General features: G+C 34.5%; 58 protein-coding genes and 1 other annotated feature (2 of these 59 cut by a window edge). Of the genes, 48 read left to right on the forward strand and 10 right to left on the reverse strand.

The window, feature by feature from the left end; translation table 11 throughout:
- The 3 genes from I5776_RS04620 to I5776_RS04630 all read left to right on the forward strand — a co-directional run.
- Window positions 1-110: the final stretch of a metallophosphoesterase gene (locus I5776_RS04620; protein WP_202779192.1), read on the forward strand. It extends 1,000 nt beyond the left edge of the window; 110 of the gene's 1,110 nt are visible here — the last part of the coding sequence; its start codon lies off the left edge, out of view; its stop codon occupies window positions 108-110.
- Window positions 111-294: 184 nt separating this feature from the next.
- Entirely contained in the window at window positions 295-2,157 is a 1,863-nt protein-coding gene (locus I5776_RS04625) for a S8 family serine peptidase (protein WP_202779193.1), read from the forward strand.
- 137 nt (window positions 2,158-2,294) lie between these two features.
- Window positions 2,295-3,917, forward strand: a complete 1,623-nt coding sequence (locus I5776_RS04630; protein ID WP_202779194.1) for a S8 family peptidase — start codon at window positions 2,295-2,297, stop codon at window positions 3,915-3,917.
- A 59-nt stretch (window positions 3,918-3,976) separates the two neighbouring features.
- Here I5776_RS04630 and I5776_RS04635 read toward each other — a convergent pair whose 3' ends face one another.
- Window positions 3,977-4,858, reverse strand: a complete 882-nt coding sequence (locus tag I5776_RS04635; RefSeq protein ID WP_202779195.1) for an accessory Sec system S-layer assembly protein — start codon at window positions 4,856-4,858, stop codon at window positions 3,977-3,979.
- A gap of 20 nt (window positions 4,859-4,878) precedes the next feature.
- Window positions 4,879-7,245 (reverse strand): accessory Sec system translocase SecA2, encoded by a 2,367-nt coding sequence (secA2, locus tag I5776_RS04640; RefSeq protein ID WP_202779196.1) that lies wholly within the window; start codon window positions 7,243-7,245, stop codon window positions 4,879-4,881.
- 260 nt (window positions 7,246-7,505) lie between these two features.
- Here secA2 and I5776_RS04645 point away from each other — a divergent pair, with 260 nt between their 5' ends.
- A complete protein-coding gene (locus I5776_RS04645; RefSeq protein ID WP_202779197.1) occupies window positions 7,506-8,234 on the forward strand; it encodes a WecB/TagA/CpsF family glycosyltransferase in 729 nt (242 codons plus the stop codon).
- A 302-nt stretch (window positions 8,235-8,536) separates the two neighbouring features.
- A complete protein-coding gene (locus I5776_RS04650; RefSeq protein ID WP_202779198.1) occupies window positions 8,537-9,604 on the forward strand; it encodes a glycosyltransferase family 4 protein in 1,068 nt (355 codons plus the stop codon).
- A gap of 193 nt (window positions 9,605-9,797) precedes the next feature.
- Here I5776_RS04650 and I5776_RS04655 read toward each other — a convergent pair whose 3' ends face one another.
- Window positions 9,798-10,430 (reverse strand): YigZ family protein, encoded by a 633-nt coding sequence (locus I5776_RS04655; RefSeq protein ID WP_202779199.1) that lies wholly within the window; start codon window positions 10,428-10,430, stop codon window positions 9,798-9,800.
- A gap of 405 nt (window positions 10,431-10,835) precedes the next feature.
- On the opposite strand from I5776_RS04655, the gene I5776_RS04660 reads away from it, so the two are divergent.
- From I5776_RS04660 to I5776_RS04770, 23 genes are all read left to right on the forward strand, one after another.
- Entirely contained in the window at window positions 10,836-11,978 is a 1,143-nt protein-coding gene (locus tag I5776_RS04660; RefSeq protein ID WP_202779200.1) for a sensor histidine kinase, read from the forward strand.
- 86 nt (window positions 11,979-12,064) lie between these two features.
- Entirely contained in the window at window positions 12,065-12,745 is a 681-nt protein-coding gene (locus I5776_RS04665) for a response regulator (protein ID WP_202779201.1), read from the forward strand.
- A gap of 731 nt (window positions 12,746-13,476) precedes the next feature.
- Window positions 13,477-14,877 carry a PTS system trehalose-specific EIIBC component gene (treP, locus tag I5776_RS04670; RefSeq protein WP_202779202.1) on the forward strand — a complete coding sequence of 467 codons (1,401 nt, stop codon included), beginning with the start codon at window positions 13,477-13,479 and terminating at the stop codon, window positions 14,875-14,877.
- A 76-nt stretch (window positions 14,878-14,953) separates the two neighbouring features.
- Window positions 14,954-16,627 carry an alpha,alpha-phosphotrehalase gene (gene treC, locus I5776_RS04675; protein ID WP_202779203.1) on the forward strand — a complete coding sequence of 558 codons (1,674 nt, stop codon included), beginning with the start codon at window positions 14,954-14,956 and terminating at the stop codon, window positions 16,625-16,627.
- A gap of 68 nt (window positions 16,628-16,695) precedes the next feature.
- Window positions 16,696-17,412 (forward strand): trehalose operon repressor, encoded by a 717-nt coding sequence (gene treR, locus I5776_RS04680; protein WP_202779204.1) that lies wholly within the window; start codon window positions 16,696-16,698, stop codon window positions 17,410-17,412.
- Between the two features lie 230 nt (window positions 17,413-17,642).
- Window positions 17,643-18,215 carry a hypothetical protein gene (locus tag I5776_RS04685; RefSeq protein WP_202779205.1) on the forward strand — a complete coding sequence of 191 codons (573 nt, stop codon included), beginning with the start codon at window positions 17,643-17,645 and terminating at the stop codon, window positions 18,213-18,215.
- A gap of 185 nt (window positions 18,216-18,400) precedes the next feature.
- Complete coding sequence (gene gnd, locus I5776_RS04690) at window positions 18,401-19,297, forward strand: phosphogluconate dehydrogenase (NAD(+)-dependent, decarboxylating) (protein WP_202779206.1); 897 nt, start codon at window positions 18,401-18,403, stop codon at window positions 19,295-19,297.
- A gap of 167 nt (window positions 19,298-19,464) precedes the next feature.
- Window positions 19,465-20,307, forward strand: coding sequence for a DegV family protein (locus I5776_RS04695; protein WP_202779207.1), 843 nt, complete (start codon window positions 19,465-19,467; stop codon window positions 20,305-20,307).
- Window positions 20,308-20,358: 51 nt separating this feature from the next.
- Window positions 20,359-21,732 (forward strand): ATP-dependent helicase ComFA, encoded by a 1,374-nt coding sequence (locus tag I5776_RS04700; RefSeq protein WP_202779208.1) that lies wholly within the window; start codon window positions 20,359-20,361, stop codon window positions 21,730-21,732.
- Window positions 21,725-22,432 carry a ComFC family protein gene (locus I5776_RS04705; RefSeq protein ID WP_202779209.1) on the forward strand — a complete coding sequence of 236 codons (708 nt, stop codon included), beginning with the start codon at window positions 21,725-21,727 and terminating at the stop codon, window positions 22,430-22,432. Before I5776_RS04700 ends, I5776_RS04705 begins: the two co-directional genes overlap by 8 nt.
- Before the next feature lie 67 nt (window positions 22,433-22,499).
- Window positions 22,500-22,895 carry a TIGR03826 family flagellar region protein gene (locus I5776_RS04710; protein WP_202779210.1) on the forward strand — a complete coding sequence of 132 codons (396 nt, stop codon included), beginning with the start codon at window positions 22,500-22,502 and terminating at the stop codon, window positions 22,893-22,895.
- Between the two features lie 135 nt (window positions 22,896-23,030).
- A complete protein-coding gene (gene flgM, locus I5776_RS04715; protein WP_202779211.1) occupies window positions 23,031-23,291 on the forward strand; it encodes a flagellar biosynthesis anti-sigma factor FlgM in 261 nt (86 codons plus the stop codon).
- A 15-nt stretch (window positions 23,292-23,306) separates the two neighbouring features.
- Entirely contained in the window at window positions 23,307-23,786 is a 480-nt protein-coding gene (locus I5776_RS04720) for a flagellar protein FlgN (protein ID WP_202779212.1), read from the forward strand.
- A gap of 28 nt (window positions 23,787-23,814) precedes the next feature.
- Window positions 23,815-25,479, forward strand: coding sequence for a flagellar hook-associated protein FlgK (flgK, locus tag I5776_RS04725; protein WP_202779213.1), 1,665 nt, complete (start codon window positions 23,815-23,817; stop codon window positions 25,477-25,479).
- A 15-nt stretch (window positions 25,480-25,494) separates the two neighbouring features.
- On the forward strand, window positions 25,495-26,403 hold the full coding sequence (gene flgL / locus I5776_RS04730; RefSeq protein WP_202779214.1) for a flagellar hook-associated protein FlgL: 909 nt from the start codon (window positions 25,495-25,497) through the stop codon (window positions 26,401-26,403).
- 125 nt (window positions 26,404-26,528) lie between these two features.
- The gene (locus I5776_RS04735; RefSeq protein WP_202779215.1) at window positions 26,529-27,122 is read left to right on the forward strand and encodes a DUF6470 family protein; all 594 of its coding nucleotides are present in this window, start codon (window positions 26,529-26,531) and stop codon (window positions 27,120-27,122) included.
- A 10-nt stretch (window positions 27,123-27,132) separates the two neighbouring features.
- Window positions 27,133-27,570 (forward strand): flagellar assembly protein FliW, encoded by a 438-nt coding sequence (fliW, locus tag I5776_RS04740; protein WP_202779216.1) that lies wholly within the window; start codon window positions 27,133-27,135, stop codon window positions 27,568-27,570.
- Between the two features lie 4 nt (window positions 27,571-27,574).
- Window positions 27,575-27,802, forward strand: coding sequence for a carbon storage regulator CsrA (gene csrA / locus I5776_RS04745; RefSeq protein ID WP_202779217.1), 228 nt, complete (start codon window positions 27,575-27,577; stop codon window positions 27,800-27,802).
- Between the two features lie 148 nt (window positions 27,803-27,950).
- The gene (gene hag / locus I5776_RS04750; RefSeq protein WP_202780682.1) at window positions 27,951-28,910 is read left to right on the forward strand and encodes a flagellin Hag; all 960 of its coding nucleotides are present in this window, start codon (window positions 27,951-27,953) and stop codon (window positions 28,908-28,910) included.
- A gap of 237 nt (window positions 28,911-29,147) precedes the next feature.
- Window positions 29,148-29,750, forward strand: coding sequence for a DUF8042 domain-containing protein (locus I5776_RS04755; protein ID WP_202779218.1), 603 nt, complete (start codon window positions 29,148-29,150; stop codon window positions 29,748-29,750).
- Between the two features lie 68 nt (window positions 29,751-29,818).
- The gene (locus I5776_RS04760) at window positions 29,819-31,648 is read left to right on the forward strand and encodes a motility associated factor glycosyltransferase family protein (RefSeq protein ID WP_202779219.1); all 1,830 of its coding nucleotides are present in this window, start codon (window positions 29,819-29,821) and stop codon (window positions 31,646-31,648) included.
- Between the two features lie 718 nt (window positions 31,649-32,366).
- Entirely contained in the window at window positions 32,367-33,269 is a 903-nt protein-coding gene (locus I5776_RS04765; RefSeq protein ID WP_202779220.1) for a CatB-related O-acetyltransferase, read from the forward strand.
- A gap of 134 nt (window positions 33,270-33,403) precedes the next feature.
- A complete protein-coding gene (locus I5776_RS04770) occupies window positions 33,404-35,149 on the forward strand; it encodes a hypothetical protein (RefSeq protein ID WP_202779221.1) in 1,746 nt (581 codons plus the stop codon).
- A gap of 568 nt (window positions 35,150-35,717) precedes the next feature.
- On the opposite strand, the gene I5776_RS21365 is transcribed toward I5776_RS04770, so the two are convergent.
- The 6 genes from I5776_RS21365 to I5776_RS04795 all read right to left on the reverse strand — a co-directional run bounded on the left by I5776_RS21365 (window position 35,718) and on the right by I5776_RS04795 (window position 40,519).
- On the reverse strand, window positions 35,718-35,798 hold the full coding sequence (locus I5776_RS21365; RefSeq protein WP_425490368.1) for an IS66 family transposase: 81 nt from the start codon (window positions 35,796-35,798) through the stop codon (window positions 35,718-35,720).
- A gap of 396 nt (window positions 35,799-36,194) precedes the next feature.
- The gene (locus I5776_RS21370) at window positions 36,195-36,434 is read right to left on the reverse strand and encodes a hypothetical protein (protein ID WP_246483919.1); all 240 of its coding nucleotides are present in this window, start codon (window positions 36,432-36,434) and stop codon (window positions 36,195-36,197) included.
- A gap of 374 nt (window positions 36,435-36,808) precedes the next feature.
- Window positions 36,809-37,195, reverse strand: a complete 387-nt coding sequence (locus I5776_RS21720) for a DUF2920 family protein (RefSeq protein WP_343066450.1) — start codon at window positions 37,193-37,195, stop codon at window positions 36,809-36,811.
- Between the two features lie 414 nt (window positions 37,196-37,609).
- Entirely contained in the window at window positions 37,610-38,302 is a 693-nt protein-coding gene (locus I5776_RS04785) for an acylneuraminate cytidylyltransferase family protein (protein ID WP_202779222.1), read from the reverse strand.
- A gap of 7 nt (window positions 38,303-38,309) precedes the next feature.
- Entirely contained in the window at window positions 38,310-39,473 is a 1,164-nt protein-coding gene (gene neuC / locus I5776_RS04790; RefSeq protein ID WP_246483920.1) for a UDP-N-acetylglucosamine 2-epimerase, read from the reverse strand.
- Window positions 39,470-40,519 carry an N-acetylneuraminate synthase family protein gene (locus I5776_RS04795; protein ID WP_246483921.1) on the reverse strand — a complete coding sequence of 350 codons (1,050 nt, stop codon included), beginning with the start codon at window positions 40,517-40,519 and terminating at the stop codon, window positions 39,470-39,472. The genes neuC and I5776_RS04795 overlap by 4 nt, the downstream gene beginning before the upstream one ends.
- A gap of 370 nt (window positions 40,520-40,889) precedes the next feature.
- Here I5776_RS04795 and I5776_RS04800 point away from each other — a divergent pair, with 370 nt between their 5' ends.
- The 19 genes from I5776_RS04800 (at window position 40,890) to I5776_RS04890 (ending at window position 56,988) form a co-directional block, all read left to right on the forward strand.
- Entirely contained in the window at window positions 40,890-41,996 is a 1,107-nt protein-coding gene (locus I5776_RS04800) for a GNAT family protein (RefSeq protein WP_202779224.1), read from the forward strand.
- Between the two features lie 18 nt (window positions 41,997-42,014).
- Window positions 42,015-42,917 carry a polysaccharide deacetylase family protein gene (locus I5776_RS04805; protein WP_202779225.1) on the forward strand — a complete coding sequence of 301 codons (903 nt, stop codon included), beginning with the start codon at window positions 42,015-42,017 and terminating at the stop codon, window positions 42,915-42,917.
- Between the two features lie 30 nt (window positions 42,918-42,947).
- Window positions 42,948-43,184 (forward strand): acyl carrier protein, encoded by a 237-nt coding sequence (locus I5776_RS04810; RefSeq protein ID WP_246483922.1) that lies wholly within the window; start codon window positions 42,948-42,950, stop codon window positions 43,182-43,184.
- A 1-nt stretch (window position 43,185) separates the two neighbouring features.
- On the forward strand, window positions 43,186-44,433 hold the full coding sequence (locus tag I5776_RS04815) for an AMP-binding protein (RefSeq protein ID WP_202779226.1): 1,248 nt from the start codon (window positions 43,186-43,188) through the stop codon (window positions 44,431-44,433).
- The gene (locus I5776_RS04820; RefSeq protein WP_202779227.1) at window positions 44,430-45,155 is read left to right on the forward strand and encodes an SDR family NAD(P)-dependent oxidoreductase; all 726 of its coding nucleotides are present in this window, start codon (window positions 44,430-44,432) and stop codon (window positions 45,153-45,155) included. The genes I5776_RS04815 and I5776_RS04820 overlap by 4 nt, the downstream gene beginning before the upstream one ends.
- Window positions 45,156-45,323: 168 nt before the next feature.
- Entirely contained in the window at window positions 45,324-46,823 is a 1,500-nt protein-coding gene (locus I5776_RS04825) for a flagellar hook-associated protein 2 (RefSeq protein ID WP_202779228.1), read from the forward strand.
- A gap of 24 nt (window positions 46,824-46,847) precedes the next feature.
- Complete coding sequence (fliS, locus tag I5776_RS04830) at window positions 46,848-47,252, forward strand: flagellar export chaperone FliS (RefSeq protein ID WP_202779229.1); 405 nt, start codon at window positions 46,848-46,850, stop codon at window positions 47,250-47,252.
- Window positions 47,189-47,599: a flagellar protein FliT gene (gene fliT / locus I5776_RS04835; protein WP_202779230.1), complete on the forward strand. Its 411-nt coding sequence runs from the start codon at window positions 47,189-47,191 to the stop codon at window positions 47,597-47,599. Before fliS ends, fliT begins: the two co-directional genes overlap by 64 nt.
- Window positions 47,600-47,828: 229 nt before the next feature.
- Window positions 47,829-48,257: an IS200/IS605 family transposase gene (gene tnpA / locus I5776_RS04840; RefSeq protein WP_246483987.1), complete on the forward strand. Its 429-nt coding sequence runs from the start codon at window positions 47,829-47,831 to the stop codon at window positions 48,255-48,257.
- A 377-nt stretch (window positions 48,258-48,634) separates the two neighbouring features.
- Window positions 48,635-48,835 carry a YjfB family protein gene (locus tag I5776_RS04845; RefSeq protein WP_202779231.1) on the forward strand — a complete coding sequence of 67 codons (201 nt, stop codon included), beginning with the start codon at window positions 48,635-48,637 and terminating at the stop codon, window positions 48,833-48,835.
- Between the two features lie 173 nt (window positions 48,836-49,008).
- A complete protein-coding gene (locus I5776_RS04850) occupies window positions 49,009-49,293 on the forward strand; it encodes a hypothetical protein (protein WP_202779232.1) in 285 nt (94 codons plus the stop codon).
- A 158-nt stretch (window positions 49,294-49,451) separates the two neighbouring features.
- Window positions 49,452-49,721: a binding site (T-box leader), on the forward strand.
- Between the two features lie 400 nt (window positions 49,722-50,121).
- The gene (locus I5776_RS04855; protein ID WP_202779233.1) at window positions 50,122-50,979 is read left to right on the forward strand and encodes an SAM hydrolase/SAM-dependent halogenase family protein; all 858 of its coding nucleotides are present in this window, start codon (window positions 50,122-50,124) and stop codon (window positions 50,977-50,979) included.
- A 70-nt stretch (window positions 50,980-51,049) separates the two neighbouring features.
- Window positions 51,050-51,604 carry an ECF-type riboflavin transporter substrate-binding protein gene (locus I5776_RS04860; protein ID WP_202779234.1) on the forward strand — a complete coding sequence of 185 codons (555 nt, stop codon included), beginning with the start codon at window positions 51,050-51,052 and terminating at the stop codon, window positions 51,602-51,604.
- 27 nt (window positions 51,605-51,631) lie between these two features.
- Window positions 51,632-53,344 carry an ABC transporter ATP-binding protein gene (locus tag I5776_RS04865; protein ID WP_202779235.1) on the forward strand — a complete coding sequence of 571 codons (1,713 nt, stop codon included), beginning with the start codon at window positions 51,632-51,634 and terminating at the stop codon, window positions 53,342-53,344.
- Window positions 53,335-54,162, forward strand: a complete 828-nt coding sequence (locus tag I5776_RS04870) for an energy-coupling factor transporter transmembrane component T family protein (RefSeq protein WP_202779236.1) — start codon at window positions 53,335-53,337, stop codon at window positions 54,160-54,162. The genes I5776_RS04865 and I5776_RS04870 overlap by 10 nt, the downstream gene beginning before the upstream one ends.
- Window positions 54,163-54,267: 105 nt before the next feature.
- Window positions 54,268-54,630 (forward strand): flagellar protein FlaG, encoded by a 363-nt coding sequence (flaG, locus tag I5776_RS04875; RefSeq protein ID WP_202779237.1) that lies wholly within the window; start codon window positions 54,268-54,270, stop codon window positions 54,628-54,630.
- A gap of 97 nt (window positions 54,631-54,727) precedes the next feature.
- A complete protein-coding gene (locus I5776_RS04880) occupies window positions 54,728-55,051 on the forward strand; it encodes a late competence development ComFB family protein (RefSeq protein ID WP_202779238.1) in 324 nt (107 codons plus the stop codon).
- 68 nt (window positions 55,052-55,119) lie between these two features.
- On the forward strand, window positions 55,120-56,421 hold the full coding sequence (locus I5776_RS04885; RefSeq protein ID WP_202779239.1) for a globin-coupled sensor protein: 1,302 nt from the start codon (window positions 55,120-55,122) through the stop codon (window positions 56,419-56,421).
- 231 nt (window positions 56,422-56,652) lie between these two features.
- Window positions 56,653-56,988: a DUF6054 family protein gene (locus I5776_RS04890; RefSeq protein ID WP_202779240.1), complete on the forward strand. Its 336-nt coding sequence runs from the start codon at window positions 56,653-56,655 to the stop codon at window positions 56,986-56,988.
- A 155-nt stretch (window positions 56,989-57,143) separates the two neighbouring features.
- Here the strand turns inward: I5776_RS04890 and I5776_RS04895 are convergent, their stop codons facing one another.
- On the reverse strand, window positions 57,144-57,392 hold the full coding sequence (locus I5776_RS04895; protein WP_425490333.1) for a hypothetical protein: 249 nt from the start codon (window positions 57,390-57,392) through the stop codon (window positions 57,144-57,146).
- A 169-nt stretch (window positions 57,393-57,561) separates the two neighbouring features.
- Here I5776_RS04895 and I5776_RS04900 point away from each other — a divergent pair, with 169 nt between their 5' ends.
- Window positions 57,562-57,671 carry the 5' end (the start) of a phosphotransferase enzyme family protein gene (locus tag I5776_RS04900; RefSeq protein ID WP_202779241.1) on the forward strand. It continues 889 nt past the right edge of the window, so only the first 110 of its 999 coding nucleotides appear in the window; it begins with the start codon at window positions 57,562-57,564; its stop codon lies off the right edge, out of view.

Raw genomic sequence — 57,671 nt, forward strand, 5'->3', positions numbered from 1 at the left:
AGAAAAAAGCAAAACCATTAGTAAAGGCTGATCCGATAATTTTACAAATGGTAAAAGAAATCCATGAAAAGACTATTCAATATAGCAGAAGAATTAGCAATCAAAAATGACTCGTGACTATCGTTCTATCTTTAAAACATAGTTATGAGTCATTTGTTATATAATCGATAAAAAGTAAGAATATTTTATCGGACTTTGCTACCAATTTTGTGTTAGAGTATTAAATTATTTCATATTTGTAATTTAATGGTGATACTATAGATGTTGGATAGAAAATGTAAATGGGGGATCATGATGGGGAAAAAACTTTTTAAAACAATTGCCTCAGTTGCCGCTGCTGCGGTCATTAGTAGTGCAATACCTAGTTTTGCCAATGCTGAGGAGAATTTTGATCGGATTAAGCAAACCTATGATCAAACACAAAAAAACGCTCGCACCTTGTCTGCAACATTCAATTTAGCAAATGTATTTGATCGCCAAATTATGATTAAGACAAAAACAGCAAAGTCCGTACTTTCAAAGAAATTTGGTTTATCATTTGTTGAAAATACTAGTAGTCTCATAGGAGAAGATTTATATATTGCCAGAGTCCCAGACAAATTGAATTATGTCAGTACACTTAATAAGCTAAAAGGCTCATCTTTCATTGAAATAGCAGAACCAAATTACATACAAGATAAAGTAAGCGGGATTCCTAATGATGAATATTACCCTATGCAATGGCACTTACCAAAGATCGGTGCACCATCTATATGGCCGCTAATTCAAAACAAAAAACAAGTAACTGTAGCCGTTCTTGATTCAGGTGTGGATACGAGACATCCCGACTTAGCAGGACAATTATTGCCGGGGTATAATGTCCAAACTGGTTCAAGTGATGTTACTGATACTGTGGGACATGGAACAGCTGTAGCAGGTACCATTGCAGCGAAAATGAATAATGGAATTGGTACGGTTGGTGTGAATCCATATGCGAAAATTCTCCCAATTAAAGTAGGAGGCCAGAAAATCGCAGTATCTGATTCAATAAAAGGAATCAATTATGCAATTTCTAAAGGTGCAAAGGTCATTAATATGAGTTATGGCGGTTCATCGTATAGCGAATTGGAATTTGATGCCTTGCTTCGTGCGGCTTCTAAGGGAATTACAGTGATTGCAGCAACAGGCAATGATGGCAGAACTGTTAATTACCCAGCTGCATACCCTACCGTGTTAAGTGTTGGCTCGACTAATGAAAAGAATCAGGTTTCAAGTTTTTCAAGCAGAGGAACATTACTTGATGTAGTAGCACCAGGGGAAAACATCGGAACACTGGGATTAAATAATCAATACGGAGCAGCTGTTGGAACATCCTTTGCCGCACCGATTGTTAGTGGGATGGCATCATACATCCTGTCAGTTTCACCGAATATGCCGCCAGTTGGTGTAGAATATTTATTGGAAAAAGGGGCAACGAACTTAGCGAGTAAACCAAACATTTGGAGTACAAAAGCTGGTTACGGATTGGTTAATGGAATTAGAACATTTAATACAGATCTCCCGAATTTAAAAGGAGATATTGGGAATACACGAAGTAAAGCAAAAGCAATCTCTGTAAATAAAAAGTATACTAATAAATTTGATATTCCATTAGACAGTGACTGGTACAAATTGAAGGTCACGAAGACAATGAAAGTAAAAGTTGATTTAAGCGCTGTCCGAAATATTGATGGTCTCATCTGGTTTGACAAATATTCCAGCGGAAAGACATCAATGGAAACACTCTATAATAAAGGAAAGCTAGGAAAAGCGGAAAGCTTTACTAGAACGTTGAAACCGGGAACTTATTACTTCCAAGTAATGGAGTTCAATAATCATTGGTCGCCACAAGCTTATTCATTTAAAGTAACGAAATTAGATACAACACCACCAGCAGCACCGAAAGTAAAAAGTATTACAACTAAATCTACGAAACTAACAGGTAAAGCTGAAAAAGGTGCAAAACTAACGCTTAAAAAAGGTTCAAAAGTAATAGCAAAAGGAAAAGCTTCATCCAAATCCACCTTTTCCATTAAAATACCAAAACAGAAAAAAGGAACAATTCTTTACCTGACAGCAACTGACGCCGCAGGAAACAAAAGCAAAGCAACCAAAATCGTAGTGAAAAAGGCAAAATAAGGAAGGTTGGTACCTGGCAAGTGTCAGGTACCTTTTTTCTTTATTTTGGAAATCATAAACCTTTCCCAAAACGGTGGTATTCCATGATAAAATGATAGAATAATGGAATAGACAGAATTTCAAGTGGAGGATTCAATATGAGAAAAAGGATGTTAAGTGTAGTTGCATCTGTTGCTATTACGGCATTATTAAGCAGTATTCTGCCAACAAATGCAAATGCACAAGAAAAGATGAGTCTGAATAGGTTAAAAGCAAGTTTTTATCAACAGAAGAACAGTAGGGCCGTAACATCCACCATTAATCTTTCAAAGGTAAAAGATCGCCAAATCCTAATTAAAACAAAGGATATTAACAAAGTGTTTTCAAAATATAGTGGAATTAAACGATTAAATAGCCATGATATTTTGGAAACGAAAGATTTATATATTGTCAGAGTTCCAGAACGACTGAATTATTCTACTACCTTAAATACATTAAAAAAACTACCGTTTATCTTATCGGCCGAACCGAATTATTTGCAAGAAAGGAAGGTTAGCGCGGTACGAAAACCTAATGATCTATACTACAAAAAACAATGGTATTTAAATAAAATTGGCGTACAAGCTCTTTGGCCATTAATCAAACCAAATGCCAAGCCTGTAACAGTGGCAGTGCTCGATACTGGGGTAGATGTATCCCATCCAGATTTAAAGGGCCAACTTGTGCAAGGGTATGATATTGTCCGGCATTCGAAAAATGTAAATGACTGGGATGGTCATGGGACAGCGGTAGCGGGAACAATTGCAGCAAAAATGAATAATAAACTTGGTATTGTTGGTGTAAATCCTTTTGCAAAAATCCTTCCTGTCAGAATTGGAGGAGAGGAAATTGCTGATTCAGATTCCATTGCTGGAATTTACTATGCAATTAAACATCATGCCGATATTATTAATATGAGCTATGGTGGCTCGGAAGGCAGCGAAGCGGAATTTGATGCCATTTTGAGTGCTGCACAGCATGGAATTACGGTAGTTGCAGCATCAGGTAATGAGTACGGAGGGGAAGTTGAGTATCCGGCTGCTTATCCAACGGTCATCAGTGTTGGTTCAACGAATAATAAAAATAAGATATCTGACTTCTCTAATGTTGGTCCCCAATTAGATTTAGTCGCACCAGGTGAAAACATAAAAGTATTAGCATTGAAAAATAGATATGCATTGGAAGATGGCACATCATTTTCTACACCAATTGTCAGCGGACTTGTCTCAATCATTAAATCGATATCTCCTTCGTTAAAACCGAATATGATTGAATATATCCTTGAAAAAGGTGCCATCCCTTTATCAAAATCTGCAAGTACTTGGAATCAGAACAGTGGATATGGGATGGTGAGAGCAATCAATCCATCAAGCATCAAACTTCCTAATGTAAATGACGATGTAAGTGATGATCGTGCCAAGGCAAAAACGATTGCTTTAAATAAAACATACACGAATAAATACGATCTTCCGATGGATAGTGATTGGTATAAGTTGGAAGTGACGAAAAACATGACACTAAAAGTAGAGCTAAGTGGTGTTACTAACATGGACGGTATCGTTTGGGTAGATAAAATGTCAAAGGGAAAAGTGACAAAAGAAGAAATGCATAACAAAGGAAAACTAGGTGCAAAAGAAAGCTTCACCTATAAAGTTACACCCGGAACCTATTACTTTCAAATTTTAGAAGCCAATAATCATTGGTCAACAAAACCATACAGTTTTAAAATAAAAAAGGTGTAGTAGATATGCAAAAAAAAGTTCCTTCAGATAACTAGAAGGAACTTTTTTTTATAGCATAACTATTTCTGATTTGGAGGGTAGGCCTTCCATGAAGAAAAGTCAGGATTGTCTTTTTGAATAAGCTCACTAGGAAAGATAAATGTCCACGGTTTGCTCGTATTAGCCTTTACTTCAAAATCATCTAGTTTAAAGCCGCCAGCTGCTACTTGATCACCAGCAGCATCTTCAACAATTAATGGCAATGATTCAATTTTGATATTTTTATCAGACCCATTTCGAATAAGCAGAGTGATATGTAAATCATCAGCCTTACGATTAGCTTGTATTCCCATAAAATTAATTTCACCAGACTTAGGCGGCTGTACATTTTTCAACAACTGAGTTAATTTTTCTTTATCCTCCTCAGTAAGACTTTGCTCCCACTCTTTGGATAAATCTAACTCATGCTCTTTCTTCATTTCAAAAGCAAGTTTCCAACCTTCTTCGGGGAAAGACATGGAATAAATGTCTTCAGGGGCAAAATAGAAATGCCACGGCCGGCTGCTTCTTGGTGGAAGTTCGCCAAGATCACCTAAATCAAAGTTCTTACGGGCTAATAATTCTCCCTCAGATCCGATTAAGACAATAGGTACAGAGCTGAACTGGATACCTTTATCTAGACTGCTGCGGACAAAAGCAGTAACCAATAGACCTTCATCCTCTGTTTGATTAATTTCAATGCCGGACAATGAAATTTGATTGGGCTTTAATGGCTTATTTTCATTATTAAGGAAGCGTAGAATATACTCCTGTTCAATTGAATCCAACCATTCTGGTAAAATAGATAACTTCGTTTCTATGTCCTCATTTTCACCCACTTCGGATGATTGCTTGTTAAATAGTTCATCCGTAGAAATAATACTATCTTTTCCTTGTTTTTTCTTCTTACTGCTAAATAACATACATACACCTCCTATTTAATTTATTCTTCATCAATTGTTAAGATCGATCTCACATGATCATTTACGATTGTGCAAACTTCCTCTTCAATTTGATAGAATGTTTGCGTAAATACTTTTAATCCTTCTTTTTGATAAACGAGAATTGGATCTTCTTGACTATAACCCCTTAATCCAATGCCTTCTTTTAATTTAGTCATAGATTCGAGATGTTGGTTCCAATACATGTCAATTACATGAAGAATGTCGTATTTTATTTCAAGGAACAAGTCAGGGTTTTCTATCGACATTTCTTTTATCATTTCAATAGATGCCTCTAAATGAGTTACTAGTTGGTGTTTAAATTCATCGATATCAACTTCTAGTACATCCAAATTAAAATTGAACTCTTTTAAGCTAATTAATTGTGCTTTATGGAAGAGGTCTTCTATTTTATCGGTAGTTAGATCTTCTTGTTCAAAATATTTCTGTTTATAATAGTCGGCCATATTTTGATATGTTTTCAAAATATAATCCGATAGATTATCCGCTTCTAATACGGTATCTCTATTTTTATAAATAATATATCTTTGCTCATTAACTACATCATCTAATTTCAATGTGTATTCCCGAGCGGAATAATTGCTTCCTTCACATAATCTTTGCACACGATCAACGAATTCGTGAATGTTTTTATTTAAAATTAATCCATTTGCATCGGTTTTTAATGATTTTTTCAACTTTTCCAGTTGTTCAGCAGCGAAGCGTTCATTAATTTCATCTTCAATTGAAATGAAAAATTGACTTGAACCAGGATCCCCTTGTCTACCAGCTCTCCCTTTTAATTGATCATCGATCCGTCTGCTTTCATGTCTTTCTGTACCAATAACACAAAGACCGCCTAAATCGGCAACCCCTTCTCCAAGTTGGATATCGGTTCCGCGACCGGCCATATTAGTAGCGATGGTAATTTGATTCATTTGTCCTGCAACGGAGATAAGTTCAACCTCTTGTTCAACGCTTTTAGCATTTAATAATTGGAAAGGCAATTTAGCCTTTGACAAATACTCAGCTACAAGTTCAGATTGTTCGATGGAAGTTGTTCCGATTAAAATCGGTTGACCTGTTGCATGACGATGAGCTACTTCTTTTGTCATCGCTTCATATTTTTGTGTTATCGTTTCAAAGACAAGATCTTCCTTATCAATTCGTTGCTTCGGTTTATTAGTTGGAATTTGTACAACATCCATTCTGTACACTTGCTGGAATTCTTTTTCCTCAGATTTAGCTGTACCAGTCATCCCCGATAATATCGGATACATCCGAAAGTAGTTTTGAATCGTAACAGTCGCTTGCATTTTATTTTCTTCGGTAAGCTCTAAACCTTCTTTGGCTTCTATTGCCTGATGTAGCCCGTCACTTAAGCTTCTTCCATCCATTACACGTCCGGTAAACGAATCAATCAGTTCAATTTTTCCATCACGAATAATATAATCAACATCTTTTTTGAAGACAACTTCCGCACGCAATGATTGAATCATGTAGTGATATAGAGGCTGATGCTCTAAATCGTATAAATTATCTAGCGAAAATGTTTTCTCGATTTTCGAAATGCCATCTTCTGTGAAGTTAACCGCTTTTGTTTCTAAATCAAACATATAATCTGCTTCATTTTTCATTCTTTTGACAACTTGAGCGCAAATCGTAAATAATTCAGAATTTAGCGAAACCTTACCGGCAATAATTAACGGGGTTTTCGCTTCATCAATAAGAATACTGTCTACCTCGTCGATGATGGCAAAATGATAAGGTCTCTGAACTCTTTGGGCAGGATCTAAAATCATATGATCTCTTAAATAATCAAATCCAAATTCTGTCCCAATTCCATATGTAATGTCAGCCGCATAGGCTTCTTGCTTTTCATTAGGTGACATATCGGATAAGTTAATCCCAACCGTTAATCCTAGAAATTCATGAATTTGTCCGATAATTTCTTTATCACGCTTAGCAAGATATTCATTTACGGTAATAACATGTACACCTTTTCCTTCAAGGGCACGCAAATAACTTGGAAGAGAGGAAACAAGAGTCTTTCCTTCACCCGTAGGCATTTCAGAAATATTTCCGTCAAGCAAAGAGAGGCCACCGATTAATTGTACATCGAAGTGGCGCATGCCGAGCACCCTTTTAGAAGCTTCACGAACAACGGCAAACGCTTCCGCTTTAATATCATCAACCGTTTTATTATTGCTTAGCAGTTCTTTAAAGTAGTTCGTTTTATCCTTCAATTCTTGGTCGCTGAGCATCGCTATTTCGGCTTCATAATTATTTATTTGATCGACAACTTTTTGATATTTTTTAATCGTACGTTCTTGAGGATTGTTTATCGTTTTTTTTAGGTAGGTAATCATCTTTAATCTCCTTACATACTTGTAACCTTATTATAACACAGTTGAATAATGTAGAGAAAAGTAGAATTATATGGAAAGATTGCGAAATAGATCATATAAAGGACTAGTTTCACACCATGATTTTTGGTACTTTAGTAGTTAAAGAGTATACTGGTCCATCAACCGGAATTTAGGATAAAAAAAAAACTTAAGTAAATATTAAGAAAAAAGTAGTATTATGGTGTACAACCCTTTGCTAAGATTGTATTAGGAGAATGATTATGAATCATGTTGAAATTTTAGGTGTTCCATTTATTCATTCCACTAGAAATGAATTTGTCGATATCCTTCATCAAAGAATTAAACAACAAAAAAAGACGTTTGTCGTCACAGCTAATCCAGAAATTGTGATGATGGCTAATGAAAATAAAGGATTTATGGAATATTTGCAAGCGGCCGATTTTATTACACCGGATGGAATTGGGATTGTTAAAGCCGCCGGGTGGCTGAAGAAGCCATTACCTGAAAGAGTTCCCGGGTTTGATACGATGAAAGATTTACTGTCTCTCGCCAATGAAAATCAATATCGGGTATACTTTTTAGGTGCCAAACAAGAAGTATTAGACCAATTCATACATATTGTAAGCAATGAATATCCCAAAATGGAGATTGCAGGCTTTCGAAATGGCTTTTTTGATTTGGACAATCCACAAATTGCTGAAGAGATATGCGGACTCAAACCCGATCTTATATTCGTTGCACTTGGAGCACCAAGGCAAGAACAATGGATCTATCAAAACATTGGCAAGTTTGACAAAGGGATTTTTATGGGGGTAGGAGGAAGTTTTGATGGAATCGCTGGTGTAGTTCCGCGTGCGCCTGAAATTTGGCAGAAGTTAAACATCGAGTGGCTTTATCGTCTCATTCAACAGCCGACTAGGTGGAAACGAATGCTGGCTATCCCTCGATTTGTATTCAAAGTACTACTTCAAAAAACAAATAAAAGATAGATGCATTTATTAGCAATAAACGGGTATATCGTGAATACAATAAGAAATTAGAGAAATCTAATTGGATTGTTCAGCCTTGTTTATTTTTCTACCTCTTTATTATAGGTCTATGGTATAATTCATGTGACTTGCAAAAATTGACGATATGTATAGAAAATTAGAATAAAATTTTGCTAGAGAAAAATGAAATAAATTAGAGACTTGAAAAAAATTTTTGTACAAATTGAAAATAACAACTGGGTGTTTTCTTCCTGTTTTTATTACCTGTACATTTGGGCATTATAATGCTAAGGAGGATTTGAATGATATACTTGACGTTGTTGTTCTGTTTTATATTATCGGTATTGGTAACTCCTTTAATTGGAAGACTCGCCATTAAATTAGGTATAACAGATAAACCAAATCACCGGAAAGTTCATCAAAAAAATATGCCGCTTATTGGTGGGGTTGCAATATATATAAGCTTTGTAGTTGGATATCTTGTATTAAGACCAACGCCTGAATTGAATGATATGACGAATGTGTCGGGAATTTTTATTGGTAGTATCATTATTTTGATTACGGGAATTCTTGATGATAAATATGAACTTTCACCAAAATTAAAGCTTCTTGGGCAAATTCTCGCAGCGTTAGTTGTCGTTGTATGGGGCGGCGTGGAAGTTACTAAAATTAATCTTCCTTTTGGTGGAATTCTTTATTTCGGTTATTTCAGTATTCCATTAACGATCTTTTGGATTGTTGCGATTACAAATGCAATCAATTTAATTGATGGCCTTGATGGCTTAGCTGCGGGTGTTTCGTCCATTGCATTAATTACGATTAGCGGCATGGCGATCATCATGGGAGACATGTTCGTTGCCATTATGGGCGGGATACTATTAGCTAGCACATTAGGATTTTTACTTTATAATTTTCATCCGGCTAAAATATTTATGGGTGACACAGGGGCACTGTTTTTAGGATATATGATTGCCGTTTTATCCTTGCTCGGTTTCAAAAACATCACCTTTATCTCTTTAGTCATCCCTGTCATTATACTAGGTGTACCATTATCGGATACATTCTTTGCAATTATTCGCAGATTTTTAAATAAACAACCGTTTTCGAGTGCTGATAAATCACATTTACATCATTGTTTATTACGAGTAGGTTTTTCCCATCGACAAACCGTTTTAGTGATTTATGCGATTGCTGCACTATTTGGTTTAGCGGCAATCATCTTTTCCATGTCTACAATGTGGGGATCATTAATTATTGTTGCCGTTCTGCTTCTTGCAATTGAAATCTTTGTAGAAAGCATCAATTTAGTCGGTGAGGATTACAAACCGCTTTTAAAATATGTAAGACCGAAAAAGTCACCAAATCAGTAAAATACAATGGCCAGTACAGTCTATAAACTGTACTGGCCATTTGCTTGTCGGGACAAATCAAGGCGCTTGTGCTTTTCTTATTTGTCTAGCTCCAGCGCCTATCGACTAGAAAACTTCAGGACTTCTCCCTACGATAAGTAAAAGTCCCTCCAGTTTTTACGTCGATGAGCAAGGCGCTTACGCTTTTCTTATTTTATACATCAAATTCAAGATATAATGTTTCACCAATGGTTATTTCGCCTTGACCGTTGGTTAACTCGGTCATCCACTGCGTAAAGGTTTCGGTTTGGTCTTCCTTTACATACGTTTCGATTTCGACTTGATCGAGGTAATGAATTTCTTTTATTGAATAGATGGAGGAGCGCAGTTCGTTTTCGACTTTTCCGAGCCATGTATAATCGATTTTTGTTCGAACCGTACACATTAGTGTTCGTTCAACGACACCGGTAGCATTAATTCCTTCTGATACAGATTTTCCATATGCACGAATAAGACCGCCAGTGCCTAGTTTAATGCCGCCAAAATATCTAGTCACTACGACAACTGTATCTTTTAACTCTCGCTTTTTCAAAACTTCAAGCATCGGTACACCAGCTGTACCACTTGGCTCTCCATCATCATTTGCTTTTTGTATTTGATTTTGTTGCCCAATCATATAGGCAGAACAATTATGTGTCGCATTCCAGTGCATTTTCTTTATCTCTTGAATAAAGGCCAGTGCTTCTTCTTCGGTTGTTGCTCGACCTACATGGGCAATAAATCTTGATTTCTGTATGATGATTTCGTGTTCGCCCATACCTTTTACCGTATAATACTGCCTTAACATTTTTGCCACTCCTAACTGAACCGTTATCAATACTTTCTACTATACATAATTTACGAATTAAATTAAATCCTTCCAACTTTAATGTTCGATGAAAATACATCAGGTTTAATGATATAATTAAACGGATAGAGGAAATTCTGCGATGTTTATTGAATACATAATGGTGCCAATGAAATCCTTATTTCACCTATGAAATAACTAAAGCCAAAAGGAAGGAAAACTTTCCTATACAAAGAAAACGTGTCAATAGAACTAAATTTTTTAAAAGGAACTATGGAATTCCCAACTTATGGTTCAGGGACATTTTCCTAACTTTTCTATTGACAAACATTTCAAATAGTATCTTATCGTAAAAAGAGGTAAAATGACCCTAATATAAATTGAGTGTACGTTGGAGGAATGAGGATGGCATTAAAAAAAATTGATGCAAAGACACTTGATCAAATATTGGAAAAAATGATTGATACCGTTGATTCTAGCAAAAATGAAATCTTCCATATTGGTGAACAATGCCGTCAAGACTATGAAACTCTCTCCGATGAACTACATGAAGTTAAGATCATGGTATCAAAGGCAATTGAAGAGGGTGATGATCTAGAAATCAAAACCCGGCAATCACGTAGGCGTTTATCTGTTGTCAGCCAACATTTTCGCGATTATACAGAAGAACAAGTGCGTGATGCGTATGAAATTGCTCATAACTATCAAATGAAACTTTCAATGAATCGTGAGTTGGAAAAGCAACTCCGAAGAAGAAGGGACGAATTAGAGAGAAGGCTTATCAACCTTGAAGAAACAATTGATCGTGCCAATCATTTAGTATCACAAACAAGCGTTGTACTAAACTATTTAACAAGTGACTTAAAGGAAATAGGTACGGCATTAGAAGATGCGATAGAAAAGCAAGATTTTGGTCTTCGTGTCATTGAAGCACAGGAGGAAGAAAGAAAGCGTCTTTCCAGGGAAATCCACGATGGACCTGCCCAAATGCTTGCCAATATGCTCCTTCGATCTGATTTAGTCGAAAAAGTTTATCGTGAACAAGGAATTATTAATGCACTTGAAGAGGTACGCAGCTTAAAGAAAATGGTCCGTTCATCACTTTCAGAGGTTCGTCGAATTATCTATGACCTCCGCCCAATGGCATTAGATGATTTAGGTTTAGTGCCTACCCTCAGAAAATATCTAGAACGAACCGAAGAATATAACAATGGGATTGTTTTCCGGTTTACCAATCTGGGTGATGAATATCGACTACCATCAAAATATGAAGTGGCTTTATTTCGCTTAGTTCAAGAATCAGTTCAAAACGCAATCAAGCATGCGGACGCTACCGAAATTCAAGTGAAAATAGAAATGCGAAAAAATCGTATTTTTGTCGTAATCAAGGATAATGGAAAAGGCTTTGACGTTCGATCAAAGAAAGAAGGCTCCTTCGGAATTATGGGAATGCGAGAACGTGTTGATATCATTGATGGTCAAATCACAATCGATTCAAAGATTGGTTCGGGAACCATCGTAACCATTCAGGTGATGTTTGATCAATAAAGATAAATTTGTAAATGAAATTCATTAATTTATAGCAAGTGTAATTAACTGAAAAAACGTTTTTTAAAATAAAGGAGGAGAAAGCTTTGTCTACTAAAATTGCCATCATTGATGATCATCAACTGTTTCGTGAAGGGGTAAAACGTATTTTAGAATTTGAAAAGACGTTCGAAATTGTTGCGGAAGGTGAAGATGGAGCAAGCGCCCTGCAATTAATCGAACAAACAAAACCTGACGTAGTTTTAATGGATATTAACATGCCCAATAAAAACGGCATCGAGGCTACACGTCAATTAGTAGAAACCTATCCAGATACAAGAGTTATTATTTTATCAATCCATGATGATGAAAACTATGTTACCCATGCATTAAAAACAGGTGCCACTGGCTATCTACTAAAAGAAATGGATTCCGATGCATTAATCGATGCAGTAAAGGTCGTTGCTGAAGGCGGATCTTATTTACATCCAAAGATTACTCGTAATCTAGTAGAAGAATTTCGACGCTTAGCAAACAGACAAAGTACTGGGACAGGCTATCAACAACCAGAAGTCGTGCGACCGCTACACCTACTTACACCACGTGAATGTGAAGTACTTCAACTACTTGCTGATGGAAAAAGCAACCGTGTCATCGGAGAAACTTTATACATAAGCGAAAAAACGGTCAAAAACCATGTCAGCAACATTTTGCAAAAAATGAGTGCAAATGACCGCACACAAGCTGTCGTATCAGCAATCAAAAACGGCTGGGTTGAAGTTCGATAATAAGATGAAAACACTCTTCTTAATTTAGAAGGGTGTTTTTTTGTATGAATGCAGAGTATTCATTGGAGGGGCTATAGAGATGCTTCTGGATTCATGCAGGAAGGCAGTGGAATATTGATCGTTCCTTCTCGAATCAGGCGGATTCATGCAGAAGGGCAGTGGAATAAAGGTCGTACCTTCTCGAATCGGGCGGATTCGTGCAGGAAGGCAGTGGAAATATGGTCGTTCCTTCCCGAATCGGGCCGATTCGTGCAGGAAGGCAGAAGAATAAAGGTCGTTCCTTCTCGAATAAGGTAGATTCATGCAGGAAGGCAGAAGAATAAAGGTCGTTCCTTCTCGAATCAGGCCGATTCGTGCAGGAGGGCAGAAGAATTAAGGTCGTACCTTCTCGAATCGGGTGGATTCGTGCAGGAAAGCAGTGGAATTAAGGTAGTTCCTTCTCGAATCAGAAGAATTCATGCAATAAAAAAGTGATTTTTCGTCTTTTCCTTCTTGCATCCTTCTACAGAAAACCCCAATCCAAAAATTCCTTTTATTTTTTTGTTGACCAACCTGTATATACAAGTTATTATAAAACTATAAGTTCTATCTTGTATATACAAGTCATAAGAAGAAATGTAAGCGGTATAAAAGAGTTTGCTATTATTCTAGTTTATAAAATTGTAACCGCCTACAAATAATAAGGAAATCGTATTGTTTTCATTGAAAACAATAGCAGGAGGATGGAAGAAATGAGTGTAAAAACGTCTGCTGAGCAAATCGTGACGGCGATCGGTGGAAAAGAAAATATCGTTGCCGCAACGCACTGTGTCACACGCTTGCGTTTCGCTTTGAAAGATGAAAGCGTTGTAGATAAGGAAGCACTGGAAAATATAGACCTTGTAAGGGGATCATTTTCAGCAAATGGCCAGTTCCAAGTGGTCATCGGTCAAGGAACGGTCGATAAAGTATATCAGGAAATGGTGAAACTTACGGGAATTGGTGAATCTTCAAAAGAAGAGATAAAAGACGCTGCGTCCCAGAAGTTAAATCCAATTCAGCGTGCAGTTAAAACGCTTGCTGATATTTTTATCCCAATCCTACCGGCAATTGTAACAGCCGGTCTCCTAATGGGAATCAATAATATTTTGACAGGGCAAGACATTTTCTTTGATAAAAAATCACTTGTTGATGTGTATCCACAGTGGAAAGATTTTGCTAGCATCATTAACTTAATTGCCAATACAGCCTTTACCTTTTTACCTGGCTTAATTGGTTGGTCAGCAGTGAAAAAATTTGGTGGGAATCCGTTATTGGGGATTGTACTCGGTTTAATGCTTGTTCATCCGGACCTACTTAACGCATGGGCGTATGGATCAACAAAAGAGATTCCTACTTGGAATTTATTCGGTTTAGACATTCAAAAAGTTGGTTATCAAGGTCAAGTATTGCCAGTATTAGTTGCATCCTATGTACTTGCAAAACTAGAAATATTCTTGAAAAAGCGAATTCCGGATGCTTTTCAACTGTTACTCGTTGCACCGATTGTTTTATTAATTACCGGTTTTCTATCATTTATCGTTATTGGACCAATTACATTTGCGATTGCGAATGTCATCACAGATGCAGTAGTTGGCATTTTCCACGCTGCACCGGCATTAGGTGGACTGATCTATGGTTTGCTTTACGCACCTTTAGTTATTACAGGTATGCACCATACATTCCTAGCTGTTGACTTACAATTAATCGGATCAACAGGTTCTACATTCCTTTGGCCAATGTTGGCGTTATCAAATATTGCGCAAGGAACTGCAGCGCTAGCTATGATGTTTGTGACAAGAGATGAAAAGTTAAAAGGATTATCCTTAACATCAGCGATTTCAGCTTATTTAGGAATAACAGAACCAGCGATGTTTGGAGTAAACTTACGCTTCCGTTTTGCTTTCATCGCAGCAATTATCGGTTCTGCCATTGGCGGCATGTTTATTACATTAAATGGTGTAAAAGCGGCATCTGTTGGTGTCGGTGGGTTACCGGGATTCCTTTCGATCTTCCCGCAAAATTGGGGAGCATTCTTTATCGGTATGGGAATTGCTATCGTCATCCCATTTGTCCTTACAATCGTATTCGCGAAATTAAGAAAAACAAAGTAATTTTTTAAGAGGGGGTCTCGGGTGGTACTTGAGACACCCTTATCCTATTTATTCTATGAAAAAGTGGTGATTGTAGATGAAACAACCTTGGTGGAAGAAAGCAACTGTATATCAAATCTATCCGAAAAGTTTTTATGATACTACTGGAAGTGGTGTTGGTGATCTTCAAGGGATAATTAAAAAGTTAGATTACTTGAAAGAACTAGGAATTGATGTTATTTGGTTAACTCCAATTTATAGTTCCCCGCAAAATGATAATGGATATGACATTAGCGATTACTATGAAATTCATGAACCATACGGAACGATGGAGGATTTTGATTCACTCCTAGAAGAAGCACATTCTCGTGGAATAAAAGTCATTATGGACATCGTTGTCAATCATACGTCAACCGAGCATAAATGGTTTAAAGAAGCACGTTCATCAAAAGATAATCCATATCGTGATTTTTATATTTGGAAGGAACCAAATCCTGATGGAAGTAAGCCGAATAATTGGGAATCGAAATTTGGCGGATCCGCCTGGGAACTAGATGAGAAAACGGGTCAGTATTTTCTTCACTTATATGATGTCACTCAAGCGGATTTAAATTGGGAAAACGAGAGCGTACGCAAAGAAGTCTATAAGATGATGAACTATTGGTTTGAAAAAGGAGTAGATGGTTTTCGCTTAGATGTGATTAATGTAATCTCGAAAAATCAAGACTTTCCTAATGATTCAACTGGGGACGGCCGGAAGTTTTATACGGATGGACCACGCGTACATGAATTTTTACATGAAGCGAATCGTGAAGTTTTTTCTAAACATGATGCACTGACAGTAGGCGAAATGTCGTCAACATCGATTGACCATTGCATCAACTATTCAAACCCAGAACGTAATGAATTAAGCATGACTTTTAATTTTCACCATTTAAAAGTGGATTACGCACATGGTAATAAATGGACGGTAGCTGATTTTGATTTTATAAAATTAAAACAAATTCTCTCTGAGTGGCAAACCGAAATGTATAAGGGTGGCGGATGGAATGCGCTATTCTGGTGTAATCATGACCAACCGCGAATTGTCTCACGATATGGGGACGATGGCGCGTATTGGAAAGAATCAGCGAAAATGCTCGCAACGACGCTTCATTTGATGCAAGGAACTCCTTATATTTATCAAGGGGAAGAAATCGGGATGACCAATCCGAAGTTTCAGCGGATCGAGGAGTATCGGGATGTAGAATCTTTAAATGCCTATAAAAAATTGCATGAACAGGGATTATCGGAAGAAATGATTATTTCAATTTTACAAGAAAAATCCCGTGATAATTCCCGTACCCCAGTCCAATGGACAAGTGACGTAAATGCTGGATTTACGGAAGGAACCCCTTGGATTAACTTAGCACCAAATTATAAGGAAATAAACGTAGAACGTGTACTGCAAGACAAAGATTCAATCTTTTACCATTATCAAAAACTGATTCAATTGCGGAAACAATACGAGATTATTACGGATGGTGAATACGAGCTTATTTTAGATAATCACCCAAGCATTTTTGCTTATTTGCGCAACGGCAATAACGAGAAGCTGCTTGTCATCAATAATTTCTCCGGAAAAGAGACAAGCTTTGAATTATCGGAAGATGTTCAAATAGAAGGATATTCAAGTGAGATTTTATTATCCAATTATTCGGACTCGAATCCTCACTTTCAACAGGTACAATTACGTCCTTATGAGTCTATCGTGTATCACCTGAAGAAATAGACATTGTTTAAACAGATAAATATTTGTACAATATCATTGAATGTTTGCAAACATAGTGGGTGATATTGATGCGTGAAAATAAATTTTTAGCAATCTATGATGATTTAGTAGAACAAATCCAATCAGGTGAAATCAAACCAAGCACGAAGCTTCCATCGGAAAATGAGATGGTCGAGCAATATGGGACCTCTCGTGAAACTGTACGGAAAGCATTAAATCTTTTGTCGCAAAACGGATTCATTCAAAAAATAAAAGGCAAAGGATCATTTACGCTTGATGTTAGAAAATTTGATTTCCCTGTTTCTGGTTTGGTCAGCTTTAAAGAATTGGTAGACAAAATGGGGAAACCATGGAAAACAATCGTATACGAAATGGCATTGGAGAAACCAAACTCCTATATTCAAAAACAATTGAATATAAAGGCGAATGAACAAGTATGGAAAATTGCCCGTGCACGGGAATTAGACGGGGAACGGATTATTCTTGATAAAGACTATGTCTGCCAGTCATTTGTTCCCACATTATCAATGGAAACATGTGAAGGATCCCTATTTTCCTATTTTGAAGGTGAGCTTGGGCTAAAAATCAGCTTTGCCAAAAAAGAAATATCGGTAGACGAGCCAACAGAAGAGGACTATAAATACTTAGATTTAAAAGACTACAAACACATCGTCGTCGTCAAAAACTACATCTACCTGGAAGACGCCAGTCTCTTCCAATACACCGAATCTCGTCACCGACTCGACAAATTCCGCTTCGTCGACTTCGCCCGAAGAGGCCACTAAAGCATCTGCACCCTCAAACCCGCAGATGCTTTTTTGCATACCTCCAACAAGGTGCCAGGCACCATTTATACACAAATTCGTATAAATATTTATAATACTGCATAAATGGTGCCTGGCACCATAAATTTGTAGTATTTTCTACATATGGCTGTAGTTTGTTGTAGGTTGGGGTGATTTTCTTTAAAATAAGGGAATAGTGAACTATATTTATTTTTGGAAGGTCGTGTATTATGAAAAGGTTAAATAAATGGATGTTATTTTTGGTTATCATGTTGGTTGGTTCAATCCTACTTGCCGCATGTGGGAAGGATGAAAACACGGATAAGAAAACTGAAACGAATACAGCGACAGAAAGTCAGAAACAAAATCAACAAACACCTCCGAACGAATCTACTGTTTCTGATGCTGCACCACCGATAAAGGAAGCGGATAATCTTCCAGCCGAGGAGAAAAAGGCGTTGTTGGCAGTTTTAGATCAGCATATCTCTAGTTTCAATAAAAAAGACTTATCAGGATATATGGATACCGTTTCAAAAAATCCAACTTCGTTTAAATACGATGAAGAAAAAAACTATATGAAAAATATTTTTGATACGATGAATATTCAAATGAAGCCGGAGAATGTTGTAATCATTGACTATAAAAAAACAGAAGCGAATCTTTTTACACAATTGAAAACAATTGTTTCAGAAAAAGGAAAAAAGAAGAAAAAGATAGAAAAAGTTAGTCGTCAAATCAATACGTTCCGAAAAGAAGACGGTAAATGGAAGCTTATCGCAACCTATGCAATGGAAACAAAATAAAAACACCTAAGCATATTTTCAAAACAAAAAATCATTCTACTGTACGTTGATGAACTAGTTTTAGAGGTTTTTTCTATTCAACTCCAACAAATTTTGTGAAAGCTTCGACTAAAAAACTTGCATGGAATTTTTTTTCTTTTATAATGAAAGTATTGTGAAAAAAAGTTTGAAAGGCGGCATATGACATGCAAATCGGTATGGTTGGTTTAGGAAAAATGGGCTATCAGCTTTCATTAAACCTAATTGAAAAAGGATATAAAGTATCAGCATATGATGTTAATAAAGAATCGGTCGATAATATTTCTAAAGATGGTGGACAAGGGGCACACACATTAGAAGAGCTTGTTCAACAACTTGAAAGCCCACGCAAACTATGGATGATGGTTCCAGCTGGAGACATTACGGAACAAGTGTTCAATCAGTTGCTTCCATTGTTAGAAGAAGGCGACATTCTCATTGATGGCGGAAACGCTCATTATAAAGATTCACTTCGTCGTCACGCTGCTTCAAAAGAAAAAGGTGTTTACTACCTTGACTGTGGGACAAGCGGTGGTGTCGAAGGTGCACGCTATGGCGCATGTACAATGATTGGTGGAGATAAGAAAGCTTTCGCGCAAGTCGAAAAAGTCTTCGAAGACATCTCTGTTGAAAAAGGGTATTTATACACAGGTGAAGCAGGAAGCGGACACTTCCTTAAAATGATCCACAATGGTATCGAATACGGTATGATGCAAGCAATTGCTGAAGGCTTTGATATTTTAGAAAAAAGTCCATTCGATTACGACTATGAAAAAGTGTCAACCGTTTGGAACCACGGGTCTGTTATCCGCTCATGGCTAATGGAATTAATGGAAAATGCTTTCTCTAAAGACAGCAAATTAGATAAAATCAAAGGTGTTATGCAATCATCTGGTGAAGGGAAATGGACAGTTGAAACAGCTCTTGACTTCCAAACCGCTGCACCGGTTATCGCTTTATCATTAATGATGCGCTATCGTTCCCTTGAAGACGATACATTTACAGGAAAAGTAGTCGCTGCACTCCGCAATGAATTCGGCGGCCATGCTGTTGTAGAAAAATAAATGTAATTACCGAGGCACTTAGGAACGCACCTAAGTGTCTTTTTATTTTAGATGATCAATGACGTAAGAATTTTTTACATATTAATAATTCCCCCTTAAATGCCTTTCCAAATCGTCCAATTTTTTATAAAATGAAAGCAAACGAAATTAAGGATGATAGATAAACAATGAAAACTGCCATAGTGACAGACAGTACGGCTTATATTCCGAAGGATATTCGTGAGAAGCTGAATATACATATGATCCCTCTTAGCGTCGTTATCGGCGGCGAAACGTATGAGGAAGAAGTTGACTTAAACGCCGAACAATTCTATGAAGAATTAAAACGAAAAGACCGCTTTCCTACCTCATCACAACCACCGTCTGGAAAATTCGTTGCCCTTTTTGAAAAATTAGCGAAAGACCACGATGCAATTATTAGTATCCATCTTTCAAGCGGCATTAGCGGCACCTATCAAGGAGCAATCACAGCAGGAACGATGGTTGAAGGTGTCAAAGTGTATGCATACGATTCCGAAATTAGCTGCATGGCCCAAGGCTTTTATGCAATAGAAGCAGCAAAAATGGCAGCGGAAGGAAAACAACCTGAGACAATCATCAATCGTCTAGACGAAATGAAAGCGTCACTACGAGCGTATTTCATGGTTGATGACCTTTCCAATCTCCAAAGGGGTGGACGTCTCACAAGTGCCCAAGCCATCATTGGAAGTTTGCTGAAAGTCAAACCTTTGCTCCATTTTGTTGATAAAGTAATCGTGCCGTTTGAAAAAATTCGCACGCGCAAAAAAGCAATGAATCGAATTGCTGAGTTAATTGGTGAGGATGCATCAAAAGGCACGTCACTGCAAGCATCAATCATTCATGCGAATCGCATAGAAGATGCCAAGGAATGGAAAGCTGAACTTGAACAGCTTTATCCAAATGTCGACTTTTCAATTAGCTACTTCGGTCCCGTTATTGCAACTCACCTTGGTGAAGGCGCAATGGGATTAACTTGGACAATTAAATAGCAGATGACGCCATTCAGAATAGAATGGCGTCCTTTATAAGGAGTGAACCATTTGTCAGCAGAATTTTCCCCTGAATTACAAACCTTTCTCACTGGCCGCAAACTTCTCCAAAATGAAATCCCTTACCCGCAAGAATTAATCACTCTGCACGGAAAAAATAACTTTATCTCATCAACCCCAGGAATAACGAAGCAGAAATGTGAACGCTGCGGCAACACAGCTGCCCATCTATTCGCCACGTTTCCTTGTGCAAAATGTCAAAAAACATGCACCTATTGTCGCAACTGCATCATGATGGGACGAGTATCAACTTGTACGCCTTTATATCAATGGACAGGTCCAGACCCTACCATTCAAACAGAAGAATCCCCACTCCAATGGGACGGCACACTTTCTCCGGGTCAACAAACCGCCTCACAAAAAGTGAAAACCGCCATCCAAACCCAGTCCGAACTCCTTGTCTGGGCTGTATGTGGGGCAGGAAAAACAGAAATACTTTTCGAAGGCATAAATGAGGCTTTGAAACAAAACATGAGAGTCTGCATTGCCACACCCCGGACAGATGTCGTTCTCGAACTTTCTCCTCGATTGCAAAAAGTTTTTCCAACCATCGAAGCTGCAGCCCTTTACGGAGGAAGTGAAGACAGACATAAATTTTCTCCTCTTACAATCGCAACGACGCACCAATTATTCCGTTTTTACGCAGCCTTTGATGTGATCATTGTTGATGAAGTGGACGCCTTTCCATACTCCTATGACCACACCCTCCAATTTGCCGTGGAAAAATCCGCAAAAAAAACAGCCGCCAAAATTTATTTAACGGCAACACCGAATGAAAAGTGGCAGAACGAATGCCAAACGGGAAAACGTTCATTTATCACAATCCCAGCCCGATTCCATCGCCACTCCTTACCCGTACCAACATTCACATGGTGTGGAAATTGGAAAAAATCATTTGAAAAAGGAATCATCCCAACCCCAATTGAAAAATGGACAAAAGAAAGAATACAAAGGGGAAAACAAGCACTTATTTTTCTTCCAAACATCAAACTTATGGAAAAGACCGCTCCCCACTTTCGAAAACTCCATCCAAACATCGAATCCGTCCATGCAGAAGATCCAAATAGGAAACCCAAAGTCGAGAGAATGCGCAAAAAGGACACGCAAATCCTTCTCACGACAACTATTCTCGAAAGAGGCGTCACATTTCCGAATATTGATGTTGCAGTTGTAGGAGCAGAAGATGGTATTTTTACCGAAGCCGCCCTCGTGCAAATTTCCGGTCGCGTAGGAAGAAGTTCACAACATCCAACGGGAAACATCACGTTTTTCCACCACGGTCGCACAAGGGCGATGAACAAAGCATACAACCACATTATCCAAATGAATAAAGAAGCGAAAGAAAGGGGCCTAATCGATGTCTGATCATTGTTTAAATTGTCATCTCGCAATTCCATTCGAACTCACCTGGCAATCATTATTCAAACAGCTGCCACCTACCTATTTATGTAAAGACTGCAGCATGCAATTGGCACCTATTCACCCGCCAATATGTCAAAAATGCTGCCGCCCGCTTAAAAAACTTTCAAAAGACTTTATTAAAGGGGATGTATGTCTCGATTGCTATCGCTGGGAAAATGATGCGAACTGGGCATCTATTCTTGATAAAAATATTTCATTCTATGAATACAATGATTTTTTAAAAGAACTGCTCGCGCGTTTCAAATATCGCGGCGACTATGTATTAGCAAAAGTTTTTTCGCAAAAAATCAAAGAAAAACTAGAACAAATCAGTTACGATGCAATCGTCCCCATCCCACTTAGCAATGAACGACTTCTTGAACGAGGCTTCAACCAATCCACCGCATTAGCGAGCGAAGCAAACGCAAATGTTGCTTATCTCCTAACAAGAGTACATTCCGAAAAGCAATCAAAAAAATCCCGTCACGAACGAATTCATCTCCAACAAGTTTTCAATCGAAAAGATGACACTGAACTGGAAGGGAAAAATCTTCTCCTCATCGATGACATTTACACAACGGGCTCAACATTGAGGCATGCGGCAAAAATATTAAAAGAGGCAGGTGCAAAAACTGTTACTTCCATTACAATTGCTAGAGGTTAAGTATTAACAAATACTAGTATCATCCGATATAATAAATATATTAGTGATCAGTAGGAGGAGAAACCGGATGGCAGATTTAAATAACTGTCCGAAATGCGGAGCATTGTATATCAAAAACAGTGTTCGTGATGTCTGTGAGAAATGCTATAAAGAAGAAGAAAAACGATATGAAATTGTTTATAAATTTTTAAAAAAACGCGAAAACCGCTCAGCTACTAAAGATACCGTTGTTGAAGAAACCGGAGTAGAAGAAGAATTACTATATAAATGGGTCCGCAAAGGCCGTCTCCAGCTCGCACAATTCCCTAACCTTGGATATCCATGTGCAAAATGTGGAACAATCATAAGAGAAGGAAAACTCTGTGCAAATTGCACCGGAGGCATCCTAAATGACCTACAACTACATGAAAAAGAAGAAAAACGCAAAGAACAAATCCAAAAACGTACCTACTATAGTCAGTAACAATTAACAAAAAAATCCAAACGCTCCGTTTGGATTTTTGACTAAATGGGAAAAATCAACTATAAAACTTTCACGATAATAGCCGATATAATTAATATAGGATAAAAATACGTTCGAACGAAAGGAGCGTAATCAATGAAAATTAATAACATTGGAAACCACGGAATCAATCCATATAAAAAGCAAATGAATAAAATGGATCAAGTAAATAAGAGCGGAAAACCAGTCGATAAAGTTGAAATTTCCGGAGCGGCAAAAGAAATGCAAGTATCTTCGATAGAGCAAGCACGCCGCGCTAAAGTCGAGCAATTGAAAACCCAAGTCAAAAATGGACAATATGAGCTTAATCCTGAACAAATCGCTAAAGGTATTATGAACTTCTATCGTGGCGTATAGAAAGGAGGCATTTCCATGTCTACAGAAACACTAATCGATAGCTTAGAAAAGCTTCAAAAACTTCATGAAAAATTATATGAGCTATCAGTAACAAAAACAGAAGTGATTAAAAATAACGATATGGAAGGTCTCCAACAATTATTAAAAGACGAACAAACTTATGTCGCTGCTATCAATACTATGGAAGTTAAACGTCAAGAAGCAGCAATACAATTGCTCGGAAAAGAAACGGAAATAACAATTGCGGACTGTATCAAAGCAGTACCGGAACTTGAAAAAGAACAACTAAGAACATTACAAACAACAATTACGTCAATTATCGATAAATTAAAGGATCAAAATGAACTGAATCAAATGCTCATTCATCAATCATTACAGTTTGTTAATATGACCTTGAGTATGATCCAACCGAAACATGAATCAATCAATTATGGCAGACCTGATCAAAAACAGACGAAGAACTCAGGAATCTCCATGTTTAATTCAAAGGCTTAGATGATCGGAACAAAACGGAGGTAACGAAATGATTTCTACATTTCATGGACTAGAAACAGCAAAGCGTGGAATGAATACCCAACAATCCGCCTTATATGTAACAGGGCAAAATATTTCAAATGCCAATACACTTGGCTATACACGCCAGCGCATCAATTTCGAAGCAACGGAAGCATACCCTTCAGCATCGATGAATCGCCCGCAAATTCCCGGACAAATGGGAACAGGTGTAACCGCAGGATCTGTACAGCGTGTACGTGAATCTTTTCTCGATCTTCAATACCGTGGCGAAAACAATAAACTCGGTTATTGGAATTCAAGAGCGGACTCATTAGCAAAAATGGAAGACATTATGAACGAACCAAGTGATACCGGACTTTCCTCAGCACTGGGCCAATTCTGGCAATCACTACAAGATTTAAGTGTGAATCCTGAAAATGACGGGGCGCGTTCGGTGGTTCTTCAGCGGGGACAAGCCGTGTCCGAAACATTCCGCTACTTAAGTGATTCAATTTCGGGAATTCAAGACAATATCGGAAATGAAATCGGTGTATCTGTTAAAAATATCAATTCCATATTGAAGCAAATTAGTGATGTCAATAAACAAATTTCTGAGGTAGAGCCACACGGTTATTTGCCAAATGATTTGTATGATGAACGTGACAGATTAGTAGACGAGTTATCTACTTATTTTAATGTAAAAGTAGAAGTGAAACAAAGCGGTGGAAAACCATCCCCACTTGCAGAAGGAATCTATGATATTAAATTAACAAACCCAAACGGACAAGAAATTTATCTCGTTCAAGGATCAAACTATAACTCAATCGGAATCGATGGTGGTACAGATAGCGATGGAGACGGTTCCAAAGACCAGCCACCAAAAGATGGTTTAATTGGTGCGCTGTTAATAGGCGGTACAACAGTGAATATCGCCAATGCAAACGGTGTTGTTGGTCTCTCTCAAGGGAAACTAAGAGGGTTAATCGAGAGTTACGGTTATCAATACACAACAAAAGATGCAGGTGGTAATGACATTACAAAAGAAGTCGGAATTTATCCGGATATGCTTGATCAATTAGATAAACTTGCCTTCACGTTCGGAACTATTTTTAATGAAGTACATAAACAAGGCTACGATTTAAATGGAGAGCATCCAACAGAAGATTTCTTTGTAGGATTAACTGATGGCAATTATAAAGGTGCAGCCGCAAAAATCCAATTAAACGACAAAATGACGAATAGCATGCTGGCAGCTTCCTCCGCAGTAAATGCTGACGGCAAAGTTGAATCAGGGAATGGGCAAAATGCAATCAACCTTTCAAAAATACAAGGTATGAATATAGCTGATTTGATCAAAGGTCCCGTTTCACTTGAAGGTGGATTAGTAATAGATTTATCAGGTAATCCTCCAAAACTTCCATTTGATTCAGGAACAATTAGCTCTAACTACCAAGCCATCATCGGTAAACTCGGTGTTGATGCCCAACAAGCGAACCGTTTAACATCGAATAGTGCAACACTGCGACAAACAGTCGATGAAAATCGTCAATCCGTAAGTTCGGTATCCATTGATGAGGAATTTATTAATATGATTAAGTTCCAGCAAGCATATAATGCTTCTGCACGAAATATCACAATCGTCGACGAAATGCTAGACAAAATCATCAACGGCATGGGCCTTGGTGGAAGATAAGGAGAGTAATAGACTATGCGTGTCACACAATCCATGCTTTCTAATAACTTTTTAAAAAATATAAGTAATAGCTATGAAAAAATGGGGAAAATCTCCGAACAAATGCAAACTCAGAAGAAAATTACCCGTCCTTCAGATGATCCTGTTGTAGCAATGAAGGGGATTGCCTATCGGACAAGCTTAACTGAAGTCCAACAATATAAACGGAATTTTGGAGAAGCTCATAACTGGATTGATAACTCAGACGCTGCTATGGATCAAGCAACAAAGGCATTGCAACGGATTCGTGAACTAACACTTCAAGCAAATAACGGAACACTAGAGGGAGACCAACGAAATTCAGTTGCTAAAGAAATTGAACAATTACGTGATCAATTAAAAGAAGTGGCAAATACAAAAGTTGGCGATAAATATTTATTCAATGGTGCTGATACATTAAATGCTCCAGTTGGAGATATATCCGGCACTAAACTAGATTCTAACGGAAATCCTATATATGAAGTGTCGAAGAATGACACTCCTGTTAAGCTAGAATTATCAAAAGGTGTTTATATTCAAGTAAATTCAAGAGGAAAAGAAATATTTTCGGAGGATTTATTTAAAAATCTAAACTCCCTTATAGAAAAATTAAGTCCTGATAAAACAGATGTAGACTTAGGAGACGATATAAAAAATCTTGATAGTAATATCAACACATTACTTAATGAACGCGCTACAATTGGAGCACGTAGTAACAGACTTGAATTAATGGAAGATCGGATTGATCAACAAGAAGTCAATGCAACTAAGCTCATGTCTGAAAATGAAGATGCGGATATGGAAAAGGTAATTACAGATTTAATTACGCAAGAATCCATTCAAAGGGCTTCATTGGGAATGGGAGCGAGAATCATTCAACCAACTTTACTTGACTTTTTAAGATAACAATTATTATGACCTAATGTTAATACAATTAAATGTAAATTAATAATATAGGATCTGACTCCTTTAGACTTATACTTAGGATCTGCCCCAAAAGGTTAGATCCTTTTTTACTAGAGGTGAGAAAAATGAATTTTCCACAAATCCGTTTACAATCTCAAACGGCACAAATTGAGCTAACAACAAATCCAGCAAAACAATCTATTGAACAGCCCGGACCTGATTTAGATCTTCAGCAGCCACCAGCGGAATTACATATCACAAGAACTCCTGGAGCTCTCTCAATTGATCAAACCGAAGCGAGAGCTGACGTTGATTTGAAATCAATTAGAAGAAGAGTAGAGGAATTTGCACAAAATGGCTATCAAGAATGGTTGAATGGGATTGCAAGACGATCCCAAGAAGGCAAAGAGCTTATGAGAATAGAAAATGGTGGTAATGCTATAGCAAGTATTGCTAAACAAAACGGAAAGCTTTTCAAAACCTATGATTTTAACATTGGATATGTTCCTAAGGCAGGGAGTGTAAAGATTAATTACGAGCCAACAAAATTAGATATCCAATGGGATATTAATAAACCAATTAATAATACAAAAGCAAGGAAACCAATCATTGATTATCAACCAGGAACCGTTAATATAAGGATGAAGCAATATCAAGATTTACAAATTGATTTTGCAAATTTAAAATATGTTGGAATCAATTATGAACAGGAAATTTAGGAGTGGTACGATGAAAATTCAAACGAAATATCATGGTGAAATAGAAATCCAAGATAAAGATATCCTCCACTTTATAAAAGGAATTCCAGGATTTCTTGATGAAAAGAGATTTATCTTTTTATCTTTACCTGATCAAACAGTTTTCACTATAATGCAATCGGTTAAAACACCAGAACTCGCATTTGTGTTAACGAGTCCATTTAGTTTTATTGGAAATTATGAATTTAGCCTTGACGAAGGAACAATCGAACAACTTTCAATAGACAATCATGAAGAAATTAGTGTATTTGCTATTGTTACTGTGCATGATCCATTTGAAAAAACAACCGCTAATTTGCAAGCACCGATAGTACTTAATGAAAAAAATAACAGAGCAAAGCAAGTAATCTTAAATGATACACAGTATAATATTAAACATTCGCTATTTGAGCAACCAATAAAGGGGTGAGACTATGCTTGTTCTATCAAGAAAAAAAGGAGAGACAATTCAAATAGATAGTAACATCGAAATCACCATCACTGCAATTAAAGGTGATCAAGTCAAAATTGGTATCAGTGCACCTAAAAACATAGAAATTCATAGGAAAGAAGTTTATACAGAAATCCAATCCGAAAATGCAGAAGCATCTAAGGACATCAAGCATTTACTTTCACTTCTACCAAAAACAAAAATAGAATAATTTTTTATGAAAAACTATTAAACCTCCACAAAACCTGTCGATATAAATAATGTAAGCGAGAAATGAAAGGTCGGCCGACTTTCATTTTTTCTTAAAAATCTTAACAGTTCACAAGGACGTGAACTTCAAATTCAAGGAGGAAATAATAATGCAAATTAATCACAATATTGCAGCGTTAAATACTTTTAACAGATTAAATAGCGCTACTAATGCTCAATCTAAATCAATGGAAAAATTGTCATCTGGTCTTCGTATCAACCGTGCTGGTGACGATGCTGCAGGACTAGCAATTTCTGAAAAAATGCGTGGACAAATCCGTGGTTTAGATCAAGCTTCTCGTAATGCTCAAGATGGTATTTCATTAATTCAAACTGCAGAAGGTGCATTAAACGAAACTCATGACATCCTTCAACGTATGCGTGAACTTGCAACACAAGCTGCAAACGATACAAACGTTGAGTCAGATCGTAATGAAATTCAAAAGGAAATCAATGCCTTAACTTCTGAAATCAACCGTATTGGTAATACAACAGAATTCAATACTCAAAAGCTTTTAAATACTTCTGGTGGAACTGGATTCTCTGCAAAATTACAAATTGGTGCGAACAATGGTCAAAGTATGACAATCGAAATTAAAGATATGCGTGCAGCAGCTCTAGGTCTTGAGTCTGATACTGCAGGAGCAAGCCACGGAGCAGGTGATTCAGTTTCTAATCTAACTGATAAAACTGCTGTAACTGGTGCAGTATATACTTCTGGTTCTGCCGGTGTAAGTAATGGAACAACAAATACTAATGATCGCTTTGGATTAGATGTATCTACGGCTGATCATGCATCTGCAGCAATCGAAGCTATTGATAACGCAATCGAAACAGTATCAGCACAACGTTCTAATCTTGGTGCATTCCAAAACCGTTTAGAGCACACAATTAATAACTTAGGAACATCTTCTGAAAACTTAACAGCTGCGGAATCTCGTATCCGTGACGTAGACATGGCGAAAGAAATGATGAATCAAACTAAGAATTCAATCCTTTCTCAAGCTGCACAAGCAATGTTAGCTCAAGCTAACCAACAACCACAAGGTGTTCTTCAATTACTTCGTTAATTGATGATATTCTTTTGAAAAGCCTCATTTTTATGAGGCTTTTCTTTTTTTTGTTATTCCGCTTTATTCTATCTGCTAGAAGATAGACTGTTACATTGGTATTTTATGGGGTGTTTGCTGAACAATTAAATATTCTAATGTTATTGACGATATAAATAGTAGTTAATAAGAATTTGATATAATATAAATAAATCACTTTCTGAGTTTAGGTTAAATGAAGTGATATGGAGGTTAATTATGCAAGTAAATATTTTAGGAGATACATTTTTCTATAAGAATCCTGAAGAATTGAATGATATTTTAAATAAAATAAACCAACTAACTAAAAGAAAAAAACTAATTGTTAGTCACTATATTATTGATGGAACCGAAATTTTTAAACCTTTAGAGGAATTTTTTTTGGAGGAAGGGTTTGAAAAAACAAAAGATGTAACAGTAGTTGCGTATACAGAAAGAGAGTATATAATTCATATAATGAAAGAGGCAAGCGATTACTTGGACAGAGCAATCCCTGCGTTAAGTAGCTTAAATACTTCCCTTTTTCATAACGAGGGTAATAATAAATGGATTCATTTTCAAGAATTTATTGAAGGTATGCAATGGCTAGTAAGTGTAATACATTTATACAAAAAAAGTGATTTATGGGATGATAATTGTAATGAATATCTTCTGATTTTAAATAATCTTCAAGATCAATTGAAAAGTTTATTAATTTCACTTGAAAAGCAAGATATCACTCTTTTAACAGACATAATAGATTATGAAATTATACCAGTATTACATTCCTTAAAAAAACAATTACAAATAACTTTAATTAATTCTAAGTATATAGAACAATAATACTAAAACTATTTTTATAAAAATGATTCATTAGTTTATTGGAAGTTTTGAAAAGAGGAAGTTATCAAATGTTAAACGTTAATAAACAAATAATAAATAATATGAATAAAGAGCTCCTTGTAACTTTAGAAAGTCAACAAGAAATGGAAGGATTACTAAAAGTAAAAGCAAAAAATGGCCTACCTACACTGTCAATTGCCAGAAAGGATAAGCAGTTATTTATACATAGTTCCTATAATCCAGAAAAAGAAGGATTAGCAATAAGTGAAGGATTGGAAATATCTGATGGAGCACCTATTATTTTTTTGGGGCTTGGTTTAGGTTATCATCTTCCTTTTATTATTGAAAAATTTAGACCGAAATATTATTACTTTATTGAACTACTTCCTTCGATTTTAAATTGTTCATTAGAGAATATTGAATTAAAAAAACCAATATATAATCGACTCGTTAATATATTTCTAACCAATTTAGAAAAAAATATTGATGAAATTATTACAACCATTTTGGGTGAATCCAATGTTCCACCTAAGTTGGTTATCTTACCTAGTTATCAAAGAATTTTTCCAAAAGAAATAAATCAATTCCTAACAACTTACCAACGTTTGGTTACTAATAAATATGATCAAGTGGCTTCAGACTATACCTTTCAAAAACTATGGGGATTAAATAGTATGAACAATTTCCCAATTATTTTAGAAACACCAAATCTATTTTTAAATTTTGATAGAAAATTATTTAAGGGTAAACCAGCAATAATTGTTGGGGCGGGACCTTCATTAGCTAAGGAAATTGATAATTTAAAAAGAATTCAAGTAGAGAAATCAGCTTATATTTTTGCAGTGGGATCGGCAATAAATGCATTAATTGAATATGGTATTCGCCCGCACGCAACAATTGCATATGATCCCAAAAAGGAAAATCGAAGAGTGTTTGAGAAAATTAAACAAAAAAATATAAGAGATATTCCACTTATATTTGGTTCTACTATAGGGTCTGACAGTTTAATTGACTATCCAGGAGAAAAAATTCATTTTATTAACAGTCAAGATTATCTTAATCCTTTTTTACTTTCTTCTGACGAGGATAAGGATATTAAAGTAATTAATGATGGTCCGACGGTTACAGTTGTGGCATTGGATATACTCAGTCAACTTGAATGCAATCCAATTATACTAGTAGGGCAAAATTTGTCATTTGAAAAAAATGCCCGATATGCAAAAGGTATACAATATAAGCCAGGTTCTGCTGGAGTGAGTGTTGGTCCAACTAAAATATATCATGTTGAATCTGTTACTGGAGAAAAACTACTTTCAAGTAAGGAATTTATTTTAGCAAAAAATAGTATAGAAAATTATCTTGAAGAGAATCCAAAATTAAATGTTATTAATTGTACTAAAAATGGAGCTTCTATAAAATATACATCATTTTATCCATTGGAATCATTACTAAAGGATTTCAATATAGGTATTGTTAATGAGAGCATTCTTAAAGAAGAAAAAAATAATTATAAAAAGAGTGATTCAATCAAAAAAATAACAGAATTGTATATAGAAAGCGAAAGTTTCCCTAAAGCTCTTCAATCTATTTCAGACATTTTAAATAAAATGGACCGTTATAGAAAATGTAAAAGTATACAAGATTTACATATAACTTTTAATGAATTGGATCGAGCAATACATAAAGTTATTGACTTAACTTATTATAAGGTTTTGGTTGGACCAATGAATAGACTCTACTATGAGAATGCTGTTAAAAAAATCCAATTCGTAAATAGAAACAAAAACTCTATTTTAAAGGCAAATGAAATAATTAATGTATTTGAACATTTAGTTAATCAATGGTGGACTACACATAATGAGCTATCATTATCATTAAGTAAAATTAGTTATATTTAGATGTAAATCGTTTGGAAATTTAGTGTTTAAAAAAAGAATGAAACAAAAACGTACTGTAGATGTAAATATAATTATTTACCCTTTTGACATGAAACGTGTTCCAAGCATTAATAACTATTATAAATTAGAAGTACAAAAGACTAGATAACAAAATTAGAATAGTTGTGATGAATGAAATGATGATATAAGGAAAATAAATAGTGAAGTAACACTCTTGTATTACATCAAGATAATCATAAATTATTTTAGTACAATAATCGTGTTTATAAATAAACAATGTCGATAAATTGTTGTAATTAGATTATAATCGGAAAATTCCTTAAAAGGAAAATACTATCACTTTCAGTATGTGAAGTGAGGTAGGCCATGCACCTAAAAAATAGATGAAAAGAACTTTTTAAGTAATCAAGAGGTGCTTTTATTTATTCACAGAAAGTAGTAAATCCTAAAAGGATAGTGTAAAAGTGATCTCGTAAATAAATTATCACGAAAATAGTTTTACTACAATGAATTCAAATTTATAAAGTTGTTTGACTTGATAAATGAAAATAGTTTATATATCAACAAATATGGGTTTTGATGCACAACTCGTAATATTGGTAATCCTTGAATTATTATCTATTCTTGCTATATAAAAATGCTGCTGTTTAATAAAGGAAAGTTGAATAAAATCGATATTATATATATATGTATCAATCTTTTGCTTGGAGTGGTAAAGATGCTTATAGAAATAATTACCGAGAATATCTATACGATTCTTGATGAGATCAAAGACAAATCAATAATTATATTTGGTACCGGAAAAGGGGGGAAATTAACTTCGTTCATATTAAATACATTTCAAATACATGATTATTACTTTGTTGATAATAATCCACTTAATCAGGGAGTGTTAATAAATAAACAAGTAAAAAGCCCTGAATATTTATTACAACAAGATAAAAAAAATATAATAATTTTAGTAGCAAGCTCATATTCTTCTGAAATATCTGCTCAGCTTGATAGATGGGGATTCCAGAGAAAAAAACATTATTTTAGCATTCTTGAGAATAATTTTGGAATTAAAAAAACGCATAAATTTTTAGAGGAAACTACAGACTTTCCTAGATATGGATTTTCTGTTGGGAAATATACATACGGATATGAACAATTTTTTCATAGTGGAATTCAGCTAGAAAGTATTGGTTCATTTAGCTCTATTGCTCGTAATGTCACTGTTGGACCATTTAATCATCCAACAGAGTATATTACCACAAATCCTTTTATATATTACGCGTCTAGAGGTTTCATAGATGAAGATGACTATGATTTACTTAATAATACTAAGAATTCTAAAGTAATTATAGGAAATGATGTATGGATAGGTACAAATGCCGTAATATTAAGTTCGGTTAAGATAGGTAATGGTGCAATAATTGGAGCGGGAGCAGTTGTTACAAAAGATGTACCTGATTTTGCGATTGTAGCAGGAGTACCTGCAAGAATTTTAAGATATCGTTTTAATGATCGGCAAATAGAAATATTGAATAACTTAAAGTGGTGGGATTGGCCAAACGAGAGGTTGAAGGAAAATATCGATTATTTCAAAAAAAATAAAGATTTTTTCAGGGAATTTGGTTGAGATGTATATAGTTCGTTACTTGTTTAGATTGAAAATTCTTTTCATTAATGAAATACACTCATGTAAACTACTATTTTACATGGGTGTATTTTAATTTAAAATAAAAACGATTAACCTAGAAAAGGAAGCGTAAAATGAAACAATCGATATATAATATTTTTAATAAAAATTCCGAAATGAGAGAAAAAAAAGTTATCATTTGGGGAAGTGGAAGTGGATATTACCGATGGAAGGATAAAATTGACTTTCATGCTGTGGCAATCATTGATAATAATAAAAAGCTATGGGGAACTAGAATTGATAATATTCCAATTTTGTCACCAGAAATTTTAGAAAAAGTAGAAAAAAATAATTTTGTAGTTTTTATTCTTTCTTTTTTTTATGAAGAAATTAAACAGCAGGTCATTTCTTACGGTTTTGAAGATACTCACATATATTCTTTTAAAGATCTTGAGCGAACCATATTTATTCAAGAAAAGAAAAAAAGACAGGAAGGATTTCAAAACGAAAACCAGTTAAGTCTACAAAGTTATATTGAAAATCTTGAATATGATTTTAAAGATATTATTTATAAAGAAGTTCACCTTTTACCAGTAGTTGTGCCATTTTTTGCTTTAATAACAAATTATTTGTTCCTGAAAGATTCTAATTCTAATTTATTTCCAGTTCCCAAAGAAAAAGAGTATAGGCTAAACGGAAACGGTTCAATCCTTGTAAGTTTTGTTTGGCACGAGAAACGCAGGCCAGGTCACCACAAGTTAATATGTGAAACAATAAGTGAAATTCCTAAAAATATGATAACTGAAATAAAACCTATAAGCGTTTATGACGATGAAAATGAGCATGAATTAGTTTCATTTTCTAACAAAAGTGTATCATTATGTAACAAAGATCTTATTCTTTTGATTAAAGGAAGAATTGAAGATAAAAAATATTGTTTACTTGAAACGGAAATAGATTGGTTTTTAGATTTTGTCCAATACTTCATAAATCTTATTGACCAAGTTTATGAATTCTTTAAAAACAAGCATTATAAAGTTTTTGTATCGGGCTTTGCTAATAATTCTGAGGAAAATATTTTGGTCCAGGTTGCTAAGAATCTAGGAATTATGACATATGGTTTGCAGCATGGTACGTTTGGGGAAAAACACGAATTTAATAAAGTACCTTTTAGTCATGTATATAAATATCCAACGGTCAATGAGTTGCTTTTATGGGGAGAATATCCAAAAAGTATTGTTAAAGAAATTCAAGTTGATAAAAGCAAATGTTCTGTAATTGGAAATCCACGTTATAATTATACAACTGAGGAAAGGCGTCTAATTAAACAAAAAAGGGAAAGATTTATAAGAAACACTAAGTTTTTAGTTTGTTTTACTGGTCCTGGAGAAAGGGAGTATACTATAAATCAAGATTTATTATCGTTGGCTGATAATATTGCATCTATGCTTAAATTAAAATATATAGTCAAGATGCATCCAGAGAATAAAGTTCAGGGGAAAGAGTTTTATTATATAAAAGAAAATTGTGAATGCTTTATTACTGACAATAGAGATATTGTTTCAATCTTTGAAGAGGTGGATTTCATAATTACGACAAGTAGTACTATTATTCACGAAGCAGTTTTTCAGTATATTCCTACATTCGTGTATGATACTCATCCTGCGGTTAAGTCAATTTGTGGAACATTGCCAACTACTTTCAAAACATCTAGTCAGTTAGAATTGATGTGTATAAAATGTAAAGACAATAATTACTTTAATAATATATTAGATGAATATGAATTACATGGAAACTTATTTTTTAAGACATATAAAACAAATCGACCAACAATGAAGTACAAAGAAAAAATTTTAAAAACAATACTCAATGTCGAATAGAAGCATTTAATTTTTTTGTTATTGATATTTATTTGAATTAAACATGTGTATTTACAATTATATTGTTGTTAGGTTAATAGACTGAAAATAAAATATACGGAATACTTAAAGTAAACCACTTCCGTATTATTGTTCAAGCAAAAAGGAAAGTTTACTAAAGAGATATTTTAAGCATGTTAAAATGATAGTGAATAGGGAATTTGAATGTATTGATAGATGCACGCAAGTTCTAACTAAAAGAAAATTGATATAAAAAAGAAATGTGGTAAGCCCGAAATATAAAAAATAAGCGCACCTTTTTGGGTCACACCACTAATAGCCGTAAATCCTGATTTTTAAACGAATTTACGGCTTAATTCATTTATTTGCTGCATTCTGCCTGAATCATTTTTGACCAGGGCATGTATGGGTCTAAATTTCCAGGGTTTTGATGACATCCTACATTCGGTAGACCATTCAAAAATTTTTTTATATATTTATAGAAATCAACACCGTTACTTTTGGCAGTTTCAGCGATAATCACACAAATAGCATTAGCTTTTGATTCAGCTTCACTAAAACTAAAGAGTCAATTTTTTCTTTCTAGAATGTTGGGACGGATGGCGTTTTCGGCAGAATTATTATCAATCTCTATACTATCGTCGTTCAAGAATTTGAGTCTTTCACCCGATTCAATGTGTATTCAGATGCTTTGGCAAGGGCATTTTTCCCATAGAACGGTGATGTTTCAATCCAAACAAGGAATTTTTCTACAATTGACTTTGAGTACTTTTGGCGTTTTTTCTTCGCTTACTCGGAGATAAATGTTTAGACTTTCTTTCGAGTCAATATAATTCGTCACAATAACTCACACCAATTCTGCCATTTTTACTGTCTGCTTTTAGCCAATAACGTTGAACATGTGCCCAGCAATTTGCGAAGGTAACTCCTTCCAACCTATCATGGGCAAGAATAACCATTACATGCAATCGCTCTGGAAAAGTCAACTATAAAAATTTCAAGGACATATCGAGCCCGTGATAAAGCGCTTTGAAGAGAGTCATTATTAGCTCTTGGCATGGGATACTTCGATACACCTATTTGTAGGCACTGGTTTGACTACATCGAATCGGTTGATAATTTGCCCATATGTTTCATCGACATGTAAAACTGATTTATCCTCTGCATTTGCTATTTTGATTGTGCAGATGCTTGAGGAACCAGTTATAGAAGAAGTCGATGAGGATATTCTTTTATTTTTGGGATGAAGTTTAATGGGGACAATGGTCAATTTTTCTTGCGGCATTAGAAAAGCACCTCCTTAAGTTAATACCTGTATAGTATTAGGAGGTGCTGCGGATTTTTTATGCGTTGTTAGAATGTGGGCTTATTTATTGTGTCCTTGGAATAGGTCAAGTTTTAGGTGTATCTTGCTTCTTTATTTTAATTATTATTAATTAATTTATTATTCTTGTTAGTGATGGAACAACATCATTGTATTCAAATAGATAGGTAAACACTTTTGTTTTTATAATTTGATTTTCTAATAGGTTTGGTTGTTTATAATCAAACTCATTTTCATACAATTTATAAACATAGTCAAATAATAGTAAAAAATCCGATTTAAGACCATGTGTGTTTGATTTAAAAAGCTGATTATCAACTTTGTCAAGAGTTATTTCATTTAAAAAAACAATTATTAATGCTATGACAAAACTCTCTCTTTTTTTCTAATGTTATTAAATTATCACAATCTCCGTGAAAAGCATTAATAATACAATGATTTTTTTTTCTGTGGTATAAGGTAGGTAGATCTAATATTTCAAAGTCTTTTACAATCCACTTAGCGCAATAGTCAAATACCATTCTATTACCGTTAATTGTTAGGGCTCTTATAGTTTTTAAATAGTTAGGAAATAGCCAAGCTGAATTGTCAATTATATGTGAAAACAGACCTGGGGCGAATATATTACATAAATAAGCTAAATAGGCTCCATGTGAATGCCCATAAGCTAATACTTTTCCTGAGTTAAAAGATAGATTATTGTCTGTAATAATTTTAGATATTGCTAATGTGGCTGTAACGTTGTCGGATTGCCTGCATTAAATCCATATCATTAAAATTATTTGGTGTCTCTTCTAACACTTCATGTTGCATAAATTCCCATCCAAAAAAATCACATTGTAATGATACTACATTGTATTTGTCAGCAAGATTGAACGCATTTTTTTATATACATTAGAGTTAGCATGTCCTCCGAATCCAAGTATAAAGAGTAATAAACCAGTATTTTTATTTATCCCGATCTCAGGTACAGAAAAGTAAATATTTGGTTTTCATTTAGAATTATTATAGATATTTGGTTGTGAATCTATAGTAATTGAATAGTTTTTTGACATAAATAATTTCCTTCTATATTTTAATTCTTATATTTTTTATTATGGTGATTTTTTATATCTTTATAATGGTATTGATACAACCTAGATTGATTGTAATATATATTTAAGCAAATCTAAATCTTGATGAGTGTCTACGTCTAGGTCATATTTTGAATCCATAATAAACCCCAGGGTATTATCATTTAAACTAGTATTTTGATTTAATTCGATAATTTTATTTATATATATTGCTCCATTGATTTTATAATATGGAGGAAGTTCTTGTCGGCGTAAAGTGCTATTTGCATCTAATAAGTTTTCTAAAGTATTATCTGGTTTGATTGTGCGAATAAAAATTGGGTGATCATTTACTTTTGAGATACTTACTAAACTATTTTGCTTAGACTCAATGATTTTTTTGATTGCATTATCGATATGCCAAACCTTCCGTAATGGCTGAGTAGGTTGTAATAATACAACGTAATCATATAGGCATCCAAGTTTTTTTATTTCTTCAATAACATATAATAGGGTATCTATAGTTTTAGAATCGTCTTCTGCTAGATAGGATGGTCTTAAAAATGGAATATTGGCACCTAATTGCTTAGAGATAGACGCTATTTCTATATTATCAGTTGAAACAATTACTTCATCAATAAAATTTGAATTAATTGCTTCTTCTATAGTGTATTGAATCAGTGGTTTACCATTTACATTCACAATATTTTTATTAGGTATCCCTTTACTACCACCCCTTGCAGGTATAATAGCGAGGAATTTTTTTCCCTTATACATAATAATTTCACCTACTTAATGTTGGTATCCCGTCATAAAATTTTTTTTGGATAGGAATTTTCCAAATATCATTTTGTTCAATCATATGGATAAAACGAATATGACTTTGACCATCGCCAAAATCTAAGAACCGTTCTGTTTTATTTGGTAGAGTATTAATAGCAGTTAGAATTTCATTTTCATTTTCATTACAGTGAATCAGATTTGAGTGATAATTTAATTGATATCTTCCTTGTTGTCTATTTCCTATATCAATAGAGGGTACTCCATAAATGCCTGTTTCTCTTATTCCAGTACTCGAATTTCCTATTAAAAAGTCTGAATTCCTTAGAAGAGTCAGGAAATATTCAAATCTCATTGATGGAAACATTTTGAATTTACTATTATTTTTTAGTCTGTTTAATTCATTAAGAATTATTAAATTTCCCTCATCATTATTAGGAAAAATAACTACATAATTTCTGTTTGATTTAATAACTGAATTGATTAATGTTTTAATTTTAATTGACAAAGTATCTAGTTCGGTAGTAACTGGATGGTACATAAGTATTGCATATCTATCAAAATCAATTTCATAATGTTTTTTAACTTCCCCGATAGTAGGTAAATCATCGGATAGCATAATATCAATATCAGGAGAACCTATGATATGAATAGATTCTGGATTTTCACCCAATTGAATAATTCTTTCATATGCCTCCTTATTGCTTACTAGGTGAATGTGGGAGAACTTGGTGATTGCGTGTCTAATTGATTCATCTATAGTACCTGAAACTTCCCCACCTTCAATATGGGCAACTCTGATATTATTGAATGCACCAACAATCGCACCAGCGAGAGCTTCTAAACGGTCACCATGAACAACAATTAAGTCAGGATTAATTTCATGAATATAGTTACTAAGCCCTAAAATAGTATTACTAAGAGTAATGTCCATAGATGCATTACTTTTTTGATTAATAAATTGGTACACATTTTGAAAACCATCTTTTACAATTTCTTTCCAGGTAGATCCATATTTTGTTAGCGTATGCATACCAGTAACAAAAATGTGAAGCTCAAATAGAGGATGATATTCTACCTCCTTCATTAAAGATTTTATTTTTCCATAATCTGCTCTTGTACCGGTGAGAAATAATATTTTCTTTTTAATCATTATATTACTAGTCATTTTATTTTAATATCCTTCCAAGTTAAGTGCTCATCAACAGGTATGTTATTAATAACAGATTTACCTATTAACTCTTCAAAAAACTCTGCTTTTATTTCTCCTGTTCCTGGTCTTTTGACCCAAATATTCTCTCTCGTCAGAATATCTCCCTTTTTTAAAGGTTTGGTTGTTACAACTGTTGCAAAGGCAAAATCAATTGTAGATTGCTCTTCTTTTGAGGCTTCTTTTTTTCCACCCCTCATTTTAAAAATTTCGCTACTTCCACTAATTAACTGTTTCATTTCAACAGGATCCATAGAACACACTATGTCAGGCCCTAATCTATCTTTTCTATCAGTAAAATGGCGTTCTAAAATAGATGCCCCCAGTGCTGTAGCAGCTAAACATGAATTATTATTTAATGTATGATCAGATAAACCAATTACCGCATTAGGAAAATGATCCATTAGTTGTTGCATACCACCTAATCTTACAAGCTCAGGAGGAGTAGGATAAATATTTGTACAATGTAATAAAGCATATTGTACATTGTGTTTTTCTAAAATACCTACAGTTTTGGAAATGCTTTCTATATTATTCATACCAGTAGAAACAATCATCGGCTTTCCAAAAGAGGCAATATGGTCAATTAAAGGATAATTATTACATTCACCAGATCCGATTTTATAGGCGTGGACACTCATTTCTTCAAGTCTATTTGCTGCTGCTCTAGAAAATGGAGTACTAAGAAAAATCATCCCTTTTGACTCTACATATTTCTTTAATTCATACTCATCACTTTCATTTAATGCACATCTAGACATAACTTCGTAAATAGAAACATCCGTATTACCGGGTATTACTTTTTTTGCTTCTTTACTCATTTCATCTTCAATTATGTGAGTTTGGTGCTTAATAATTTCGGCTCCAGCTCTATATGCAGCATCTACCATTTCTTTTGCAACACACAGACTCCCCTCATGATTAATTCCAATTTCAGCAATAACAAGAGGTGGAAAATTTTGACCAACTTTTCTATTTTGTATTTCCATAATAGGTATATTCATAAATATTCTCCTCATTAATAAATATTTTGAAGTGTAGTAGTTAGCATTATTACTCTATAATCATTAATAGATTATTTTATAATAATCTTTCTATAAGAAAAATGCCTTGTACTATTTCTCGGCTTGCAAATTTAATTTTTAATATTGTTGAAAGATGAAACTATAAATATTATCGGTAAAATAAAGTTAATGTTAAATAGTTAGTATATTTACTATTATCTTACTAGTTGAACTTTCCTCTTTTCAAATGTTATTTTATAGTATTACATGTAATTTTTCACTCTAAAAAATTTTGTAAAAAAGACGATAATCATATTAGTAAAAGAAATTTTAAATTCTAAGAATAGAATCAATTGAATCGGAGGAAATAATGGATATTCGATTTTTTAAATTAAATGAAACTAAACAACTTCAGAAGGGAATAAATGATATTTGGGCGAATAACCATATTTTTTTTAAGGAAGAAAGGTTATTGAAATACATGTTTCATGATAATCCATCCAGACATTTAATAACAAAAGATGGCTGCTTTAGTTTTTTAGGTGCATGGGAAAATAATAATTTGATTGGTTTATTAGGTATTCTACCTTTTGCTTTAAATATTCAGGGAAAAAGAGACTTTGGTTTTAGCTTAACAAATTGGATAGTGTCGCCCGAATATAGAACTACGGGAGCAGGTCTAGCTTTATTAAAAAAAGTTCAAAGCTTAAACCCAAGCATAATTCTATCATTAGGTATAAATGAAAATGTAGCGAATTTGTACAGAGTAATGAGATGGAATGTTTTAAATGATTGTCCACGATGGATTGGAATCATAAATAAAGAAAAAACAAACGAGCTCCTGTTAAACGGAAATAGTAATTCACTAAGGTATTGGAATGAAGTGAATGCAGTTCAAATTAAATCTTCATATAAAGTTAGTGAAGTAATAGAAATAGATGAGCAAACGTGGAATAATTTTTATTGGAATATATTCGCAAAGGAGTCTGTTGGATTTGTAAGGGATTATTTATTTCTAAAATGGCGTTATTTTAACCACCCATATTTTAAATATAGAGTTTTAATTTGTAAAGATCAAAACGAAAACTACAAGGGAATAGCAATTGTAAGAGTTGAGGAAATCATAAATAGTGAAAAAATTGGTCGTATTGTTGAATTTATAGCATCTGATCAAGATAGTGCTATTTCTTTAGCTAATTCAATCATTAATTTGGACAAAGAAATTTTATTTTTTGATTTTTATTGTTTTTCTTCTATAAGTTCTTGGGGATTAGAAGCAGTAGGTTTTAAAAGAGTATTAAAAAGTGAAAATGAGAAGTTAGTAGTACCTTCTAGATTTCATCCAATCGATTATACAGTAACAAATTTAATGTCATCAATGTTTATAAATTCAAATGTTACAAAGAAAATGAATATCATAAAAGATAATCTTTGGTATGTTACTAAAGGGGATTCGGACCAAGATCGTCCTAATTGAAATAATGGAGGAGTCAATATGGAGGATATTTCCGTCATGTATCATTACGTTAGAGAAAAAAATGGATGGAATGGTATACATCCACTGATACCTGAAAAATTCGAACAACAATTAGAAATCTTAAGTAGTAATTATGATATTGTTTGCCCAGATGATATAGAAAGGAAGAGTAATAAGCCAAAATGTATTTTAAGTTTTGATGATGCAACGAAAGATCAATATACAATTGCATTTGAAATTTTGAAAAAAAAAGGAATTCCTGGTTACTTTACTGTTATGTCAGCACCTTTGGTTAATTCAGAGATACCTATATTTCACTTGGTTCATACCGTGTTGTCTTTATATTCTGATGAAGAAATATGGCAAGATCTAAAAAATGAATTTGACTTAAAAAATAAAAATATTGAAAGTCTAAGTTCGTATTATTCTTATGAAAAGGATTTATTAAGAAGATTTAATAAATATGTATTGAATTTTTATCTTACCGAGCAAAAAAGTCGACGGTTTTTAGAGGAAAGGGTTTTAAATAAGTATGGAAACAAAGAAAAATTTATAAATGAATTTTATGTTTCTAAGAATGAATTTTTGGAAATGAAAAGAGCTGGAATGACTATAGGAGTACATTGTGTAAAACATATACCCTATAGTGGTGATGCTTTGGCATTTTATAAAAAAGAAATAGAACCTTGTATTGATTTTATAAAGGAGGAAATTGGGGTTACTCCAAAATGGTATACACCAGCTTTTGGAGGAGGAGAAAAATATATAGAGATGATGTCCGGTTTAGAAAACATATTAAAAAAAGAAGGATTTAAGGGTGGATTTACTACAATTGAAGGATTTAATAACGGATTATCAAATTTTTGGTTAAAAAGATTTGACTGTGTTAAACTACCACCTGTGACAAATTTAAACGACTAATGTGAATTAAATAAAGAAAGGGAGATAAGGATGAAAGAAATAAAAGAAAGATTATTATTTATTATTAACGAGATGCTGGAGGAAAATGACCAAGAACGTATAAAAAGTTGGGATGAGTCAATTAAATTAAGGGATGATTTAAATATGGATTCCCTTATGCTCGCAGAACTAACGGTTAGAATTGAGGATGAATTTGATATTGACATATTTGAGGATGGAATTGTGCAAACTATTAATGAAATTCTTTTAAAAATAGAAGGAAAATAATATGGACAAAAAATTTTTAGTACATCGAAATAAAGAATATACATATGAAAACTTTTTAAATGACCTTAACTTGAAGAATGAATATTCTTCTTATTTGTATGTAAAAAATAATAATCCTTATGCTATTTTTGTGAGCCTTGTCCATAGTGCAATTTATGGATATTCAATTGAAATTATTGATGGTGATTTATCTGAAAAAGAAATCGAAGAAATAGGCATTGATCAAAATGAATTTTCAGTTGTAAAAAAATTAAACTCTCTAATATTATTTAAGGATTTCGAACAACTGTTGGATATATTAAAAGAAAAAAAACGGAGCTATATTACCCTATATACCTCAGGTACATCAGGACGCCCCAAAAAAGTAAGTCATACACTAGAAACTCTAACAAGAGAAGTTAAAGTAAGTGGGAAATTCAAAGAAAATATTTGGTCGTTTTCCTTTAACCCTACCCATATGGCGGGATTGCAGGTATTCTTCCAGGCATTTTTAAATAAAAATACAATTATTTATACTTTTGATGAGTTACCAAAAAATATTCCTACTTTAATTGAAAAATATAAGATAACAAATATATCCGCTACATCAACTTTTTATAGAAATATATTACCTTATTTTCAACAGGGAAGATATTTTAGTGTTGAGCGAATAACTTTTGGTGGAGAAAAATATGACCAAGGTTTAGAAGAGAGCATAAAAAAAGTTTTTCCAAACGCTAAAATAAATAATATATATGCTTCTACTGAAGCAGGTAGTCTATTTAAAGCTTATGGTGATATTTTTGAAATAAAAGAATCAATTCGTAAATTTGTTAAAATAAATGAAAATAATGAATTATTAATTCATTATTCTTTGCTAGGAAAGTCAGAGTCTTTTAATCTTAAAGGAGAATGGTTTAATACCGAAGATATTGTAGAATTAGTAGACACTAATCATTTTAAATTTGTAGCAAGGAAATCAGAATTAATAAATGTCGGAGGATACAAGGTAAATCCACTTGAAGTAGAAAATACAATAAAAAAGGTACCAGGAGTTATAGACATCATAATTAAAACTAGGAAGAATAGCGTCACAGGGCAAATAATTATTGCCGAAATTATAAAAAATGATGGATTCAATGATTTAGAGTTAAAAAAGTCAATAAAGAAATTTGCTTTAACTCATCTACAAGAATGGAAAGTACCAAGAATAATAAATTTTGTTAATGAAATATCACAAACTCGTACTGGAAAGAAGGCAAGAAAATGAAGTGGGTCATTGTGACTGGAGATTCCAAAGGACTAGGAAGAGAAGTCGTTAAACAAATTTTATCTGAAACCAAATTAGGTGTAATAGGAATTAGCAGGTCTGATCACGAATTAGTTTCTGGTTTGTTGAATAAATATCCAGATAGATATAAACATATTTCATATGACTTAAGAAACGTGCAAGATATAAAAAGCATTTATATTAATAAAATTCGAAAGATAGGTCCGATTTATGGACTTGTGAATAACTCTGCTCATGCATATGATGATATAGTTTCTAACTTAAATGTGAAACATTTGGAAAGTATGTTCCAAGTGAACGTTTTCTCAGCTATGCATTTAACTAAATATGCTTTAAGAGATATGCTATTGAATAAGATACAGGGATCGATTGTTCATGTTTCTTCAGTAAGTACCCATACTGGTTATAAAGGTTTAAGTATGTATGCTGCAACCAAAGGTGCGTTGGAGGCGTTTTCAAAGAATGTTGCAAGAGAATGGGGAAGTAAAGGGATTCGTTCTAACTGTGTAATACCAGGATTTATGGAAACTTCTATGAGTGATTCTTTGACAACTGAACAAAAGGATAGAATTTATAAAAGGACATCGCTGAAAAAAGAGACAGACATAATAAGTGTTGCTAGCACAATATTGTTTTTGTTATCAGAAAAGTCACGTTCTATTACTGGTACAGTTATACATGTTGATAATGGGACTTTATAACAAATAATATAGTAATAAGGTTAACTATTATATCGATATACACATGTTATTAATGGTTTTAGAGTTGAAATTTTTCATATAGTGTCGATATATATAGTAGGTTACTTTTTAAGAAAGAATTTTCATTATAAAAAATATATAGTTTTTATACAAAAGGAAGTGATTACTATGGTTAGAATAAGTGGCTTAGCAAGTGGGATGGATATTGATTCACTTGTTGAGAATCTAATGAAGGCAGAACGTGCTCCATTAGATAAACTTCAGCAACAAAAGCAAAAATATGAATGGCAACGGGATGATTATCGAGAAATCAGTACAATGATGTTTAATTTAAGTAATTCAATTTTTGATAATATATTGAAACAAAGTACTTATACACAGAAAAAAGTGAACATCTCTGATTCAAACTTGATATCAGTGAGAAATATTAGCTCTACTTCCGATTTTTCAGGAACAATTAAAGTGAATAGTCTTGCAACTTCTAGTTCTGTCGTTGGAGACTCAATCGGTAATTCTATCGATTCATCAAAAAAAGTCAGTGAAATATTCACTGATGTAACAGGAACCCAATCAATAAAGGTTAAAGCAATTACTGCGGAGGGAAAACTTGAAGAAAAAGAAGTAACATTTGATGCAAGTAAAGAATCGTTAGATGATGTAATTAAAAAAGTGAATCAGCAAACTGGGGCAACGATGTTTTTTGATTCTAAAACTGGGCAAGTTTCCCTTACTTCTAAAAAAACCGGCACAACTAATGAAGTTACTAATAATATGGACTTTTCATTAACGGGCACCCTTTTTGAAAAATTAAATGTAGCCGATAATGTTACAGATAAAAATAAAAGAACTCCTGGATCAAATGCTTCTTTTACTTATAATGGAATTAATACGACTAGAACTTCTAATATATTTCAAATCAATGGATTTGAAATTACTTTGAAAGAAGCTGATTCAACTAAAAATGTAACATTTAGTTCTTCTACAGATGTCGATGCTGTTGTAGACAAGATTGTAAAATTTGTAGATGAGTATAATAAGTTGGTAGAAAAAGTGAATGGAAAAGTAACAGAAAAACGATATCGAGATTTTCCACCATTAACGAGTGAACAAAAAAAAGACATGGAAGACAAAGAAATTGAACTTTGGGAAGAAAAGGCAAAAAGTGGAATGCTTTATAATGATACTGTTTTATCATCCGGTTTGACGGAAATGCGAACAAACTTGTATACACCTGTTAGTGGATTAGTAGGGGTTAATCAATTATCACAAATTGGTATAACAACTACAAAAAATTATCTGGATGGTGGAAAACTAACAATTGATGAGAAAAAATTGAGAGAAGCGATTGAAAAGGATCCTAACGCTGTCTATTCTCTTTTTACCCAAGATGGAGAAACAACGGGTGAAAAAGGGCTAGCTAGAAGACTGCGTGATTCATTAAAGAACACAATAACTAATATTGAGGAAAAAGCAGGTAAATCTACAAGTGTCAATAATACATTTACTATTGGAAAATTACTAGATAATGTAGATAAGCGAATTGATAGTTTACAAGATCGGCTATATGACATTGAAAATAGATACTATAGCCAATTTTCAGCAATGGAGACTGCCATACAAAAAGCAAACCAACAATCTGCATACTTATCCCAGTTCTTTAGTTCATGATATTTTATATGAGAGGGTAATACTATGGCCATTAATAATCCATATCAAACATATCAAAATAATTCAATTACAACAGCTTCTCCAGGAGAGCTGACACTTTTGCTTTATAACGGTTGTTTGAAATTTATTCATCAAGCAAAGAAGGCAATTGAAAATAAAAATATACAAGAGAAAAACACCAATATTCAAAAAGCCCAAAATATTATTCAAGAGCTTACAGTTACACTTAAAATGGATGTTGACATAGCAAAAAATATGATTTCACTCTATGACTATATAAATCGTAGATTAATTGATGCCAATATTAAGAATAACATTGCCATTTTGGATGAAGTTGAGGTTTTAGTTACTGAATTTCGCGATACATGGAAGCAAGTAATTCAGATAAATCGACAACAACAATTCGGTTCGAATGGTGGGCAAGCTTAATGTGTGTAATATTAGACTGTTTTAATCTTACTGAAAGACTAATTACTGCGATGGAAAAAGTAAATGATCATAATCGTGACGAAACAATCGCTACAATTGAAGAAATATTAGAAGAAAGAGCCATTTTATTGCCAATGATTAAACCTCCTTTTACGAAAGAAGAAATAGAAGTAGGGAAAAAGATTGTACTAATGAATAATACTCTACAAAATTTATTAAATAATCAAAAGAAAAATATTCAAAAAGATATAAATTGCTTACTAAATAAAAAAACTTCTGTGAATAAATATATAAATCCATATCACAATATGCAAACCGACGGTTATTTTTATGACAAGAGAAAATAATACAAAATGAAGGGGTAATCTTTAAAGTTTCTCCCCTTTTTGTTTGTAGAAACGAAAACCCTAGGCTAGGCCTAGGGTTCTAAAAAGCTTCCAGCGTGGTATTAAAAAAACTCTTCCGGGGTGCTAAAGTAAATTTGGTTCGCCAATCAATTATTTAGCATGCGGAGGAGTTTTAATGTCCAAAGACACTAATAGTTTAGCACACACAACTTGAAATTGTAAGTACCTCATCGTGTTTGCCCCGAAATACAGGAGACAAGTAATTTATGGGAAAATTAAAAAGGAAAGCGGGGAAATACTGCGTACTTTATGTGAAAGAAAAGGTGTAGAGATTATCGAGGCCATAGCGTGTAAAGACCATGTACATTTGTTAATAAGTATACCACCCAAGCTAAGTGTGTCGGCGTTTGTAGGATATTTAAAAGGGAAAAGTAGCTTGATGATATTTAATCGTCATGCAAACCTGAAATATGGATATGGGAACCGAAAATTTTGGTGTACTGGATATTATGTGGTTACAGTTGGAAGAAACAAAAAGGTGATAGAAGAATATATACGTAACCAGATACAAGACGACGTAGTCGCAGAACAATTAAGTATGATGGAATACCTTGATCCATTCACTGGTGAAGAGGTAAAGAAAAAGAAACGGAAGTAAGAAGAAGGCCTTTGAGGTCTGGCCAGTAGAAATAGTACACTTGGCGAACCATTCAGAGGCCCTTTAGGGTCTGGTCAGCAACAAAGGCTTTCAGCCGCAGAGAAAACCACACGTGAGAATGCGTGGTTTTTATTAAACTCGATAACTTACATTTTTAGAAACTGTTTTATACTCAAGATAATACATCTCTAATAAACTTCAAAATAGTAAATCATACTTTTATTCATTCATTAAAATTATACTTTAGGTTTATATAAATTTCCGGAAATTGTTGGTATAATTATAATATAAATTCAATAGTTAAGTTTGATAAGTCGATCGGTTTGTAAATAATCGTATAATAAACGTATAATTTACATAAGAAAGGAAGAATTTTCATGGATATCGCACTAATGTCAATGGCTCTAAGCCAAAGTCAAGTTCAACAACAAGCTTCCATTTCCGTCATGAAAATGGCGATGGGAAATGCAGAGCAACAAGGGGAAGCACTTCAAAAATTACTAGGAACAACAGATCCATCAGTCATCCAACATGCAGCCCAACCACATTTGGGTGGAAACATTGATTTGAAATTATAGCTATAGTGCAGCCAAGTTTGAAGGGGCTGCTTTTTTCTATTATAAGCCTTAGTGAATGCAGAGTTCTCCCATATTTTAAAAAAATATTAATTAACAAAGCCTTTTATCAATCATAAATATAAAGATAAAATAATTGTGATAACGTACAACTTTTGTGAAATGGGAGACGGATAATGAACCAAGATGAATTAAAGTCATTACAACAAAACGTTTCACTGCACAGATCAGAAGGGAAATATAAAGAGGCGATTGAAGCTAGTTATCATCTTTTGAAATGTGGCATAGAGGTAAATGATTATAAATCGATGTTGATTGCACATATGAATAATGCGGCTTCATATTATTGCATTGGTGATATAAAAGAGGCATTTCATAGTATAGAAGCGTACGACCAGCTTTGCGATATTTATGGTGATGATGAGGATTATTTAGGTTTATATAATGTTTTATTTTTATAGAATTTACAAAGTTAAACAGAACGGAAAAAATCAAACAGTTGCTAGTAAAACACTATCTAATGTAACTTCCGAATAATATAAAAATTTTTAAAAATTTTTCTTGCACAATTCAAAAGACTTCACTATAATGAATTTAATATTCAATCAATTTAAATAAATCAAAAACTATGAAGAGAAAAGTAGGATTTAATCATTTTTTTAAAGAGAGCTTCGGCAGCTGAAAAGAAGCAAAAAATGTAAATCTGAAAAATGGCCTCTGAGTTTCGTGCTGAACGTATCTGACTTGATATTAGTAGGTTCCGACGAGAGTTGGTACTCGTTATCCATACCACAGTATAAAAGTGTAAGCTTGAGTACTTGTTGAGGCTGTATGTGTGAGCATGCAGTAAAGTAAGGTGGTACCACGTTGATTCAACCACGTCCTTATCATTATTGATGGGGGCGTGGTTTTTTATTTGTTTTTAATGATGGTTTTGTTAAATTTCAATGTTAATATTGACGCCAAGTTGATTGGAGCGGAAGGTGCGAGACTCCTGCGGGATCTGCTGGACAGATGAGACCCCGCAAGAGCGAAGCGATGAGGAGTTAGAAAAGTAGAGGCGGCTTGTTTATCGACGTACGAACTGAAGGGCAGCGACTGAGATAAAGGAATCACGATGAACCCAAAGGGTGAATCGATGATGACTTATCGTAGGGAGGTGACCGGAAGTTGCCGCCGGAACTAGACAGGCTCATCGCCAGCCCCGCGGAAAGCGAGCACCTGCAGCGGAAATCAACGACCCAGTTTAACAGAGCCCAAATTTAAAAAAACTTAAGGAGGATAACAGCATGGGGAAGAATTTAGTGATTCAAACAGATTTTGGTACAAGTGATGGGGCAGTTAGTGCAATGTATGGAGTGGCTATTTCGGTTGATCCGGATCTGCGAATTTTTGATCTAACACATGATATTCCACAATATAATATTTGGGAAGGCTCTTATCGTCTTTACCAAACCATTGCGTATTGGCCGGCGGGAACGGTCTTTGTTTCCGTCGTTGATCCAGGTGTGGGATCGGATCGTTTAAGTATTGTCGTTAAAACGGTGGATGATCAATATATTGTTTCACCTGATAACGGGACACTCACACATATTAAACAACATATTGGTATTATAGAGGCAAGGGTGATTGATGAAACGGTCAATCGATTGCCGAAGTCAGGCGAATCATACACATTCCACGGTCGTGATGTCTATGCCTTTACAGGAGCACGATTAGCAGCAAATGTAATCACGTTTGAACAGGTGGGTCCTGAAATCGATGTGGAGCAAATTATTGAATTACCCAATACAGAGGCGAGCATCAATCAAGGGATTATTACTGGAACAATTGATATTTTAGACGTTCGTTTCGGAAATCTGTGGACGAATATAAGCCGTGAATTGTTTAAAAGCGGAGATATCGAATACGGAACATCTTTAGAAGTGACAATTTCTAATAATCGTCATCAAGTATATAAAAACATCATGACATTTGGCCGTTGTTTCGCCGATAGTCGTCTCGGAGAACCATTACTCTATGTGAATTCATTAGACAAAATAGGTGTTGCTCTTAACCAAGGATCCTTTGCAAAAGCTTATCACATCGCTACCGGGGTGAATTGGAAAATTAGTATTCGCAAAATTAATGAAATCAATTATAATTAATTTCATTAAAAGCTGTCGCACTATTAAAATAAGTAGATAAATTCATGAAAATTCAGGGGGGAAGAGAACAATGAAAAAACAATTATCAATTAAAACAGTTGTTGCCATTGGGATTGGAGCTGCACTGTTTGCGATTTTAGGAAGATTTGTTTCCATACCTACGGGAATTCCGAATACAACCATTGAAACATCATATGCTTTTCTTGCTTTTATGGCTGTTATTTTTGGTCCGATAGCCGGTGGCCTGATTGGCTTAATTGGCCATGCGCTTAAGGATGCGATTTTTTACGGCTCGATTTGGTGGAGTTGGGTAATCGTTTCATTATTTGTCGGTTTTATTATCGGACTTCTTGCATATAAAATTCGGATTGAGTTTGGAGAATTTCGTCTCAAAGAAATCATTACGTTTAATATCGTTCAAGTTGTGTCACAAGCAATTGGCTGGTTTTTCCTCGCTCCATTCTTAGATGTGCAGATTTATGCAGAACCGGCTAGCAAAGTCTACACGCAAGGACTAATTGCGGGAGCAGCAAACATTGTAACAGTAGGAATACTGGGTACTATTCTATTAACCACTTATGCAAGAACACGCAGTAAAAGTGGAAGTTTAACAAAAGATATTTAATTTGTCAGTTAGATTAGGAGAATTGCAATGAAAAAGAAAGTGATTCACTTTGATAATTTCACCTTTAAATACCGCAGTCAAGCTGAACCGACCCTGCTCAATATTAATCTCAGTATTTATGAAGGAGAAAAAATTCTTATCGTAGGTCCATCTGGTTCTGGTAAAAGTACGCTAGCCCATTGTATAAATGGGCTAGTTCCCTTTTCTTATAAAGGGGAAAGTCAAGGAAGCCTAACAATTAACGGAAAAGAAACGAAGGATTTAAATATTTTTTCCATTTCTAAAATGGTAGGGACTGTACTACAAGATCCAGATGGGCAGTTTATTGGTTTGAGTGTAGGGGAGGATATCGCGTTTGCTCTTGAAAATGACTGTGTTCCTCAACAGTTAATGGCAGAGCAAGTCGAAACGGTTTCTGAATTGGTTGATATGAAGGAATATCTTGGTTCTTCCATTCACCAGCTTTCCGGTGGACAAAAACAACGGGTTGCACTTGGGGGAGTTATGGTTGATCAAGTTGATATCCTTCTTTTTGATGAGCCGTTAGCAAATCTTGATCCTGCAACTGGAAAACATGCTATAGCATTAATTGATCGAATCCAAAAGGAAACCAACACGACCGTCATCATTATAGAACATCGGCTCGAGGATGTGTTGCATCGAGATGTGGACCGAATTATTGTTATGAATGAAGGCAGGATTGTAAGTGATTCCTCTCCAGATGAATTACTAGCTTCGGACGTACTTGAAACCAATCATATTCGTGAACCACTGTATGTTAAGGCACTGAAATATGCTGGCTGCTCGATTACGAAGGACATGCGTCCCGCACATATAGAAACTTTAAATATAGAGACTACTAAGAAAAAATTAATCGATTGGTTCGAAATGACACCGCCATCTGAAAACAGAGAAGAGACGCGTCCCATTTTAGCAGTAGAAAATCTTTCTTTTAGATATGAAAAAGGAAGAGATACGTTAAATGGAATCTCCTTTTCCATTGCAAAAGGGGAGATGATCAGCATTGTTGGGAAAAATGGTGCAGGTAAATCAACGTTATCCAAATTGATATGTGGCTTCGAAAAGGGGCACTCTGGGAAAATTTTATTTGATGGAAAAGATATCACAAACGATACAATTCGAGAGCGTGCAGAACGAATTGGGATGGTATTGCAAAACCCGAATCAAATGATTTCCAAACATATGATTATAGATGAGGTTGGATTAGGATTAAAATTGCGTGGTGTTTCCGAGGTGGAAATTAAAGAACGTGTTGAGAAAACCTTACATATTTGCGGGCTGTATCCGTTTCGAAATTGGCCGATTTCTGCCTTAAGCTTTGGTCAAAAGAAACGGGTAACGATCGCATCTATATTAGTTTTGCAACCGGATATTTTAATTTTAGATGAACCAACGGCTGGACAGGATTTTCGTCACTACACGGATATCATGGAATTTTTAGTAGAGTTGAATCGTCAAGGTGTAACGATAATCATGGTTACTCATGATATGCATTTAATGCTTGAATATACCCCGAGAACAATCGTGATAGCGAATGGGACCATCCTTGCTGATGATGCAAGCGCTCGTATTCTATCAGACGAAAATGTGATAGAACGGGCGAACTTAAAAGAGACCTCATTAATAGAACTTGCTGTACAAGCAGGAATTGAGAGCCCTCAGGAATTCGTTACTCGATTTATTGCATTTGATAAGGAGGTTCGCCGAACATGGCAGTAGAGATGCTATCGTACATTAATCGTGCCTCACCTGTACATCAACTTACAGGTGTAACGAAACTACTTATATTTATTATGTGGTCGACTTCCGCTATGCTTACGTATGATACTCGGGTTTTGCTCTTTTTATTGCTATTGAGTATTACTATTTTTGTTGTATCAAAAGTAAAGTTGCAAGAAATCTTGTTTGTATTACTATTTATTTTATTTTTCTTAGTTTTAAATAATATCGCGATATATATTTTTTCCCCTCAAGAAGGAGTGAAAATATACGGTTCGAGTCATGTGCTATTTGAGATAGCAGGACGGTATAATCTAACAACTGAACAGCTATTTTACCAATTTAATATTACACTAAAATATTTTGTTGTTATTCCTGCTGCATTACTATTTATCGTAACGACACATCCGAGTGAGTTTGCTGCATCATTAAATCGGATTGGCATCCCGTATAAAATTTCTTATGCAGTATCATTAGCTTTACGCTATATTCCCGATATTCAGAGAGATTTTCGAAACATTGCCCAGTCACAGCAAGCACGTGGGATGGACTTATCAAAAAAGGAAAAGCTTTTTACAAGAGTTAAAAATTCGGCATCCATTATTATTCCGTTAATTTTATCAAGCTTAGATCGAATAGAAGTAATTAGCAATGCAATGGAACTTCGTGGTTTCGGAAAAAATAAAAAACGAACATGGTATAGTTCAAAACCTTTTAAGCTAGCAGATTATTTGACTATCATCTTCGGAATCTGTGTATTGGTGGGATCACTGTGGTTGACGTTTAATGATGGAGATCGTTTTTATAATCCTTTCTAGACTATTCCTTTTATAATCTGGGTCAGAAAGGTCAACCAAAAAAGCTAAACATTACCATTGACAGGTCGATATAAATATAAAAGGGTTTACAAGGGGAGAAAGAAAATGATCGATAAAATTGGAGGACAGGCGGTACCTGCAGCAATAATAACAACTACTTCAGTTCGAGGGGATGCGAATGACAGTAACCTTGCAGAAACAACTCAATCTAGGCAAGTGGATGATAAGAAGACGGAAGTAGTCCCAAAGGATAAGCTTGAAAAAATCATAGATAGCATGAATGATTTTGTTGCCGCTTCAAATACTCATCTAAAATTTGAATTTCACGATAAATTAAATGAGTATTATGTAACGATAGTTGACGATAAAACACAAGAAGTCGTGAAAGAAATTCCTTCAAAGAAAATGCTTGATATGTATGCAGCAATGACTGAATTCCTTGGCATTATGGTAGATAAAAAAATATAATAATACATATTTGTTTTCCTAGTTATTCCAGTATATGAAATAATTAAAACTATGATAAAATGAATGTGACCACCTCAAAATGTAGGTGGTTTTAATTATGCTTATTCTTAAAAATTATTATTTTAAAAGAATATCACGTGGGGGACCATTTATGCCTGTGTTCAATGTAATGGAGGAAATTGTGAGAAATGCAATTGATGAACATAAAGATCAGCTGAAATTAGCGTGCACGTGCGAAAACTGTTTAGACGATGTTTTAGCACTTTCATTAAACCGTTTACCTCCGAAATATATCGTGAATCCCGATACGAGCCCATTTGTCCGGGCAGCATATACTGCTGATCGACAAGGCGCAGCAAACATCATTAGCACCGTTTTTCAGGCGGCTGAAATCGTATCGAAAAATCCTCGTCATTCATAACTAGTAAGGAATTTTTGAAAGTTTAATTTAGTAGTGTCTAAACCAAAATAACATCTAAGAGGTGGCCAATGAATTGGTTCAGTAAAAAATCATTGAATGAACAACCTGTTCTTACAAAAGAAGAACTGCAAATTTCTATTAATATAAACGATCATGAAGTAAACAGGCAGATGCAAATGATTCGTTTTACAGAGGAAGATTTACGCATCGCTGCATCCATAAAACATATCGTTGATCAAAACATTGAAAAGATCGTTGATGATTTTTATAATGCAATCGGTCATCAGGAAAATCTTATGGACATTATCAATCAGTATAGTAGCATCGATCGGTTACGACAAACATTAAAACGCCATATAAGCGAAATGTTTGTTGGTGTCATTGATGACGCATTTATCGAAAAGCGGAAAACGATTGCTGTTGTTCATCTACATATTGGGTTAGAGCCTAAATGGTATTTAGGTGCGTTCCAAAATTTATTGTATTCTTTAATAGAACTCGTTGAAAAACATGTAGAATCAAAGGTGCATGTGATTGAAATCATCAAAAGTATTTCAAAACTTCTTAATTTCGAACAACAAATTGTTCTTGAAACATATGAAAAAGAATATCAAAAACTTCGGAAGCAGCATGAAGAACAAAAACATATCATTGAGCAACGAATTGCCCAAGCATCCGAATCACTTTCTCGGTTTTCTAACCAAACAAATGACTTTATGAATCAACTAAATACACAATCAACTGAAATGCTGTCCATTGCTACTCAAAATGTTGAAGTAGCCAAGCTTATGTCTGTGGAAGCTAGTATTAGTAAAGAAAAGTTAAGTCAGGAACAACAATTAATTAACAATATTGAATCAAGTACATTAAATATCAATGAACGGGTAAAGGAGCTGAAGCAAGCTTCCGATCAAGTTCATTCCATCATTTCGATTATTACGGGTGTTGCTGAACAAACGAATTTATTAGCATTAAATGCTGCGATTGAATCGGCAAGAGCGGGCGAGTATGGAAAAGGGTTTTCTGTCGTAGCAGGTGAAGTAAGAAAATTAGCCGAGGAAACGAAAAAGTCGATCGGTGATATTTCTACATTAATTGAAAGTATAAAAACTCAAATTGAAAATGTGACGCTTTCGATTGGAGATGTGACAGAACTGACGAAGGAAAGTTCAAAAGAGATTACTAATATGGACTCATTCTTTGATAAAATTCTTCAAGCTGCAGCCGAAAATAAACATCATAGTGATCGAACAAAAATTGAGCTTACTCAAACGTCGGAAATTATTCAACAAGTGACAAACCTTATGGAACAAATTGCTGTTTCTTCTGACGATTTAAAGGAGCTTTCACAAAGATTTAATACAAAGTGAACAATCCCTAATGAACAACTGATTGTTTGAATAGGGTTGGACCAACGATATATGACCGTCTCCTGTTCAAGGGGGCGGTTTTCTACTTTTCATGTGATGGGAATATCCCTTTGGAAGCTTTAGGTCTTCTTGTGATCCCAACTTAGGATAAAATTAATACATACAAGAAACTTAGGATAATGAACAATCGTATTATATAGAGAAAAAATTTTGGGGATAGGATGAGGAATCATGGCAAAGTATGAAAAGATAATTATTGGTCAATTTGAGGAAGTGGTTAATCATTTGGAAAACGATATTGCTAATAGTGGAATTAGTATGAAATTAGTGGATGAAAGCAACTACACTGTTGGAGATTCAAAAATAGCGGTTCGAGTTTATGATAAATATTTTATGAGAAATGGCAACAGGGCAAGTTTGAGCCTTACTGTAGTAGGTAATGACAGTAATATTTTTATATCAGCAATTGGTGCAGGGGGAGGACAAGGTATTTTTATAAACTTTAGCCTTGGTGCCGAAGATGATATGGTTGCAATCGTGCAAAAAAGTATAGAACAAATGGAATAATACTTAACTTAATTAAAGGTAAAATCGAAAAAACGCTTGGATAAAATCAATATCCAAGCGTTCTTGCTAGTTAAATCGTGTGTTAGGATTACCTTAATTTGTGTGCATTGGTACTATTATTCAACTATAGATAATTCTTTTTACTAAAAAGGGGTCTACCAGAAGAACCCTGGATAACCGAATCCGTATGGATAGCCACCATAAATGGCAGGACCTAGCAAGGCGGATCCGGCAAGTCCTCCGAGAACTCCTCCAAAAAACGGCCCGCCGAAAAATGGTCTGCCCCATGGACGACCAAATCCCCAAGGACGGCCCCATAAACGTTGGTCATTGGCGTTATAATGATATCCATTCCAATTTGGCATTTGATAATTTGGCATTTGATGATAATAATCTGGATGCATCATCTTTCCTCCTCTTTTTATTTATAAACGCTTTCCCTAAAGAATATGAAATTTAGACAGTGAGCGTTTGGGTGAATATCCCACTTTATGCAAAATAAAAAAAATACAGAAAACTGATCTGGAGTATGCTATAATTTTTTCACAAATAGGACAAATGGGGGATATGGGGATGGAACAATTTGTGGAGAAACTCTTTACTCAAGAGGTAATCGAAAATATTTTAACTACATTTAATTTAGATCATTCCTATAAAAAATTAGGTGATTTTGAAAACTATGT

The organism is Heyndrickxia vini, assembly GCF_016772275.1.
In the GTDB taxonomy this organism is placed as follows: Bacteria; Bacillota; Bacilli; order Bacillales; family Bacillaceae_C; genus Heyndrickxia; species Heyndrickxia vini.

What these genes read in the sequence shown, in the direction of transcription:
- hag (WP_202780682.1), top strand. Translation starts at nt 27,951, where the DNA reads ATGCAAATTAATCACAATATTGCAGCGTTAAATACTTTTAACAGATTA.
- I5776_RS04735 (WP_202779215.1), top strand. Translation starts at nt 26,529, where the DNA reads ATGAATTTTCCACAAATCCGTTTACAATCTCAAACGGCACAAATTGAG.
- I5776_RS04695 (WP_202779207.1), top strand. Translation starts at nt 19,465, where the DNA reads ATGAAAACTGCCATAGTGACAGACAGTACGGCTTATATTCCGAAGGAT.
- gnd (WP_202779206.1), top strand. Translation starts at nt 18,401, where the DNA reads ATGCAAATCGGTATGGTTGGTTTAGGAAAAATGGGCTATCAGCTTTCA.
- I5776_RS04855 (WP_202779233.1), top strand. Translation starts at nt 50,122, where the DNA reads ATGGGGAAGAATTTAGTGATTCAAACAGATTTTGGTACAAGTGATGGG.
- I5776_RS04710 (WP_202779210.1), top strand. Translation starts at nt 22,500, where the DNA reads ATGGCAGATTTAAATAACTGTCCGAAATGCGGAGCATTGTATATCAAA.
- I5776_RS04815 (WP_202779226.1), top strand. Translation starts at nt 43,186, where the DNA reads ATGGACAAAAAATTTTTAGTACATCGAAATAAAGAATATACATATGAA.
- I5776_RS04865 (WP_202779235.1), top strand. Translation starts at nt 51,632, where the DNA reads ATGAAAAAGAAAGTGATTCACTTTGATAATTTCACCTTTAAATACCGC.
- I5776_RS04850 (WP_202779232.1), top strand. Translation starts at nt 49,009, where the DNA reads ATGAACCAAGATGAATTAAAGTCATTACAACAAAACGTTTCACTGCAC.
- flgK (WP_202779213.1), top strand. Translation starts at nt 23,815, where the DNA reads ATGATTTCTACATTTCATGGACTAGAAACAGCAAAGCGTGGAATGAAT.
- I5776_RS04870 (WP_202779236.1), top strand. Translation starts at nt 53,335, where the DNA reads ATGGCAGTAGAGATGCTATCGTACATTAATCGTGCCTCACCTGTACAT.
- secA2 (WP_202779196.1), bottom strand. Translation starts at nt 7,245, where the DNA reads ATGATTACCTACCTAAAAAAAACGATAAACAATCCTCAAGAACGTACG.
- flgM (WP_202779211.1), top strand. Translation starts at nt 23,031, where the DNA reads ATGAAAATTAATAACATTGGAAACCACGGAATCAATCCATATAAAAAG.
- I5776_RS04795 (WP_246483921.1), bottom strand. Translation starts at nt 40,519, where the DNA reads ATGAATATACCTATTATGGAAATACAAAATAGAAAAGTTGGTCAAAAT.
- I5776_RS04760 (WP_202779219.1), top strand. Translation starts at nt 29,819, where the DNA reads ATGTTAAACGTTAATAAACAAATAATAAATAATATGAATAAAGAGCTC.
- I5776_RS04645 (WP_202779197.1), top strand. Translation starts at nt 7,506, where the DNA reads ATGAATCATGTTGAAATTTTAGGTGTTCCATTTATTCATTCCACTAGA.
- I5776_RS04705 (WP_202779209.1), top strand. Translation starts at nt 21,725, where the DNA reads ATGTCTGATCATTGTTTAAATTGTCATCTCGCAATTCCATTCGAACTC.
- I5776_RS04885 (WP_202779239.1), top strand. Translation starts at nt 55,120, where the DNA reads ATGAATTGGTTCAGTAAAAAATCATTGAATGAACAACCTGTTCTTACA.
- I5776_RS04825 (WP_202779228.1), top strand. Translation starts at nt 45,324, where the DNA reads ATGGTTAGAATAAGTGGCTTAGCAAGTGGGATGGATATTGATTCACTT.
- I5776_RS04755 (WP_202779218.1), top strand. Translation starts at nt 29,148, where the DNA reads ATGCAAGTAAATATTTTAGGAGATACATTTTTCTATAAGAATCCTGAA.
- flgL (WP_202779214.1), top strand. Translation starts at nt 25,495, where the DNA reads ATGCGTGTCACACAATCCATGCTTTCTAATAACTTTTTAAAAAATATA.
- fliW (WP_202779216.1), top strand. Translation starts at nt 27,133, where the DNA reads ATGAAAATTCAAACGAAATATCATGGTGAAATAGAAATCCAAGATAAA.
- I5776_RS04720 (WP_202779212.1), top strand. Translation starts at nt 23,307, where the DNA reads ATGTCTACAGAAACACTAATCGATAGCTTAGAAAAGCTTCAAAAACTT.
- I5776_RS04845 (WP_202779231.1), top strand. Translation starts at nt 48,635, where the DNA reads ATGGATATCGCACTAATGTCAATGGCTCTAAGCCAAAGTCAAGTTCAA.
- flaG (WP_202779237.1), top strand. Translation starts at nt 54,268, where the DNA reads ATGATCGATAAAATTGGAGGACAGGCGGTACCTGCAGCAATAATAACA.
- I5776_RS04765 (WP_202779220.1), top strand. Translation starts at nt 32,367, where the DNA reads ATGCTTATAGAAATAATTACCGAGAATATCTATACGATTCTTGATGAG.
- I5776_RS04810 (WP_246483922.1), top strand. Translation starts at nt 42,948, where the DNA reads ATGAAAGAAATAAAAGAAAGATTATTATTTATTATTAACGAGATGCTG.
- I5776_RS04625 (WP_202779193.1), top strand. Translation starts at nt 295, where the DNA reads ATGGGGAAAAAACTTTTTAAAACAATTGCCTCAGTTGCCGCTGCTGCG.
- csrA (WP_202779217.1), top strand. Translation starts at nt 27,575, where the DNA reads ATGCTTGTTCTATCAAGAAAAAAAGGAGAGACAATTCAAATAGATAGT.
- I5776_RS04655 (WP_202779199.1), bottom strand. Translation starts at nt 10,430, where the DNA reads ATGTTAAGGCAGTATTATACGGTAAAAGGTATGGGCGAACACGAAATC.
- I5776_RS04630 (WP_202779194.1), top strand. Translation starts at nt 2,295, where the DNA reads ATGAGAAAAAGGATGTTAAGTGTAGTTGCATCTGTTGCTATTACGGCA.
- fliS (WP_202779229.1), top strand. Translation starts at nt 46,848, where the DNA reads ATGGCCATTAATAATCCATATCAAACATATCAAAATAATTCAATTACA.
- neuC (WP_246483920.1), bottom strand. Translation starts at nt 39,473, where the DNA reads ATGACTAGTAATATAATGATTAAAAAGAAAATATTATTTCTCACCGGT.
- I5776_RS21370 (WP_246483919.1), bottom strand. Translation starts at nt 36,434, where the DNA reads ATGCCGCAAGAAAAATTGACCATTGTCCCCATTAAACTTCATCCCAAA.
- fliT (WP_202779230.1), top strand. Translation starts at nt 47,189, where the DNA reads ATGGAAGCAAGTAATTCAGATAAATCGACAACAACAATTCGGTTCGAA.
- I5776_RS04895 (WP_425490333.1), bottom strand. Translation starts at nt 57,392, where the DNA reads ATGCATCCAGATTATTATCATCAAATGCCAAATTATCAAATGCCAAAT.
- I5776_RS04860 (WP_202779234.1), top strand. Translation starts at nt 51,050, where the DNA reads ATGAAAAAACAATTATCAATTAAAACAGTTGTTGCCATTGGGATTGGA.
- I5776_RS04635 (WP_202779195.1), bottom strand. Translation starts at nt 4,858, where the DNA reads ATGTTATTTAGCAGTAAGAAGAAAAAACAAGGAAAAGATAGTATTATT.
- I5776_RS04805 (WP_202779225.1), top strand. Translation starts at nt 42,015, where the DNA reads ATGGAGGATATTTCCGTCATGTATCATTACGTTAGAGAAAAAAATGGA.
- I5776_RS04685 (WP_202779205.1), top strand. Translation starts at nt 17,643, where the DNA reads ATGAAAAGGTTAAATAAATGGATGTTATTTTTGGTTATCATGTTGGTT.
- I5776_RS04650 (WP_202779198.1), top strand. Translation starts at nt 8,537, where the DNA reads ATGATATACTTGACGTTGTTGTTCTGTTTTATATTATCGGTATTGGTA.
- I5776_RS04770 (WP_202779221.1), top strand. Translation starts at nt 33,404, where the DNA reads ATGAAACAATCGATATATAATATTTTTAATAAAAATTCCGAAATGAGA.
- I5776_RS04785 (WP_202779222.1), bottom strand. Translation starts at nt 38,302, where the DNA reads ATGTATAAGGGAAAAAAATTCCTCGCTATTATACCTGCAAGGGGTGGT.
- I5776_RS04880 (WP_202779238.1), top strand. Translation starts at nt 54,728, where the DNA reads ATGCTTATTCTTAAAAATTATTATTTTAAAAGAATATCACGTGGGGGA.
- treP (WP_202779202.1), top strand. Translation starts at nt 13,477, where the DNA reads ATGAGTGTAAAAACGTCTGCTGAGCAAATCGTGACGGCGATCGGTGGA.
- I5776_RS04890 (WP_202779240.1), top strand. Translation starts at nt 56,653, where the DNA reads ATGGCAAAGTATGAAAAGATAATTATTGGTCAATTTGAGGAAGTGGTT.
- treR (WP_202779204.1), top strand. Translation starts at nt 16,696, where the DNA reads ATGCGTGAAAATAAATTTTTAGCAATCTATGATGATTTAGTAGAACAA.
- I5776_RS04820 (WP_202779227.1), top strand. Translation starts at nt 44,430, where the DNA reads ATGAAGTGGGTCATTGTGACTGGAGATTCCAAAGGACTAGGAAGAGAA.
- treC (WP_202779203.1), top strand. Translation starts at nt 14,954, where the DNA reads ATGAAACAACCTTGGTGGAAGAAAGCAACTGTATATCAAATCTATCCG.
- I5776_RS04660 (WP_202779200.1), top strand. Translation starts at nt 10,836, where the DNA reads ATGGCATTAAAAAAAATTGATGCAAAGACACTTGATCAAATATTGGAA.
- I5776_RS04800 (WP_202779224.1), top strand. Translation starts at nt 40,890, where the DNA reads ATGGATATTCGATTTTTTAAATTAAATGAAACTAAACAACTTCAGAAG.